At 72.1% G+C, this 57671-nt stretch carries 46 protein-coding genes and 1 pseudogene (2 of these 47 running past the window's edge); 17 read left to right on the top strand and 30 right to left on the bottom strand.

The genetic code is table 11. From position 1 onward, the window contains the following. The 3 genes in view from ACI3EY_RS05480 to ACI3EY_RS05470 are tightly spaced (at most 35 nt apart) and all read left to right on the top strand, a layout consistent with a single transcriptional unit that may run on beyond the window. Positions 1–44, top strand: the 3' portion of a protein-coding gene (locus ACI3EY_RS05480) for a hypothetical protein (RefSeq protein ID WP_405039678.1). The gene continues 496 nt to the left of window position 1, outside the view; 44 of the gene's 540 nt are visible here — the last part of the coding sequence; the start codon falls outside the window, past its left edge; it ends in the stop codon at positions 42–44. Positions 45–55: 11 nt separating this feature from the next. After that, the gene (locus tag ACI3EY_RS05475; protein WP_405039677.1) at positions 56–1000 is read left to right on the top strand and encodes an aldo/keto reductase; all 945 of its coding nucleotides are present in this window, start codon (positions 56–58) and stop codon (positions 998–1000) included. Positions 1001–1035: 35 nt separating this feature from the next. Beyond that, the gene (locus tag ACI3EY_RS05470) at positions 1036–1695 is read left to right on the top strand and encodes a maleylpyruvate isomerase family mycothiol-dependent enzyme (RefSeq protein WP_405039676.1); all 660 of its coding nucleotides are present in this window, start codon (positions 1036–1038) and stop codon (positions 1693–1695) included. A 22-nt stretch (positions 1696–1717) separates the two neighbouring features. On the opposite strand, the gene ACI3EY_RS05465 is transcribed toward ACI3EY_RS05470, so the two are convergent. Beyond that, positions 1718–4108, bottom strand: coding sequence for a xanthine dehydrogenase family protein molybdopterin-binding subunit (locus ACI3EY_RS05465; RefSeq protein ID WP_405039675.1), 2391 nt, complete (start codon positions 4106–4108; stop codon positions 1718–1720). A 52-nt stretch (positions 4109–4160) separates the two neighbouring features. Here ACI3EY_RS05465 and ACI3EY_RS05460 point away from each other — a divergent pair, with 52 nt between their 5' ends. Beyond that, the gene (locus ACI3EY_RS05460) at positions 4161–5351 is read left to right on the top strand and encodes an acyl-CoA dehydrogenase family protein (protein WP_405039809.1); all 1191 of its coding nucleotides are present in this window, start codon (positions 4161–4163) and stop codon (positions 5349–5351) included. Here ACI3EY_RS05460 and ACI3EY_RS05455 read toward each other — a convergent pair. Further along, the gene (locus tag ACI3EY_RS05455) at positions 5342–7558 is read right to left on the bottom strand and encodes an acyltransferase family protein (protein ID WP_405039674.1); all 2217 of its coding nucleotides are present in this window, start codon (positions 7556–7558) and stop codon (positions 5342–5344) included. The genes ACI3EY_RS05460 and ACI3EY_RS05455 overlap by 10 nt on opposite strands. A gap of 9 nt (positions 7559–7567) precedes the next feature. Continuing rightward, positions 7568–8593 carry a LacI family DNA-binding transcriptional regulator gene (locus ACI3EY_RS05450; RefSeq protein ID WP_405039673.1) on the bottom strand — a complete coding sequence of 342 codons (1026 nt, stop codon included), beginning with the start codon at positions 8591–8593 and terminating at the stop codon, positions 7568–7570. A gap of 44 nt (positions 8594–8637) precedes the next feature. Between ACI3EY_RS05450 and araB the strand changes: the two genes are divergently transcribed. From araB to mmsB, 6 genes and pseudogenes are all read left to right on the top strand, one after another. Continuing rightward, complete coding sequence (araB, locus tag ACI3EY_RS05445; RefSeq protein WP_405039672.1) at positions 8638–10392, top strand: ribulokinase; 1755 nt, start codon at positions 8638–8640, stop codon at positions 10390–10392. Then, on the top strand, positions 10389–11120 hold the full coding sequence (locus ACI3EY_RS05440) for an L-ribulose-5-phosphate 4-epimerase (RefSeq protein WP_405039671.1): 732 nt from the start codon (positions 10389–10391) through the stop codon (positions 11118–11120). Before araB ends, ACI3EY_RS05440 begins: the two co-directional genes overlap by 4 nt. Further along, positions 11117–12631, top strand: coding sequence for an L-arabinose isomerase (gene araA / locus ACI3EY_RS05435; RefSeq protein WP_405039670.1), 1515 nt, complete (start codon positions 11117–11119; stop codon positions 12629–12631). Before ACI3EY_RS05440 ends, araA begins: the two co-directional genes overlap by 4 nt. Before the next feature lie 71 nt (positions 12632–12702). Then, positions 12703–13866, top strand: coding sequence for a multiple monosaccharide ABC transporter substrate-binding protein (gene chvE / locus ACI3EY_RS05430; protein ID WP_405037858.1), 1164 nt, complete (start codon positions 12703–12705; stop codon positions 13864–13866). A gap of 103 nt (positions 13867–13969) precedes the next feature. Further along, positions 13970–15515 (top strand): annotated as a pseudogene (gene mmsA, locus ACI3EY_RS05425) (multiple monosaccharide ABC transporter ATP-binding protein). Then, entirely contained in the window at positions 15512–16684 is a 1173-nt protein-coding gene (gene mmsB, locus ACI3EY_RS05420; RefSeq protein ID WP_405037856.1) for a multiple monosaccharide ABC transporter permease, read from the top strand. Before mmsA ends, mmsB begins: the two are co-directional and overlap by 4 nt. A gap of 6 nt (positions 16685–16690) precedes the next feature. On the opposite strand, the gene ACI3EY_RS05415 is transcribed toward mmsB, so the two are convergent. The 4 genes from ACI3EY_RS05415 to ACI3EY_RS05400 all read right to left on the bottom strand — a co-directional run bounded on the left by ACI3EY_RS05415 (position 16691) and on the right by ACI3EY_RS05400 (position 22499). Then, positions 16691–17512: a L,D-transpeptidase family protein gene (locus ACI3EY_RS05415; protein WP_405039669.1), complete on the bottom strand. Its 822-nt coding sequence runs from the start codon at positions 17510–17512 to the stop codon at positions 16691–16693. A gap of 92 nt (positions 17513–17604) precedes the next feature. After that, the gene (locus tag ACI3EY_RS05410) at positions 17605–18303 is read right to left on the bottom strand and encodes a maleylpyruvate isomerase family mycothiol-dependent enzyme (RefSeq protein WP_405039668.1); all 699 of its coding nucleotides are present in this window, start codon (positions 18301–18303) and stop codon (positions 17605–17607) included. Then, positions 18300–21599, bottom strand: coding sequence for a DEAD/DEAH box helicase (locus ACI3EY_RS05405; protein ID WP_405039667.1), 3300 nt, complete (start codon positions 21597–21599; stop codon positions 18300–18302). The genes ACI3EY_RS05410 and ACI3EY_RS05405 overlap by 4 nt, the downstream gene beginning before the upstream one ends. A 78-nt stretch (positions 21600–21677) precedes the next feature. After that, complete coding sequence (locus tag ACI3EY_RS05400) at positions 21678–22499, bottom strand: alpha/beta fold hydrolase (RefSeq protein ID WP_405039666.1); 822 nt, start codon at positions 22497–22499, stop codon at positions 21678–21680. Positions 22500–22667: 168 nt separating this feature from the next. Here ACI3EY_RS05400 and ACI3EY_RS05395 point away from each other — a divergent pair, with 168 nt between their 5' ends. After that, entirely contained in the window at positions 22668–24158 is a 1491-nt protein-coding gene (locus ACI3EY_RS05395; protein ID WP_405039665.1) for a DEAD/DEAH box helicase, read from the top strand. A 27-nt stretch (positions 24159–24185) separates the two neighbouring features. Here ACI3EY_RS05395 and ACI3EY_RS05390 read toward each other — a convergent pair whose 3' ends face one another. From ACI3EY_RS05390 to icmF, 8 genes are all read right to left on the bottom strand, one after another. Next, positions 24186–25301, bottom strand: coding sequence for an ArsR/SmtB family transcription factor (locus ACI3EY_RS05390; protein WP_405039664.1), 1116 nt, complete (start codon positions 25299–25301; stop codon positions 24186–24188). Between the two features lie 37 nt (positions 25302–25338). Beyond that, positions 25339–26700, bottom strand: a complete 1362-nt coding sequence (locus tag ACI3EY_RS05385; protein ID WP_405039663.1) for an alpha/beta hydrolase domain-containing protein — start codon at positions 26698–26700, stop codon at positions 25339–25341. After that, entirely contained in the window at positions 26697–27512 is an 816-nt protein-coding gene (locus ACI3EY_RS05380) for an ATP-binding cassette domain-containing protein (protein WP_405039662.1), read from the bottom strand. Before ACI3EY_RS05380 ends, ACI3EY_RS05385 begins: the two co-directional genes overlap by 4 nt. Then, positions 27509–28384: an ABC transporter ATP-binding protein gene (locus ACI3EY_RS05375; RefSeq protein WP_405039661.1), complete on the bottom strand. Its 876-nt coding sequence runs from the start codon at positions 28382–28384 to the stop codon at positions 27509–27511. The genes ACI3EY_RS05380 and ACI3EY_RS05375 overlap by 4 nt, the downstream gene beginning before the upstream one ends. Before the next feature lie 3 nt (positions 28385–28387). Beyond that, a complete protein-coding gene (locus ACI3EY_RS05370) occupies positions 28388–29344 on the bottom strand; it encodes an ABC transporter permease (protein ID WP_405039660.1) in 957 nt (318 codons plus the stop codon). After that, positions 29341–30180 (bottom strand): ABC transporter permease, encoded by an 840-nt coding sequence (locus ACI3EY_RS05365; protein ID WP_405039659.1) that lies wholly within the window; start codon positions 30178–30180, stop codon positions 29341–29343. Before ACI3EY_RS05365 ends, ACI3EY_RS05370 begins: the two co-directional genes overlap by 4 nt. A gap of 1 nt (position 30181) precedes the next feature. Then, a complete protein-coding gene (locus ACI3EY_RS05360) occupies positions 30182–31750 on the bottom strand; it encodes an ABC transporter substrate-binding protein (RefSeq protein WP_405039658.1) in 1569 nt (522 codons plus the stop codon). Between the two features lie 143 nt (positions 31751–31893). Beyond that, positions 31894–35178, bottom strand: coding sequence for a fused isobutyryl-CoA mutase/GTPase IcmF (gene icmF / locus ACI3EY_RS05355; protein ID WP_405039657.1), 3285 nt, complete (start codon positions 35176–35178; stop codon positions 31894–31896). Positions 35179–35279: 101 nt separating this feature from the next. Here icmF and ACI3EY_RS05350 point away from each other — a divergent pair, with 101 nt between their 5' ends. Genes ACI3EY_RS05350 through ACI3EY_RS05340 form a run of 3 tightly spaced genes read left to right on the top strand, consistent with a single transcriptional unit; the run spans position 35280 to position 38361 of the window. After that, on the top strand, positions 35280–36149 hold the full coding sequence (locus tag ACI3EY_RS05350) for a DUF1295 domain-containing protein (RefSeq protein ID WP_405039656.1): 870 nt from the start codon (positions 35280–35282) through the stop codon (positions 36147–36149). A gap of 29 nt (positions 36150–36178) precedes the next feature. Beyond that, the gene (locus tag ACI3EY_RS05345) at positions 36179–37576 is read left to right on the top strand and encodes a UTP--glucose-1-phosphate uridylyltransferase (protein ID WP_405039655.1); all 1398 of its coding nucleotides are present in this window, start codon (positions 36179–36181) and stop codon (positions 37574–37576) included. Further along, positions 37573–38361 (top strand): helical backbone metal receptor, encoded by a 789-nt coding sequence (locus ACI3EY_RS05340; protein ID WP_405039654.1) that lies wholly within the window; start codon positions 37573–37575, stop codon positions 38359–38361. Before ACI3EY_RS05345 ends, ACI3EY_RS05340 begins: the two co-directional genes overlap by 4 nt. A gap of 28 nt (positions 38362–38389) precedes the next feature. Here the strand turns inward: ACI3EY_RS05340 and ACI3EY_RS05335 are convergent, their stop codons facing one another. The 7 genes from ACI3EY_RS05335 to ACI3EY_RS05305 form a co-directional block, all read right to left on the bottom strand. Continuing rightward, positions 38390–39397: a LacI family DNA-binding transcriptional regulator gene (locus ACI3EY_RS05335; protein ID WP_405039653.1), complete on the bottom strand. Its 1008-nt coding sequence runs from the start codon at positions 39395–39397 to the stop codon at positions 38390–38392. 47 nt (positions 39398–39444) lie between these two features. After that, on the bottom strand, positions 39445–40857 hold the full coding sequence (locus ACI3EY_RS05330) for a GH1 family beta-glucosidase (RefSeq protein WP_405039652.1): 1413 nt from the start codon (positions 40855–40857) through the stop codon (positions 39445–39447). Then, positions 40854–41753, bottom strand: a complete 900-nt coding sequence (locus ACI3EY_RS05325; RefSeq protein WP_405039651.1) for a carbohydrate ABC transporter permease — start codon at positions 41751–41753, stop codon at positions 40854–40856. The genes ACI3EY_RS05330 and ACI3EY_RS05325 overlap by 4 nt, the downstream gene beginning before the upstream one ends. Then, complete coding sequence (locus ACI3EY_RS05320) at positions 41750–42784, bottom strand: carbohydrate ABC transporter permease (RefSeq protein WP_405039650.1); 1035 nt, start codon at positions 42782–42784, stop codon at positions 41750–41752. The genes ACI3EY_RS05325 and ACI3EY_RS05320 overlap by 4 nt, the downstream gene beginning before the upstream one ends. Positions 42785–42786: 2 nt before the next feature. After that, entirely contained in the window at positions 42787–44082 is a 1296-nt protein-coding gene (locus ACI3EY_RS05315) for an ABC transporter substrate-binding protein (protein ID WP_405039649.1), read from the bottom strand. Positions 44083–44198: 116 nt separating this feature from the next. Next, complete coding sequence (locus ACI3EY_RS05310; RefSeq protein ID WP_405039648.1) at positions 44199–45683, bottom strand: aldehyde dehydrogenase family protein; 1485 nt, start codon at positions 45681–45683, stop codon at positions 44199–44201. Between the two features lie 35 nt (positions 45684–45718). Continuing rightward, positions 45719–46549 (bottom strand): DUF429 domain-containing protein, encoded by an 831-nt coding sequence (locus tag ACI3EY_RS05305; RefSeq protein ID WP_405039647.1) that lies wholly within the window; start codon positions 46547–46549, stop codon positions 45719–45721. Positions 46550–46602: 53 nt separating this feature from the next. Between ACI3EY_RS05305 and aroQ the strand changes: the two genes are divergently transcribed. Further along, a complete protein-coding gene (aroQ, locus tag ACI3EY_RS05300) occupies positions 46603–47043 on the top strand; it encodes a type II 3-dehydroquinate dehydratase (protein WP_405037839.1) in 441 nt (146 codons plus the stop codon). Positions 47044–47046: 3 nt separating this feature from the next. On the opposite strand, the gene ACI3EY_RS05295 is transcribed toward aroQ, so the two are convergent. The 3 genes from ACI3EY_RS05295 to ACI3EY_RS05285 form a co-directional block, all read right to left on the bottom strand. Next, positions 47047–48603 (bottom strand): phytoene desaturase family protein, encoded by a 1557-nt coding sequence (locus ACI3EY_RS05295; protein ID WP_405037838.1) that lies wholly within the window; start codon positions 48601–48603, stop codon positions 47047–47049. A gap of 27 nt (positions 48604–48630) precedes the next feature. Further along, positions 48631–50892, bottom strand: a complete 2262-nt coding sequence (locus ACI3EY_RS05290) for a DEAD/DEAH box helicase (protein WP_405037837.1) — start codon at positions 50890–50892, stop codon at positions 48631–48633. Positions 50893–51110: 218 nt separating this feature from the next. Next, a complete protein-coding gene (locus ACI3EY_RS05285; RefSeq protein ID WP_405037836.1) occupies positions 51111–53228 on the bottom strand; it encodes a DNA gyrase/topoisomerase IV subunit B in 2118 nt (705 codons plus the stop codon). 188 nt (positions 53229–53416) lie between these two features. On the opposite strand from ACI3EY_RS05285, the gene ACI3EY_RS05280 reads away from it, so the two are divergent. Both ACI3EY_RS05280 and ACI3EY_RS05275 read left to right on the top strand, forming a co-directional pair. Then, positions 53417–53632, top strand: coding sequence for a DUF7455 domain-containing protein (locus ACI3EY_RS05280; protein WP_405037835.1), 216 nt, complete (start codon positions 53417–53419; stop codon positions 53630–53632). Positions 53633–53723: 91 nt separating this feature from the next. Then, positions 53724–54212: a DUF456 domain-containing protein gene (locus ACI3EY_RS05275; protein WP_405037834.1), complete on the top strand. Its 489-nt coding sequence runs from the start codon at positions 53724–53726 to the stop codon at positions 54210–54212. Positions 54213–54277: 65 nt separating this feature from the next. Here the strand turns inward: ACI3EY_RS05275 and ACI3EY_RS05270 are convergent, their stop codons facing one another. The 5 genes from ACI3EY_RS05270 to ACI3EY_RS05250 form a co-directional block, all read right to left on the bottom strand. Next, a complete protein-coding gene (locus ACI3EY_RS05270) occupies positions 54278–55081 on the bottom strand; it encodes a class F sortase (RefSeq protein WP_405037833.1) in 804 nt (267 codons plus the stop codon). Between the two features lies 1 nt (position 55082). Next, entirely contained in the window at positions 55083–55841 is a 759-nt protein-coding gene (locus ACI3EY_RS05265) for a CHRD domain-containing protein (protein ID WP_405037832.1), read from the bottom strand. 161 nt (positions 55842–56002) lie between these two features. Further along, a complete protein-coding gene (locus ACI3EY_RS05260) occupies positions 56003–56752 on the bottom strand; it encodes an anti-sigma factor (protein WP_405037929.1) in 750 nt (249 codons plus the stop codon). 5 nt (positions 56753–56757) lie between these two features. Next, positions 56758–57396, bottom strand: coding sequence for an ECF RNA polymerase sigma factor SigK (gene sigK / locus ACI3EY_RS05255; RefSeq protein WP_405037831.1), 639 nt, complete (start codon positions 57394–57396; stop codon positions 56758–56760). Next, on the bottom strand, positions 57366–57671 hold the 3' portion of the coding sequence (locus ACI3EY_RS05250) for a DUF3040 domain-containing protein (RefSeq protein WP_405037830.1). The gene runs 120 nt beyond the window's last position; the window shows 306 of its 426 coding nt (coding positions 121–426); the start codon falls outside the window, past its right edge — the gene reads right to left on this strand; the stop codon is at positions 57366–57368. Before ACI3EY_RS05250 ends, sigK begins: the two co-directional genes overlap by 31 nt.

Here is a 57671-nt window from a genome sequence, read left to right as displayed (position 1 = left end):
TCGCGCGCGAGCCCGCGCTGCAGGACGACGCCCCCGCCGGGTAGCGTCGGGAACCATGCAGATCCCCTCCTTCCTCGAGACCGACCGCCCCTTCGTCCCGCTGAACCTCGGCGGCAACCCGTTCGGGTGGACCTGCCCGGAGGACGACGCCTTCGCGGTCCTGGACCACTTCCACGCCTCCGGGGGGAGCTTCGTCGACACCGCGGACGCCTACTCGGCGTGGGCGGAGGGGCACAGCGGCGGGGAGTCCGAAGCGGTCATCGGCCGCTGGATGGCCGACCGCGGCACCCGCGCGGACATGCGGATCGCGACCAAGGTCGGCAAGAAGCCGGACCGCAGCGGTCTGGCCCACGACACCGTGGTCGCCGCCCTGGAGGAGTCGCTGGAGCGCCTGCAGACCGACCACGTCGACCTCTACTACGCGCACGCCGACGACGAGAGCGTGCCGGTCGAGGACCAGGTCGCCACCTTCCACTCGCTGGTCGAGGCCGGGAAGGTCCGGGCCGTCGGCCTGTCCAACTACACCCCCGAGCGGCTGCGGGCCTGGGTCGCCACCGCGCGGGAGCATGGGATGACGGTGCCGGCCGCGATCCAGCCCCGGTACACGCTGGTCTCCCGCACCGAGTACGAGACCGAGGTGGCCCCGGTGGCCCGCGAGCTGGACCTCGCCGTGTTCTCCTACCCCGCGCTGGCCTCCGGCTTCCTCACCGGCAAGTACCGCACCGAGGCCGACTTCGCCGGCAACCCGCGCGGTGGCGCGGCCCGTCGGTATGCCGAGGCCGGGGGTCTGCACGTGGTGGACGCCCTGGTGCACGTCGCGGAGCGCCACGACGTCGCCCCCTCGGCCGTGGCGATCGCCTGGCTGCTGGCCCGCGACGTCACCGCCCCGATCGCCTCCGCCTCCCGTCCCGAGCAGCTCGACCCGCTGTTCGACGGGGTGCGGCTGCAGCTGGACGCCGAGGACGTCGCCGAGCTGGACGGGGCCTCCGCGGCCTTCTGAGGAGATCTGAGGAGAAGGGTCCGACGGTGCGAGACATGGACGACGAGCAGCTGCAGGCCTGGACCACCGAGCACCGGTTGCTCCTGGCCGACACCCTGGAGCAGCTGGGCGAGGAACGGGCCGGCGATCCCACCCTGTGCGCGGGATGGGACGTCCGGACGCTGGCCGGGCACCTGCTGCAGCCGTTGCGTGTGCCCTCGTGGCGCTTCCTGCTCACCGCCGCCCGGGTCCGGTCGATGGCCGTGGCCTGCGACGTGCACGCGGCACGCCTCGGCGCGCGTCCGCTGGCCGAGGTGGTCGCCGAGATCCGGGCCACCGCGCCGCGGCCGGTGCGGCCCTGGTACATCGGCGCCGCCGGGCCCTACACCGACACGTGCATCCATCTGCGGGACCTGGCCGAGCCGCAGGGACTCGAGGTCCGCGTCCCGGTGGAGCGCTGGGTCGCCGCCCTGGACATCATCACCTCCCCGCGGGGGCGCGAGTCGTTCGTCCCCCGTCCGGTCGGTGGTCGACGCGGCGACGGGTTGCTCGACGGGCTGAGCCTGCACGCCACCGACGCGGACCGGCGGTACGGCGAGGGTGAACCGGTCCGCGGCACCGCGGAGGCGGTCGCGATGGTGGTCAGCGGGCGGAGGGCATACCTGGACCGGGTCAGCGGTGCCGGCGCGGAGATGCTGGCAGCGAGGCTGCCGTAGAGCAACCACGGGCGACGCCCGGTCAGACCTCCACGTCGGCGATCTGGGTGAGGTCCGGGATGTCGTCGAAGATGGCCGGGGGTTCGCGCCACGGGTCGTGCTGCCCGGCCTGCGCCTGCAGGATCGCCCGGTGGACGCGCTCCGGGGTGCACGGGATGTCGATGTGCCGCACCCCCAGGTGGGCCACCGCGTCGATCACCGCGTTCTGCACGGCGGGCGTCGAGCCGACCGTGGCCGCCTCACCGATCCCCTTGGCGCCCAACGGGTTCCGGTCCGTCGGGGTCTGCGTGAGGCTGGTCTCCAGCTGCACCAGGTCGGCGCTCGAGGGCAACGAGTAGTCGGCGAGGCTGGCGGTCACCGGGTTGCCCGCCCCGTCGTAGCGGAACTCCTCCCACAGCGCCTGCGAGATGCCCTGCGCGCAGCCGCCCTGCTGCTGGCCGCGCACCAGCATCGGGTTGACCACGGTGCCGCAGTCATCGACCGCCACGTGCCTCAGCAGCCGGACGGCACCGGTCTCGGTGTCCACCTCCACCACGCTGGCGTGCGTGCCGAACGGGAAGGTGGCGCCGTGCTGGCGGAAGTCGTGGTCCACCGACAGCGGCTCCCCGTCCCGGTGCGCGCGGGCCGCGACCTCGTCCCAGCCCAGGGACACGTCCGGCACGCCGCGCACCCCGAAGACCCCGTCCACCAGCTCCACGTCGTCCTGGGCCACCTCCAGCAGGTCGGCCGCCAGCCGGGTCGCCCGCTCACGCAGCTCGACCGCGGCGCCCAGCACCGCGCTGCCGCCGAGCTGCAGCGACCGCGCCCCTCCGGTGCCGCCGCCGGAGCGCACCTGGGCGGTGTCGGACTGCAGGTAGGAGATCCGCTCCAGCGGGAGCCCGAGCTGGTCGGCGACCAGCATCGAGAACGCGGTCGCGTGCCCCTGGCCGTGCGCCGAGGTCCCGGCCATCACGGTCAGCGACCCGTCCTCCGCGACCCGGATCCCGGCATACTCGGTGCCGCCGAAACCGGTGATCTCCACGTAGCTGGCGATGCCCAGCCCGAGCTGCCAGGAGCTGCCGGCCTCCCGGCGGCGCTGCTGCTCGGCACGCACCTCGTCCACCCCGACGGCGCTCAGCGCGGCGTCCAGGGCCGCGGCGTACTCCCCGGTGTCGTAGCTGGCGCCGAACTTCGCCTCGTGCGGGAACTGCTCGGGGCGCAGGTAGTTCCGGCGACGGAACTCCTCCGGGCTCAGCCCGCACTCCCGGGCCGCGTGGTCCATCGCCCGCTCGACCATCGCCGCCGCCTCGGGCCGGCCGGCTCCGCGGAAGGCCCCGGTGGGCGCGGTGTTCGTCATCACCGAGACCGCGTCGTAGCGCAGCCGGGGGATGACGTAGGAGCCCTGCGACATGGTGCGGGTGGACCCGCTGGCGAACGAACCACCGAAGCCCGCATAGGCACCGCAGTCCCCTACCAGCCGGGCCCGCATCCCGGTGATGGTGCCGTCGGCCGACAGGCCCACCTCGACGTACTGCACCTGCCCACGGCTGCTCATCGAGAGCATGGTCTCGCTGCGGGTCTCGACCCAGCGCACCGGCCGCCGGAGCCGGGTCGCGGCGCTGACCACGGCCGCGTGCTCGGCGATGATCCCCGCCTTGCCGCCGAAGGCGCCACCGACGTGCGGGGCACGGACCCTGACCTGCTCGGCGTCCAGGCCGGTCCACCGGCACAGCAGCTTCCGGGCGGTGTGCGGGTGCTGGGTCGCCAGCGCCACGTCGAGCCCGGTCACCTCGGCCCGGGCACCGTCACCGGTGAGCACCGGGCGGACCAGGATGCCGTGACCCTCGATCGGGCTTGAGGCCATCCGGTTGTTCTCCATCCGCAGCCGGGCCACCCGGTGCGCGTCCGCGAGCACGTCCACCTCGCCGTCGGGGTCCTTCACCGCCAGCACCACGTTGGTGCCCAGCTCCGGGAACTGCCGCGGCGCGTCCGGCTCCAGCGCGGACTCCATGTCGACCACCACCTCCAGGTCCTGGTAGTCCACGTCCACCAGCTCGGCGGCATCCACCGCCGCCACCCGGCTGGTCGCGACCACCAGCGCCACCGCGTCCCCGACGAAGCGCACCCGGTCGACCGCCAGCGCGGTCCGCGGCACCCGGTCGTGGATCTGGTTGAAGACGGGCACCGGCTCGGCGCCCAGGTCCGCAGCGGTCAGCACGGCCAGCACCCCGGGTGCCTCCAGCGCCCCGCCGGTGTCGATCCCGGTGATCCGCGCGTGCGCGACCGGGCTGCGGACGAAGACCGCGTGCGCGACCTCCGGGTCGTCCACGTCCAGGTCGGCGACGAACCTCCCCCGCCCCCGGAGCAGGTCGGGGTCCTCCACCCGGCGGACCTCGGTGCCCAGGATCGACGTGCCTCGTGAGGGTGTGCTCATGGCGTCCATCCTGCCTGGCCACGGCACGACCCGCGACCGGCATGATGGTGGTATGCCCTCCCCCGCACCACGGACCGACCTGCTGGACCTGGACACGCTGCTGTCCCCCGACGAGATCGCCGTCCGCTCGAGCGTGCGCGCCGTCTGCGAGGAGCACGTGCTCCCGCACGTCGCGGGGTGGTACCGGGACGGGGAGGTCCCCCGGCTGCGGGAGCTGGCCCGCGAGTTCGGCCGCCTCGGGCTGCTCGGTATGCACCTGGAGGGCTACGGCTGCGCGGGCATGAGCGCCGTCGACTACGGGCTGGCCTGCCTGGAGCTGGAGGCCGCCGACTCCGGGATCCGCTCCCTGGTCTCGGTGCAGGGATCGCTGGCGATGTATGCCCTGTGGCGTTTCGGCAGCGAGGAGCAGAAGCAGCGGTGGCTGCCGACGATGGCCACCGGGGAGGCGATCGGCTGCTTCGGGCTCACCGAGCCGGACCACGGCTCGGACCCGGCGTCGATGACCACGCACGCCCGACGGGACGGCACCGACTGGGTGCTGGACGGGACCAAGACCTGGATCACCAACGGCCCGGTCGCCGACGTCGCCGTCGTCTGGGCGCAGACCGAGGGCGAGGACGGTCGCCCGGTGGTCCGCGGCTTCGTCGTCCCCACCGACACCCCGGGCTTCTCGGCCACTGTCATCGGTCACAAGATGTCGCTGCGCGCCTCGGTCACCGGCGAGCTGGTGCTGCAGGGCGTGCGGCTGCCCGCGGACGCGGTGCTCCCGGGGGTGAGCGGGCTGAAGGGCCCGTTGTCCTGCCTGTCCGAGGCGCGCTACGGCATCGTCTGGGGGTCGATGGGGGCGGCTCGGTCCGCCCTCGCCACCGCGGTCGACTACGCCGTCACCCGGGAGCAGTTCGGCCGGCCGATCGCCGGCTTCCAGCTGACCCAGGCCAAGCTCGCGCGGATGCACGGCCAGCTGGCCACCGGGACCCTGCTGGCGCTGCACCTGGGCCGGCTCAAGGACGGCCCCGGCCTGGCACCGGAGCAGGTGAGCGTCGGCAAGCTGAACAACGTCACCGCGGCGATCGAGGTGTGCCGCAGCGCCCGGACCGTGCTGGGGGCCAACGGCATCTCGGACGAGTACCCGGTGATGCGGCACGCCAACAACCTGGAGTCGGTGCTCACCTACGAGGGCACCGAGGAGATGCACACCCTGGTCGTCGGGCACGCCCTCACCGGGGTGCCCGCCTACCGCTGAGCCTCCCCGACCCCGACGGCCTCGAAGGCCACCTCCAGCCGGTCACCCAGCACGTCCGCCAGGCTGGCGGCATAGGTGTCCGTGACGTGGCTGCCCTGCCGGTACACGAGCACGTCGCCGACCACCGGGGGGCAGACGTCCTGGCCGGGGCAGACCCAGTCGTTGAGGGTGACGAAGGTCGAGGTCGGCACCTGGGCGACGGCCTCCCGCAGCGCCGAGGTCCCCAGGCCGGCGTTGTAGTCGAAGGCGCACCGGTCGGGGTCGCGCCGGTGGTCGGCCACGCACTCGTAGACCGGGTCTGGCCCGGGCTGCGGGCTGTCCGCCAGCGCCACCACCGGTATGCCCTCGTCCCCGACCTGGTCCCAGCGCCGCACGAAGCCGTCCACCAGGGCGTCCCGGCCGGCCTGCCCGCTCAGCCCGTCGGCGACCGCCGAGACCGAGGAGGTCAGCACCACGTCGGGGTCCAGCTCCTCGACCAGCTCCTGCGCCACGTCCGCCCCCCAGGTGCGGCACTCCTGCGACTCCAGCCCGGTCGCCAGGTCCAGCTCGGCGGCGGTCCAGGCGCACCCGGAGCGGTAGTACACGTGCACCTGCCAGCCCCGGTCCTGACCCAGCTCGTCCAGGGCGGTCGTCCACTGCGCGATCTTGGAGTCGCCGACGGCCGCCACCACCAGCTCCCCGGACGGGTCGCCGAAGTCGCAGCGGACCACGTCGGAACCGGTGGCGCCGCACTCCCGGTCGTAAAGATCGGGGACGTCCGCGGTGGCCTCCAGCGGGTCCGGGGTGATCGCCGAGGGGACCTGCTCAAGGCCGCTGACGTCCGGCCCCGGGGCGCCGGCCAGACCGTCCGGGACCGGTGGCGGGCCGCCGTCGGCGGAGTCCTCGGGCCGGGTGGTCCTCTCGGCGGCGTCGGTGCTGTCGGCCCCGTCAGTCCCGGCGGTGCTGTCAGCGTCGGCGGTGCTGTCGGCGCCGTCGGTCAGGGCGCGGGCCCCCTGCCCGGTCCCGGCGGCGGCGTTGGCGCCGATCTGCCGGTCGATCTCCCGCACCAGGTGCCCCCCGGACAGCGTGGCCGCCAGCATCGCGGCGGCCCCCACCGCCAGCGCGCCGGAGGGACGGGCCAGCCGGCCCCGCGCGTGCCGGATCGGCTGCTCGACCAGCCGGTACCCCAGGGCCGCCGGGACCGCAGAGACGGCGACCACCGCCAGCCCGGTCCAGACCGAGAGCTCCCCCCACCGGGCGGTGGCGAGCACCACCAGCGGCCAGTGCCAGAGGTAGAGCGAGTAGGACAGCGCGCCGGTCCACTGCAGCGCCCGGATCTCGTAGAGCCGGCCAGGACCGAAGCGCCGCGAGGCCCGCACCCCGCCGACCAGCATCGCCGCGGCCCCCAGGGTGGGGACCAGGGCCGGCCACCCGGGCCAGGCGGACTGCGGCCCGAGCAGGAGCCCGCCGAGGACCACGGCGACCGGACCGCCCCAGGCAAGCAGCGTCGCCGGCAGCACCGGTAGCCGCTGCCACCAGCCGGCGGCCAGCGCCACCAGCCCCCCGACCCCGAGCTGCCAGAGCCGGGTGGTGGTGACGAAGTAGGCCTCCGCCGGGCTCTGCACGCTCAGGTGCACGGCCCAGGCGAAAGAGGGCAGCACCACGAGCACGGCCAGCAGCACCGCGGTCACGGGGACCCACGGACTCCCCCGGCGGCGGGCCAGCAGCGCACCGAGCAGCACCAGCACCGGCCAGAACAGGTAGAACTGCTCCTCCACCGCCAGCGACCAGAAGTGCTGGACAGGGGAGGGCGCGGAGTCCTCGGCCAGGTAGTTCACCGAACGCTCGGAGAGGCGCCAGTTCACCACGTAGAGCCCTGAGGTGACGATGTCCCAGCCGGTCTCGCGCCACCGGACCTGCGGCAGCACCAGCAGCGACAGCAGCGCCGTGCTCACCAGGACCAGACCGGAGGCGGGCAGCAACCGGCGCGCCCGGCGCGACCAGAACCGGGTCAGGTCCACGGTGCCGGTGCGCCGCACCTCCTTGGCCAGCAACCCGGTGATCACGTAGCCGGAGATGACGAAGAAGACGTCCACCCCGGAGAAGCCGCCCGGCAGCCAGGGCACGCCCGCGTGGTAGACCAGCACCAGCAGCACGGCCAGCGCCCGCATCCCCTCGATGTCGGTCCGGTAGCCGGGCGGGAGGTGACGTCCGCCCGCGGTGCTCATCCGTCCAGTCTACGAAAGGCCTCCGGGCATCCTCGCCACGCTGGACCGGGACACCAGGCGCGGGGTCACCAGCAGCTCCGGACGCGGGGGCTCCCCCTCGATGAGCGAGACCAGCGCCTCGATCGCGGCCGCCCCCACCGCGTCGAACTGCTGCTCCACGGTGGTCAGCGCCGGGTAGAACCAGCCGCTCTCGGGGGTGTTGTCGTAGCCCATCACGCTGATCCGCCCGGGCACCTCGACCCCCGCGTGGTAGAGCGCCGAGATCAGCCCCAGGGCCATCGGGTCGTTGCCGACGAAGACGGCGCTGACCTCCGGCAGCCGTGGGTCCGCCAGCAGCGCGGTGCCGGCCCGGAAGCCGGACTCGGCGGTCCAGTCACCGACGAGCTGCGGACCCGGCTCCAGGCCCCCCTCGCGCAGGGCGCGTTCCCAGCCCCGGGTGCGCTGCCGGGCCTCGGCCCAGTCCGGCGGCCCGGTGACGTGCGCGACGGTGCGGTGCCCGTGGTCCATCAGGTGGCGTGCTGCGAGGTGCCCGCCCGCCTCGTTGTCGCCACCGACGAAGGGGGCCCGTCCGTCCAGGCGCCCCTCCACCGCGACCACCGGCAGCCGGCCGAAGATCCCCTCCACCATGGCCGCCTGCGCGTCGGTGGGGGCGATCACCACGACCCCCTCCACGTCGCGGCGCAGCAGGCCCTCCACCGCCGCCTCGAAGACCTGCCCCTGCAGCGCGACCGCCGAGACGATGTGCACGTCGTAACCGCTGCGGCGGGCGGCGGCCTCGATCTCCATCAGCATGGTGGTCGGCCCGAACCAGGGACCCATGAAGCTCACCACCCCGACCGCGCCGGAGCGCCGGACGGCCAGGCTGCGGGCGGTCCCGCTGGGCCGGTAGTCCAGCTCCTCCATCGCCGCCCGCACCCGGGCCCGCGTCTGCGGGCTGACGTTCGGCCGGTCGTTCACCACCCGGGAGACGGTCTGGTGGGACACCCCCGCGGCGTCCGCCACGTCATACATCGTCGTCCGTGCCCGATCCGCCACGACCCACATCCTTCCGCACGACCCGCCGACGCTTGACAGCCGTCATGTTAGCGGTAACCTATCGTCTTGTGAGCGCTAACAACGATGTTGACCACGTGGTGGTGGGTGTCGACTTCGGCACCCTCTCGGGCCGGGCCGTCCTGGTCCGGGTCCGCGACGGTGCCGTCCTGGGCACAGCCGTGCACCCCTACCGGCACGCGGTGATGGAGACCTCGCTCACCGCCGGTCCCGCGGCCGCGGCCGGCTCCCCCCTCCCGCTGCCCCCGGACTGGGCGCTGCAGGTGCCGGGCGACTACGTCGACGTGCTGCGCACCGCCGTCCCGGCGGCGCTGGAGCAGGCCCGCGCCGCGCACGGCACCGACGCCGGGGACGTCATCGGGATCGCCACCGACTTCACCGCCTGCACCATGGTCCCGACCACCGCCGAGGGCACCCCGCTGAACGAGCTGGACGCCTTCGCCGACCGGCCGCACGCCTACGTCAAGCTGTGGAAGCACCATGCCGCACAACCGCATGCCGACCGGATCAACGAGCTGGCGCACGCCCGCGGTGAGTCCTGGATCAGCCGGTACGGCGGCCTCATCTCCTCGGAGTGGGAGTTCGCCAAGGGGCTGCAGCTGCTCGAGGAGGACCCGGAGGTCTATGCGGCCACCCGGCACTGGGTGGAGGCAGCGGACTGGGTCGTCTGGCAGCTGTGCGGCGACTACGTGCGCAACGCCTGCACGGCCGGCTACAAGGGCATCCTGCAGGACGGCCGCTACCCCACGGCGGACTTCCTGACGGCCCTGAACCCCGACTTCGCCGACTTCGTCACCGCCAAGGTCGAGCACCCGGTGGGCCAGCTCGGGGAGGCCGCCGGCCGGCTCACCGCCCAGGCGGCCGCCTGGACCGGGCTGCCCGAGGGGATCGCGGTCGCGGTCGGCAACGTGGACGCGCACGTCACCGCCCCCGCCGCGGGTGCCGTGGAGCCGGGCCAGCTGGTCGCGATCATGGGCACCTCGACCTGCCACGTGATGAACAGCGACGTGCTGCGCGAGGTCCCCGGTATGTGCGGGGTCGTCGACGGCGGCATCGTGCCCGGGCTCTGGGGCTACGAGGCCGGGCAGTCCGGGGTGGGCGACATCTTCGGCTGGTTCGTCGAGCACGGGGTGCCGCCGACCTACCACGAGCAGGCCCGCGAGCGCGGCCTGTCGGTGCACGAGCTGCTGACCGAGCTGTCCGCCGGGCAACAGGTCGGCGAGCACGGCCTGGTCGCCCTGGACTGGCACTCGGGCAACCGTTCGGTGCTGGTGGACCACCAGCTCTCCGGCCTGGTCGTCGGTCAGACCCTGGCCACCCGCGCCCCGGACACCTACCGTGCCCTGCTGGAGGCGACCGCCTTCGGCACCCGGGTGATCATCGAGGCCTTCGTCGAGGCCGGCGTGCCGGTCACCGAGTTCATCGTCGCCGGCGGCCTGCTGAAGAACCCGCTGCTCATGCAGATCTACGCCGACGTCACCCGGCTGCCGATCTCCACCATCGCCACCGACCAGGGACCGGCGCTGGGCTCGGCCATCCACGCCGCCGTCGCCGCCGGCGCCTACCCGGACGTGCGCGCGGCCGCGGGCGCCATGGGCAAGGTGGACCGTGCCGTGCACCTGCCGGACGAGGACCGGGCCGCGGCCTACGACGAGCTGTTCGCCGAGTACCGCGCGCTGCACGACCACTTCGGCCGGGGCGAGCGCGCGATGCACCGGCTGCGGGCGCTGCGACGCCGGGCCCACGAACGCGCGCACGAACCGGCCGGGGCGTCGCGATGAGCCTGCAGGACTACCCGGTCACGGTCCGGGAGGAGGCCGCACGGCTGCGGGAGCTGGTCTGCCGCCTGCACGCGGAGCTCCCCCGCTGGGAGCTGGTCGTCTGGACCGCCGGCAACGTCTCGCAGCGGCTGCGCAGCGCGGACCTCTTCGTCATCAAGCCCTCCGGGGTGGGCTACCACGAGCTGACCCCGGAGGCGATGGTGGTCTGCGACCTGGACGGCCGGCTGGTCGACGGCGACCGCGCCCCCTCCTCCGACACCGCCGCGCACGCCTACGTCTACGCCCACCTGCCGGACGTGGGCGGGGTCGTGCACACCCACTCCACGTACGCCACCGCCTGGGCCGCCCGTGGGGAGGAGATCCCCTGCGTGCTGACGATGATGGCCGACGAGTTCGGGGGGCCGGTCCCGGTCGGCCCGTTCGCCCTGATCGGCGACGACTCCATCGGCCGCGGCATCGTGCAGACCCTGGCCGGTTCGCGCAGCCCGGCCGTGCTGATGCGCAGCCACGGACCGTTCACCGTCGGCGTCGACGCCCGGGCCGCGGTCAAGGCCGCGGTGATGGTCGAGGAGGTCGCCCGCACGGTGCACATCGCCCGGCAGCTGGGCGAGGTCACGCCGCTCGAGCAGGGCGACGTCGACGCGCTGCACGCCCGCTACCAGAACGTCTACGGCCAGGGCGCGAGCGACCCGGCCACCCCGAGCCGCACCACCGAGGAGCCCGTATGAACGCCAGCACGCCCTACCCCGAGCAGGAGATCTGGTTCTGCACCGGCAGCCAGCACCTCTACGGCGAGGACACCCTGCGCCAGGTGGCGGAGCAGAGCCGCCAGATCGCCGCCCGGCTCGACGACGCGGACGCGGTGCCGGCCCGGGTGGTGTGGAAGCCGGTGCTCACCGACCGCGACGCCATCCACCGGCTGGCGCTGGAGGCCAACGCCGACCCGGCCTGCCTCGGGATCATCGCCTGGATGCACACCTTCTCGCCGGCGAAGATGTGGATCGCCGGGCTGGGTGCCCTGGACGTCCCGCTGCTGCACCTGCACACCCAGGCCAACGTGGAGCTGCCCTGGTCGACCATCGACTTCGACTTCATGAACCTCAACCAGGCGGCGCACGGGGACCGGGAGTTCGGCTACATCCAGACCCGGATGGGGGTGCGCCGCACCACGGTCGCGGGCCACGTCTCGCACGAGCCGGTGCAGCGCCGGGTCGGTGACTGGGCCCGCGCCGCCGCCGGCTGGTCCGCCACCCGGGGTATGCGGCTGGCCCGCTTCGGCGACAACATGCGCGGGGTCGCGGTCACCGAGGGCGACAAGACCGAGGCCGAGATCAGCCTGGGTGTCTCGATCAACACCTGGGGCGTCAACGACCTGGCCGACGCCGTCGCCGAGGTCTCCGACGCCGAGGTCGACCCCCTGGTCGCCGAGTACGAGGACCTCTACGACGTGGCGCCCGAGCTGCGCCGGGGCGGCGACCGTCACGCCTCGCTGCGGGACGGCGCACGGCAGGAGATCGCGCTCACCACGATGCTGGACTCGCTCGGCGCCACCGCCTTCACCACCACCTTCGAGGACCTGGGCGCGCTGCGCCAGCTGCCCGGGCTGGCCGTTCAGCGGCTGATGGGCGCCGGCTACGGCTTCGGCGCCGAGGGTGACTGGAAGACGGCGATCCTGGTCCGGGTGGCCAAGGTGATGGGCGCCGGGCTGCCCGGTGGCGCCTCGCTGATGGAGGACTACACCTATGACCTCACCCCCGGCTCGGAGAAGATCCTGGGCGCGCACATGCTCGAGGTCTGCCCCTCGCTGACCACCGGCCGCCCCTCGCTGCAGATCCACCCGCTCGCGATCGGCGACCGCGACGACCCGGTGCGCCTGGTCTTCCACGCCGACCCGGGCCCCGGCGTGGTGGTGGCGATGTCGGACCTGCGCGACCGCTTCCGACTCACCGCCAACGCCGTCGACGTCGTCGCCCCGGACGCCCCGCTGCCGCACCTGCCGGTCGCGCACGCGGTGTGGCGTCCGCAGCCCGACCTGGCCACCTCCGCCGAGGCCTGGATGACCGCCGGGGCGGCGCACCACACGGTGCTCTCGACCCAGGTGGGCGTGCCGGTCTTCGAGGAGTGGGCGCACATGTCGGGGACCGAGCTGCTGGTCATCGACCAGGAGACCACCTCGCGCGGCTTCGCCCGCGAGGTCCGGTGGAACCAGGCATACCACCGCCTGTCGCAGGGAGTCTGAGCTGTCGTGAGGCCCGGCACCGGCACACCGCACCCAGTCCCGCACCGGGACGACCAACCAGAGGAGACACCATGAAGAACCGTAGGTACACCGCCATCGTCGCCGGAGCCACCTTCGCCCTCACCCTCGCCGCCTGCGGCGGCGAGGGGGCAGGGTCCGGCGGCGGTGCCGACGGGGACGACACGTCGGCCGACGCCGGCGGGGAGGGCGGGACGGTCGGTGTGGCGATGCCGACCCAGACGTCCGAACGTTGGATCGCCGACGGCGAGGCCGTCCAGGCAGGCCTGGAGGAGGCCGGCTACGACGTCGACCTCCAGTTCGCCAACGACGACATCCCCACCCAGAGCCAGCAGATCGACCAGATGATCACCAACGGCGCGGACGCCCTGGTGATCGCCGCGATCGACGGCACCGCGCTGTCCAGCCAGCTGGACGCGGCCGCCGCCGAGGGCATCCCGGTCATCTCCTACGACCGGCTGATCCGGGACAGCGAGAACGTCGACTTCTACGTCACCTTCGACAACTACAACGTCGGTGTCCAGCAGGCCACCTCGGTGCTGGTCGGGCTGGGGCTGCTCAACGAGGACGGGTCCGAGGGCGACGCCGAGGGACCGTTCAACATCGAGCTCTTCGCGGGGTCGCTGGACGACAACAACGCGCACTTCTTCTGGGACGGCGCGATGGACACCCTGCAGCCCTACCTGGACGACGGCACCCTCGAGGTGCCCTCCGGCCAGATGGACATCGAGCAGGCGGCCACCCTGCGCTGGCAGCAGGAGACGGCCCAGCGCCGGATGGAGGACCTGCTCACCAGCACCTACAGCGACGGCACCGAGCTGCACGGTGTGCTCTCCCCCTACGACGGCCTGTCCCGCGGCATCATCACCGCGCTGCAGAACGACGGCATGGGCACCACGGTCGAGGACGGCCTGCCCGTCGTCTCCGGCCAGGACGCCGAGATCGCCTCGGTGAAGCTGATCGACGACGGCGTGCAGTTCTCGACGATCTTCAAGGACACCCGCAAGCTCGCCGACCAGGCCGTCGTCACCGTGGACGCGTTCATGGGCGGCGGTGAGGCGGAGGCCAACGACACCGAGAGCTACGACAACGGCGTCAAGGTCGTCCCCTCGTTCCTGCTCGAGTCCGACGTGGTCTACCAGGACAACATCACCGAGCTGCTCGTCGACTCCGAGTACTGGAGCCAGGAGGAGATCGACGCCGGCGTCGCCGAGTGACCCCCCTGTCCCCCGCCGCCCCGACCCGCCGCGACCCGCGGCGGGTCGGGGCGGGACACCCCACCACCGTGCCCGGCGCCGGTGGCCCCCTGTGAGGAGCCCGATGAGCGAGACCATCCTGGAGATGCGTGGGATCACCAAGACGTTCCCCGGCGTGAAGGCGCTGGAGGACGTGAACCTGGAGGTCCGGCGCGGCGAGATCCACGCCATCTGCGGCGAGAACGGCGCCGGCAAGTCGACCCTGATGAAGGTGCTCTCCGGCGTCTACCCGTACGGCGACTACGAGGGAAGCATCCTGCTGGACGGTCAGGAGGTGCGCTTCGGCTCGATCAACGACAGCGAGGCCACCGGCGTCGTCATCATCCACCAGGAGCTGGCCCTGGTCCCGCACCTGTCGATCGCCGAGAACATGTACCTCGGCAACGAGCGTCGCGGCCGGGGCGGTCTGATCGACTGGCACCGCACCAACCGGGACGCGGCCGCGCTGATGCAGCGGGTCGGCCTGAACGAGCTGCCGGTGACCAAGATCGGCCACATCGGCGTCGGCAAGCAGCAGCTGGTGGAGATCGCCAAGGCGCTGTCCAAGGACGTCCGGCTGCTCATCCTGGACGAGCCCACGGCGGCCCTGAACGACAACGACTCCGAGCACCTGCTGGGGCTGCTGCGGCAGCTGCGGGAGCAGGGCGTCACCTGCATCATGATCTCGCACAAGCTGGGCGAGATCGCGGACATCGCCGACCGGACGACGATCATCCGGGACGGCCGGACCATCGAGACCCTGGACATGGGCGCCCCGGACGCCAGCCAGGACCGGATCATCCGCGGGATGGTCGGGCGGGACATGGAGCACCGCTACCCGGAGCGGGAGCCGGACCTGGGCGAGGAGATGCTCCGCGTGGAGGGCTGGAACGTCTTCCACCCGACCCAGGCGGACCGGCAGGTGGTCCACGACGCGAGCTTCTCGGTGCGGGCCGGTGAGGTGGTCGGGATCGCCGGGCTGATGGGCGCCGGGCGGACCGAGCTGGCGATGAGCATCTTCGGGCGCAGCTACGGCCGACGCATCTCCGGGCGGGTCTTCAAGCAGGGCCGCGAGATCAGCGTCGCCACGGTCTCGCAGGCCATCGCCCACGGGATCGCCTACGCGACGGAGGACCGCAAGGCCTACGGGCTGAACCTCATCGACGACGTGCGGCACAACACCTCCGCCGCCGGGCTGGGCAAGCTGGCGCACTACGGCTGGGTGAACGGGCTGGAGGAGCTGAAGGTCGCCCAGGACTACCGCCGGGACCTCAACACCCGCACCCCGAGCGTGCTCAACAGCGTCGGCAAGCTCTCCGGCGGCAACCAGCAGAAGGTGGTGCTCGCCAAGTGGCTCTACACCGACCCGGACGTGCTGATCCTGGACGAGCCCACGCGTGGCATCGACGTCGGCGCCAAGTACGAGATCTACCTGATCATCAACCGGATGGTGGCCGCGGGCAAGGCGGTCGTCGTCATCTCCTCCGAGCTCCCCGAGCTGCTCTGGGTCAGCTACCGAGATCTACACCCTGGCCTTCGGCCGCATCACCGGTGAGGTGTCCGTCGCCGACGCGACCCAGGAACGCCTCATGTCCCTCATGACCATGGAGAAGGAAGGTGCCCCCGCATGACCGGGACCCTGAACATCAAGGACCTGATCACCAGCAACATCCGGCAGAGCGGCATCCTGCTGGCCCTGGTGGTCATCGTGGCGTTCTTCTCGGTCCTGCACCCGAGCTTCCTGACGCCGGGGAACCTGACCAACATCGTCCTGCAGTACTCCTACATCCTCATCCTGGCGATCGGGATGATCATCGTCATCATCGGCGGCCACATCGACCTGTCGGTGGGCTCGCTGGTGGCCCTGACCGGGGCGACCGCGGCGGTCATCTCCATCAGGGGAGGTATGCCCTGGTGGGTCGGGGTGCTCGCGGCCCTGGCGGTCGGCGTCCTGGCCGGGTGCTGGCAGGGATTCTGGGTGGCCTACGTGGGGATCCCGGCGTTCATCGTGACCCTGGCCGGGATGCTCATCTTCCGTGGGCTGACCTTCCAGGTGCTGGGGAACACGTCGCTCTCTCCCTTCGGCGGCCCCTACTACCAGATCGCCAACGGCTTCCAGAACGGGTTGCTGGGAGGGTACGGCGTCGACGTCTTCACGCTGGTGATCTTCGCCGTCGCCGTGGTCGGGTATGCCGTCAACGAGTGGCGCCAGCGCCGGGCCGCCATCGCCTACGAGCAGGAGGTCGGCGCGCTGCCGCTGTGGATCCTCAAGGTCCTCGTGGTGAGCGCGGTGGTGATGTGGTTCGGCTACCAGCTGGCCCAGAGCCGTGGCCTGCCGAACGTGCTCATCCTGCTCGCCGTACTGATCCTGATCTACGCGCTGGTCACCCAGAAGACCGTCTTCGGACGCAACGTCTACGCGATCGGCGGCAACCTGACCGCCGCCCGGCTCTCCGGGGTGAAGGTGAAGAAGGTCAACTTCCTCATCTTCGTCAACATGGGCCTGCTCGCCGGCATCGCCGGCGTCGTCTACTCCTCGCGGATGAACGGTGCCCAGCCGGGGGCTGGCAACATGTTCGAGCTGGACGCCATCGCCGCCTGCTTCATCGGCGGCGCCGCGGTGACCGGCGGCGTCGGCCGGGTGACCGGGGCGATGATCGGCGGGCTGATCATGGCGGTGATGTCCAACGGCATGCAGCTGATGGGGCTCGACCAGTCGATCCAGCAGCTGGTCAAGGGCATGGTGCTGCTGCTCGCGGTCGCCTTCGACGTCTACAACAAGCGTCGTGCCGGCAACTGAGGTGGCTCAGACCACGACGACCCGGTCACCCATCCGGAGCAGGCCCTGCGCCCAGATCATCTCCATCGCATCGGTCGAGACGCGGGCGCACCCGTGCGAGGCCGGCACCGGCGGGATCGACCCGGAGCCGTGGATGGCGTAGTTGCCGGAGTAAAACATCGGCCGGTACATCTCGCCGAGCTCACCGTCCCGCCACCCGTCGCTGTGGGTGAACCAGACCGCGAAGTCCCCGGTCGGGGTGCGTGCGATGTACTCCTCGCCCTCGTACTCGTAGGGCTCGCCGTTACCGGTCGAGGTGTTCAGGACCATGGTGGTGGCACCGCCGCGCACCACGAGTAACAGCTGGCTGCCCACGTGCACCTCCATGTGGTCGCCGCCGTGCACCGGCGCGGGCCGGTAGCCGGTGGCCAAAGCCTCCCGGGTCCGCGGTCCGACGATCCCGTCGCGGGAGAGCCCGTGCGCCTTCTGCACGGCCCACACCGCCTGCTGGGTGAGGTGGCCGAAGCCGCCGTCGGGCGCGCCGCACCAGTAGCCGGCGGCGTTCAGCTCCTCCTGCAGCGACCAGACCTCCTCGCCTCCGCTGCCGCGCTGCAGGTCCGCAGGAGGGGTCGGCTCGACGGGTTCCGGCTCGGGCTCGGGCTCGGGCTCGGGCTCGGGCTCGGGCTCGGGTTCGGGTTCTGGCTCGGCGAAGCGGTCGTAGCTGTCGTCCAGCCCACCGATCATGGCGCTGGTCACCAGACCCACGCCGCCCTGCACCATGGCTCGCCGTGGCACGTCGTGGTGCGGCAGCCAGGGCGGCAGCGTGATGCGGCTCAGTCGCAGTCGCATGGGACTCCCCTTCGTCATCGTCCGACCACCCATAGACGCATGGACCGGCCACGACGTTGCCCGACACACCCGTCCGTTGCGAAATCGTGACGTCAGGGGCGGCGCACCCGGTCCCGCAGCAGGTCCAGCCCCGGACCGGACAGGTCGTCCAGCGCCGTGCCGCGTCCCGAGACGACCAGCAGCAGGGACAGGGCCGGACCGGTGACGACCGGTCCGTCGTCGTCCCCGGTCGGCTGCCCCGCGCCGGCCGCGTCCGGCGCACGGTCGTCCGGCCGCAGGGTGAGCCCGGCGACGCGCTCCCGGCCCCCGCCGAGGCCCACCCGGGTCCGGGCCTGGTAGCGCAGCGAGCGGTCCACCGCCTCCGGTGCGTAACGGTGCGCATACCCGAGCGGGCGGCGGATGTCCTCCCCGTGCAGCACCTCCTCGACGAGCCGGCTGTCCAGCGGTGCGGGCGGCCCCGAGGTGCGGCCGGCCACCTCGCGCAGTCGGGCCACGGTCCGCGCGGGGTCGGCGCCGCGCTCCCGGTCCACCCCCTGCTGGTTCTGCCGGTCGAAGTCGAAGCGGGCCCGGGCCATCGCCGCGAGCAGCCGCGGCGTGGTGGTCCGCGCGTTGTCGACCAGGTGCGCGGCCACGTCGTGGACGCTCCATCCCGGGCAGAGGGAGGGCTGCTCCCAGTGCTCGGGGTCGAATCCCTCGAGGAGCTCGACCAGGGCACGCCGCTCGTCGTGCACCAGGGCCCACGTCGATGCCCTCGCCGTTGCCCTTGCCCGCTGCGCCGCTGCTGCTCTCATGGGTCCAGCAGATCACGGATGTCGTCCGCGGTGACGGTGCCGGACCGGAACTCGCCCGCGTCGACGACGCTGGTGAACAGCTCCCGCTTGCGCTGCTGCAGGGCCACCACCTTCTCCTCGATGGTCCCGGTGGAGACCATCCGGTAGACGTGCACGGTCCGTTCCTGGCCGATCCGGTGCGTGCGGTCGACGGCCTGGGCCTCCGCCGCGGGGTTCCACCACGGGTCGAGCACGAAGACGTAGTCGGCCTCGGTGAGGGTGAGCCCGACCCCACCGGCCTTGAGGCTGATCAGGAACACCGGCTGGTCGCCCTCCCGGAAGCCGGCCACCACGGCCGCCCGGTGCCGGGTGCTGCCGTCCAGGTAGGCGTGCTCGAGACCGGCCTCCCGCAGCGCACCGCGGACCAGCGCCAGGTAGCTGGTGAAGCTGGAGAAGACCAGCGCCCGGTGCCCCTCGGCCGCGATCTCGGTGAGCTGCTCGACCAGGGCGGTGATCTTCGCCGAGGTGGCGACCCCGGCGTGCGCCTCGTCGAGCAGGGAGGGGTCCAGGGCCAGCTGGCGCATCGCGGTCAGCGCCCGGAAGATCTGCACCCGGTTGCGGTCCATGTCGGCCAGCAGCCCGAGGATCCGTTGCCGCTCCCGCTGCAGGTGCTGGTCGTAGAGACGGCGGTGGGCCGGGTGCAGGTCCACCTGCAGCGTCTGCTCGATCTTGTCGGGCAGCTCGGCCGCGACCTCGCTCTTGGTCCGGCGCAGCAGGAAGGGACGGACCCGGGCCCGCAGCCGGGCCAGCTCGTCGGTCGCGCCGCCGCTCTCGATGGGCACCCGGTAGCGCTGGGTGAAGACCTCCGGACGGGGGAACAGACCGGGTGCCGCCAGCGAGGTCATCGACCACAGGTCCATGAGGGTGTTCTCCAGCGGGGTGCCGGTGATGGCGAAGGTGCGTCGTGCCCCGAGGTCGCGCAGCGCGCGGTAGGTGGCCGAGCGGTGGTTCTTGGCGAACTGCGCCTCGTCCAGGACCGCCGCGCTCCACGGCAACCCCTGGTACTGCTCCGCCTCCAGCCGCAGCAGGGTGTACGTGGTCAGCACCAGGTCCGCTCCCCCGACCGCCTCCGCCAGGTCGGTGCCCCGGCGCCGTCGGGTGGCGCCGATGGTCACCGTGCGCAGGTGCGGCGCGAAGCGTGCCGCCTCCTGTGCCCAGGCCCCGACCACACTGGTCGGGGCCACCACCAGCACCGGCCCGTCACCGAGCTCGGCGCGGTGCTCGGCCCGCACCACCATCGCCAGCGCCTGCAGCGTCTTGCCCAGCCCCATGTCGTCGGCCAGGATGCCGCCCAGGCCCGCGTCCCACAGCCGGGCCAGCCACCGGTACCCCTCGAGCTGGTAGGGGCGCAGGGTCGCGTCCAGCCCGGGCGGGGGCAGCACCAGCCCCCGGTCCCCGTCGCCGAGGGCCACCAGGGCGGCCACCTGCTCGTGCCAACGGCCCTGCTGCTCCTGCACCAGACCGGTCTGCACCAGCTCCTCCCACAGGCCGGCCTGGTAGACGCTGACCCGCACCGTGTCCTGCTCCGTCCGGTCCCGGGGGTCGACCAGCTCGCGGGCCTCCTCGATCAGCCGGCGCAGCCCGTGCAGCTCGGGACGGTCCAGCCGCAGCCAGGTGCCGGACTCCAGGAGCAGCACCTCCTGGTCCAGCGACAGCGCCGCGAAGAGCTCCTCGAAGGGCACCTCCTGCCCGTCCACGGTGACCCGCACGTGCAGGTCGAACCAGTCCCCCGCGCCCGCCTCGGTGCTGCTCAGGTGCACCACCGGAGCCTCGGCCGCCTCGGCGTAGGTGGCGAGGCCCCCGTCCCCGTGCACCACCACCTCGAGGTCCTCCTCCTGCTCCAGCCGGGGCAGCACCTCGGTGGCGAACCGCGCGGTGGCGGCGCCGACCAGCGTCATTCGGCCCCGCAGGGCTGGCTCCCGGCCCGCGGTCAGCGCGGGGACGGCCTCCAGCAGCGGCAGCACCGCGCCCGCCGCCCGTCGTTCGGCGGCCGGGTCGCGCCACGGCTCCTCCGTCCCCGGCTCCCCCACCGCCACGGTGGCCTGCGCGGGCTCCGGGGTGATCCCGGGGACGGTGTAGACGAAGCTCCACCTCAGGTGCAGCACGTGCCCGGCCTCCGGTGTCAGCTCCAGGCGCAGCCGGGGTGGGCAGGTGCGGGGCGTCGGGACGCTGCCGTCGCTGGAGGTCAGCTCGACCTGGTGGGCCAGCGCCGGGTAGTAACGCTCGAGGAAGGTGCCGACGTCCTCCGCCGGGATCTGCACGTCCTGTCCGGACTCGAGCACCGGCAGGACCGCGGCCGGCAGCACCCCGGCCACCGGCCACAGGCTGAGCACCCCGTCCTCGTCCACCCAGCCCAGGCCGTGCGCCGGCCGGCCGATGAGGAACAGCTCCCGGCGCGAGGACGGTGCCTCCTCGACCTGGACACCGGGCCCCAGGCGCAGGCCTCCCTGCTGCGTGCGCACCAGGTCGATGCCCAGGTGCGCCGCGCCCCGGCCCAGTTCCACCCCGGTGACCCCGGGCCCGGGCACCAGCGCGATGCCCTCCCGGTCGAGCTGGCGGAGCACCGGCCAGGCCACCGCGCCGATCTCCCCGAGGGGCAGCTCGTGCGAGGTGGCGAAGTAGCCGAACCCGGAGCTGCGGCCCAGCGCCGCCAGCTGCGCCAGCAGCGCCCGTTGGCGGGGCTCGACGGCGACCCGGGACCACCTGTTCGTCAGGTCGTTCCAGCCGACGCCCTGGCGCACCCACGGCTTGCTCCGGCCGGGCCGGACCGGGCACAGGGTGACCCGCTGCCGCTCCTCGTGACCGCCCCGGCCGGCGCTCAGCGACACCTGCACGGCGACCCGGTGCGTCGGGCCGCCCTCGGCCGGCGGGGGCTGCTGCACCAGCGGGTCCAGCCTCGAGGCCCAGTCGGCACCGGGGGCCGGCACCGGCGCCGACCCGCGCAGCCGCGACCGGGCGGTGAGCACCACTGCGACGGTGTGCTTGCAGTCCTGGCCCACCGGGCAGCTGCACTCCCCGCTCCAGCGGGGGCCGGTGCGCTCCAGCAGCCGCACCACGCTCTGGTATGCCCGTCCGCCGCTGCCGGCGACCGTCCCCACCAGCACCGAGCCGTCCGGCCCGGTCACCAGGGTGCGGACGTGACCGGCGTCGGCATACCCCTGGGCGCGGGCCAGCACCAGCTCGCCGAGCCGGGACACCACCTGGGTGTCCTCGACGTCCAGCACCCAGTCGGCGGCGGAGATGTCGGGCGCGGGCATGGCACGAGACTAGGCGCGAGCACCGACGACCCCCGCTGCTCGTCCACAGCCCTGCCGCGCACGCGACATCTCCCCCGCTCACCCGGTGCGGGAGAGCACCGCCTGCGCGACCTCTTCAGGGCGCCGCTCGGGGAGCCAGTGCCCTCCGTCCAGCTCGACGAAGCGGTAGTCGCCGCGGACGTGACGGCTCGTGCGTTCGGCGGCGGCACGACCCAGGAACGGGTCCTTCGAGCCCCAGGCGAAGGTGGTCGGCACCGCGACCGTGCCCACCGCCGGGGTGCCGCGCACCCGGGCGCCGCGGTACCAGTTGACCGGCCCCCGCAGCGCCTGCCGGGTGCCGAGCCGGCGGGCGTACCGCTGCGCGTCCGGCGCCGGGAGCCCGGTCCGCACCAGGGCGCCCCGGTCCATCATCCGGGCCAGCACCAGCTCGGGCAGGAGGGGCACCTGGAAGGCCCCGACGTACCAGCTGCGTCGGGCCTGACCGGCGTGCCGGACGGCCCAGCGCAGTGCCGCCGGGTGCGGCGTGGACAGCACCGTCACCGCGCTGACCCGCTCCGGGTGCCAGGCGGCCAGGGCCCACGCCACGAAGCCGCCCCAGTCGTGGCCCACGACGTGCGCCCGCTCCAGGCCGGCCGCCTCGAGCAGCGCCAGGACGTCGCCCACCAGCCACGGCAGGGCGTAGGCCCGGGCCCGGACCGGCCGGGCACCGAGGCTGTACCCCCGCTGGTGCGGGGCCAGGGTGCGCACCCCGCGCTCGTGCAGCAGGCCGGCGACACCGTCCCAGGCGCTCGCGTCCTGGGGGAACCCGTGCAGCAGCACCACGGGTGGCCCGTCCTGCGGCCCCGCGTCCTGCACGTCGAAGGTCAGCCCGTCGTGGTGGTACTGCTGCAGGTGTCCCATGCGACCCATGATGTCGGGTCCGGACGTTCCTCGGGTAGACTCGTGGGTAGCGTCCTGCACCGTCTCACCTCGGGATGCCTGATCACGCAGCCTCGGGCTGCCTAGGTCGCGCCGCCCCCACGGGCCAGCGCGCCGGGTGGGACACCGCACACGTCTCGAAAGATCACCGTGACCTCTTCCTTCGCCGACCTCGGCGTGCCCTCCTCCCTCTGCGCCATCCTGGCGGACCGCGGCATCACCGTGCCGACCCCGATCCAGGCCGCCACCCTCCCCGACTCCTTCGCCGGCCGGGACGTCCTCGGCCGTGGCCGCACCGGCTCCGGCAAGACGTACGCCTTCCTGCTGCCGATGGTCGCCGCCCTGCAGGCCGACCGCGCCGCGTCGCAGCGTCGGGGCCGCGCCCCCCGGGCCCTCATCCTGGCCCCCACCCGTGAGCTGGCCGGGCAGATCGCCGCGTCGCTGGAGCCGCTGGCCGCCGCGGCGGGGCTCAAGCACCTCACCGTCTTCGGCGGTGTCGGCCAGAACCCGCAGGTGCGGGCGCTGCAGGCCGGCATCGACGTCCTGGTCGCCTGCCCCGGGCGCCTGGAGGACCTGATCGGCCAGGGCTTCGCCGACCTCTCGCAGGTGCGGGTGACCATCCTCGACGAGGCCGACCACATGGCCGACCTCGGCTTCCTGCCGGTGGTCAAGCGGCTGCTGGACCGCACCCCCCGGGACGGCCAGAAGATGCTCTTCTCGGCCACCCTGGACGCCGGCGTCGACGTCATCGCCAAGCGCTACCTGTCCAACCCGGTCACCCACCACGCCGACTCCGCGCAGTCGCCGGTCTCGGCGATGTCGCACCACGTGCTGCACATCAGCACCGCCGACCGGCTGGCCGTGCTCACCGACCTGGGCGCCGCCCCCGGCCGGACGGTCATGTTCACCCGGACCAAGCACGGCGCCAAGAAGCTCGCGAAGCAGCTCAACGGTGCCGGTGTCCCGGCTGTCGAGCTGCACGGCAACCTGGCCCAGAACGCCCGGACCCGGAACATGGAGGCCTTCCACTCGGGCCGCGCCAGCACCCTGGTCGCGACCGACATCGCGGCCCGTGGCATCCACGTGGACGACGTCGCCCTGGTGGTGCACGCCGACCCGCCGGTCGAGCACAAGGCCTACCTGCACCGCTCCGGCCGGACCGCGCGGGCCGGCGCCGCGGGCACCGTGGTGACCCTGATGAGCGACGACCAGGTACGCGACGTGCGCTCCCTCACCCGGGCGGCCGGCATCAAGCCGACCACCACCAAGGCGCACGCCACCCACCCGATCCTGACCGAGCTGGCCCCCGGCGAGCGCAGCTTCGTCCCCGGCGGTCTGGCCCCGTCCGAGCCGCAGACCCAGCAGCCCCGTCAGGGCGGCGGCGGTGGCGGTCGTGGCCGCTCCGGCGGCAACGGCGGTTCCACCGGCGGCGGTCGCGGGCGCAACGGTGGCGGCGCCTCCGGCGGTGGCCGTGGACGCAACGGTGGCGGCGCCTCCGGCGGCGGCGGTCGCGGCGGACGCACCGGTGGTGGCGCCTCCGGTGGCGGCGGGGGTCGTGGCCGTCAGGGCGCCGGCTCCGGAGCGCGCTCCGGCGGCTCGGTGGTGGCGTACTCGAGCTCCTCGGGCTCCGGGCGCCGCTGACCTGCCGCAGCGACAGGTCGGGACCGGCTAGCGCACGATGCCGGCGACCAGGTCGTACCCCATCGAGTAGACGGCCCGCAGGACCAGTCTGTTGCGGACCAGCCGGCCGTCGCGCTCGGACTCCAGAAGTCCGACCTCCCGTAGCCGTCGCAGGTGCCGGGACACCTGAGGGGTGCTCATGTGGGTTCGCCTGGCCAACTCGGTCGTGGTGCAGTCCTCGTTGACCAGGTGCCGCAGGATGTCGAGCCGAGACGCGTCCGCCATCACCGCCAGACGGCGCTGGATCGACTCCACCGACTCGTTGGTGGTCACCCCCATCTCGGCCGCAGGGAACTGGATGACCACCGGCAGGTCACGTAGACCGCCCGAGCCGCCGGCGTACTCGCTGTCGTACTTCACCACGATGTGCGGTGAGGTGTAGAGCGAGGGCACCAGCACGTAGCATCGGTGCTCGGCCCGCACGAAGGCGTTCTGCAGCTTGTCGAACGCGACGTGGTGGGTGGACGGGAAGTACCGGACACCAGGGTGCAGCGCCGTCATCACCACGGGCAGCGACTGGCGAGCCAGCATCGCGCGGACGTCGGCCTGCGCCCCCAGCAACTTGGACGAGGCCTGCTGCCACATCCGGGCGAAGAAGAGGTCGTCGCAGGTACCCAGGGTGGCCACCAGACGTCGTTGCAGCGCGCCGGGGTCCCGGACCAGTTCCATCGCCAAGGATCCGCGCGCCTCGGAGCGTTCCCCGCACCGATCGACGAAAGCCGTCCGCGCACGGGCACTGCCGAGCAGGTCGCCGAAGCCCTCGGACCGGGTCCCGTGGATCACCTCTGCCGAGACCGCCAGGAACGCCTCGGGCTCCAAGGCTTGCAGTGCCCCCAGTTCCTCGATCAGCTCACCGTTCGACCGGTGCGACAGTGGCATCAGGTGTCGAGCGCGGAAGCGCGCCCATAAGGGCGACAGGTCTCGCAGCTCGCGCGCCAGGTCCGTGGGCACGGACCTCGTCACCTGGTCGATCTCGCGCCGACGATCCAGGTGGTGCTCCGGTTCGGCCAGCAGGTGCAGCACCGCCATCAACTCGGAAAGTGGCGACAGTCGCACCGAGACATCGCGGGGAGCAACCCCGGCCAGGTCAAGGACGATGGGCATCTTCAGACCCTAGTGGTGCTCGGCCCTCGTTCCGGGTTCACCACGTGAAGGACTCCGCCTGCAGGCGCAGCTCCTCGGCATCCTCGGACCGGTACAACTTCTCGGCCTGCAATCGGGCCAGGCTCCGGGCCACCTGTCGCCGATAGTTCTCCGGAGAGCCGTACAGCTCTTCGAGCTGCCCAGCGGCGAACGGCTGCTCACTGCCGTGGTACCAAGAGGGACGACCCATCGGCGTGGCGGCCACCAGGCGCGAGACCGGCACGTCGGTGGCCGGGTGGCGCAGACCCCCGAGGGCGTTGCCGTGCAGATCCCTGCTGATCACGTCCGTGGAGCCCTCGGTCTCCAGGTACCGGCTTGGCGGCGGTACCAGGACCTGCCGCGACCACCCCGCCAGCAGTTCTAGGACGGCGGCATACACGTGCGAGTTGGGGAAGCTGCTCCAGCGTGCCCCCTCCGGCAGCGGACAGTCGGCCAGGCGGGCCTCGTCGCGCGCCGACATGTACCGGGTCTCCCGATGTGCCATCCCGGCCACCTCGTAGAGCCGGAAGGTGTCACTGTCGGGACGGCGGTGGCTCAGCCCGCGGACCTGTCCGGACACCCCGCAGGACCAGCGCACCGACTGGAACTCGGCCTCCCCGAGCAGCTCGATGACCGGCACGTCGATGTCGGGCAGCGCTGCACCGCCCGAGGCAGCAGGCAGGTACCCGTCGAAGGCCGGGGTGCCGCCGGCGCTTTGCCGCTGGTGGTGCTCCTCGATGAACTTGCGGACCACGCCCCCGGTCTGGGAGATACCGGCCAGGAAGATGCGCCGTGCCGTCCAGCCCGACAACCCGGGTAGCCCTGCACGCAGGGCCCGACTTACCTGGGCGATGATCTCGAACGACTGAGGGGTGGCCTCCCACCACCGCTGCTTGAAGCTGTCGTACTCCCGGGCCAGGTCCTCCGGCGCCGGGTCAGGGGTATAGGGGATGGTGGCCGCGAAGTCAGAGGCCAGCGGGCCCTCGGTGAACGTCATCGACCGGTAGCGGTCCGGGTCCGCCCCGGCGATGAGGTCCATCGCGCTGGGGGCCTGGGAGTCGATCTCGACCCAGGTGTACCCGTGCCGCATCAGATGCCGGTTCAGTGCCCGCCAGACCGAGGTGCCGCCCCAGATATGGGACACCTCGGCGACCACCAGGCCGTTGGCCCGCTGCACCTGCGCCGGGCGGCGCACGAGGATGCGGGTGCGGTAGGGGGCGCCCGCCGCTTCACCGGAGACGAAGTACTCCTCCTGGACGTAGTCGTAGGTCGGCGTCCGCTCGGTGCCGTAGGGCTCCAGGACCACGGCCCGGGAGTGCGGTCCGTCGGTCATCGGTCCTTCGACGTTCGCCGAGGCAAGAGCGTAGGGCGTGCTGGTCATGCGCTGTCCTGTCCGAGGGTGGGAGTGGCGGCGAGCAGGGTTGCTGTGTAGTCGTGCTCCGGGGCGGCGAACAGCTCATCGGCACAGCGGTGCTCGACGACCTCACCGCGGTAGAGCACGGCTACGTCGTCGCTGATGAACTCCACGACAGCCATGTCGTGGCTGATGAAGACCATGGCGAGCTCGCGCTCGACCTGAATGTCCTTCAGCAGGTTCAGCACCCGCGCCTGCACCGAGACGTCGAGTGCCGAGACGGGCTCATCGGCGACGATGAGGGAAGGCTCCAGGGCTAGCGCGCGGGCGATCGAGATCCGTTGTCGCTGCCCTCCCGAGAACTCGTGCGGCAACCGGTCCATCCACGACCTGGCAAGCTCCACCTCGTCAGCGAGCGCGTGCGCCCGCCGCTCCCGCTCGGCGCGGTCGTGCAGGCCCTGCACGCGTAGGGGCTCCACCAACAGCTCCCGCAAGCTCATCCTGGGGTTCAGCGAGTTGGACGAGTCCTGGAAGATCATCTGCATGGTCCGGCGGTGCCGGCGCAGGTCGGCCGTGGAGAGTGAGGACAGGTCCAGCCCACCCACCTCGACAGTTCCGGAGGTGGGACGGATCAGGCCGATGGCCATCCGCCCCAGCGTCGACTTGCCGGAGCCGGACTCCCCCACCAGTCCGAGCACCTGACCGGTGGGAACACTCAGGTCGACGCCGACCACCGCGTGGTGGACCGAGCGCCGCAGCACCGACCCGAACCGGAAGTCTTTGCTGACCCCCTCCATCACCAGCACCGGCTCCTGCCCGGGCCCCTCGTCGGCGCTCATGCCTGAACCTCCGATCGCGGTCCGGCCCCGGATGTGTCGAACCGGGAGGTGTCGATCACCGGAAGCCTGTGCACCTTGCGCCCCAGGCGCGGCGCCGCCTCGAGCAGACCGCGGGTGTAGGCGTGCTGCGGCTCGGTGATGAGCTTCACGGTGGGACCCTGCTCCATCTCGAGGCCGTCGAGCATGACGACCACGTGATCGGCATACCGCGCGACGAGGCCGAGGTCGTGGCTGATCAGCAGCACCGCCAGGTCGAGCTCGTCACGAAGACGCATCAGCAGGTCGAGGATCTGCTTCTGCACCGTGGTGTCCAGGGCCGTGGTCGGCTCGTCGGCGATCAGCAGCGAGGGGGCGCAGGAGATCGCCATCGCGATCATCACCCGTTGCCTCATCCCGCCGGACAGCTCGTGCACATAGGAGCGCAGCACTCCCCGCTCAGGAGGTATGCCGACCTGGTCCAGCAGCTCTTCGCACCGGGTGCGGGCGGCCCCCTTGGACAGGCCCAGGTGGTGGCGCAGCGGTCTGGTCATCTGCTCACCGATGCTCAGCATCGGGTGCAGGGCGCTCATCGGCTCCTGGAAGATGAACCCCAGCTCGGGGCCGGACATCGCCCGTCGCCGGCGCTCGCTCAGGGTCAGAAGGTCGGTGCCCCGGTAGCGGACGGAGCCCGATGCGGTGGCCACCTCGGGCAGGATGCCCATGATGGCAGAAGCCGTCATCGACTTGCCCGACCCGCTCTCCCCGACGATCCCCGTCGTCGATCCGGCATCGAGAGAGAAGGACAGGTCCCGCACAACCTTGACCGGGCCGGCCGGTCCGTCGATCGCGACGTCGAGCCCGCGCACGTCGAGCAGGTGCTCCTGGGTGGTCACGGCTCAGGCCTCCTTGCTGTCGAAACGGATGCGGGGGTCGAGGATCGCGTACAGCAGGTCCACGACGAGGTTGACCACCACGAAGACGATCGCGATGAAAAAGATGCAACCTTCGATCAGGGGGTAGTCGCGGCGCTGCACCGCGGTGAGCAGCAGCTGCCCTATCCCGGGGATCGAGAAGATCGACTCGGTGACCACGGCTCCACCGAGCAACCCGCCGGTGGCGACCCCGATCATGGTGACCACGGGAACCATCGCCGACCGGAAGATGTAGCGCTGGGTGATGGTCCGCTCCGGCAATCCCTGGGCACGGGCCGTGGTGACGTAGGGCTGGTGGCGTGCGTCCAGCACACCGTTGCGGGAGTACCGGAACAACGTGGCGGCCTCCAGGATGCCGAGCGATATCGCCGGCAGCGCCATGAAGCGCAGGTACTGCACCGGATCCTCGAAGATGCTGACGAAGCCGGCGACCGGGAGCACCTGCAGGATCACGCCGAAGACGAAGATCATCAGGATCGCCAACCAGAAAGTGGGCATCGCGATGCCGACCGCCGACCCGATGACCATCGTCTTGTCGAGACCGCGGCGGCGGGTCGTGCCGGAGATCGCACCCAGCAGCGGGCCGACCATCACGGCGACCACGAGGGCGAAGACCGCCAGCTGGGCGGTGACGGCGGCCCGGGAGAGGACCAGCTCGGCGACCGGGGTGCCGAGGAAGATCGAGGTGCCGAAGTCGAACCTGACCAGGTCCCAGAGCCAGGCCCCGAACTGCACGATCATCGGGTCGTTGAGGCCCAGATCCTCGCGCAGTGCCTCGATCTCGGCGATAGATGCCTCCTCCCCCAGGACCGCTGCTGCGGGGTCACCAGGGGTCAACCGGAGCAGGACGAAGAGCAGGACCATCGGCACCGCGATGGTCGGGAGCAGCGCCAACAGGCGCTTGCCGATGTAGTCGATCATGAGGCCCTCCGGGTCCGTGCGCGAGGATCGAGGACGTCGCGGAAGCCATCACCCAGCAGCACCAGGCCGAGCACGGTCAGCAGGATGGCGACCCCGGGGAACACCCCGATCCACCACGCGACGGCGATGTACTGCTGTGCCGCCGACAGGCTTCCGCCCCAGCTCGGCACGTCGGCTGGCAAGCCGACCCCGAGGAAGGACAGCGCGGCGATCGACAGCACGGTGATCGAGAAGGCCATGGTGGCCTGCACGATCGCGACCGAGACCGCCTCGGGGGCCATGTAGCGGGTGACGATCCAGCTGTCCCGCGCGCCCATCGCCCGGGCCGACTCGACCATCGGCATCCCCTTGGCCGCCAGGGCTGCGCTGCGCACCACCCGGGCGATGGCCGGCACCAGCACCACGGTCAGGCCGAAGATGACGGGACCGATGCCGGCGCCCAGCACTCCCACCAGGCTCATCACCAGGATGATGTTCGGGAACGACATCATCCCGTCGATCACGCGCATCATCACAGCGTCCACGAGCCGGAAGTAGCTGCAGAGGATGCCGATGGCGTACCCCGTGGCGACGGCGATCAGGGTGCAGACCCCCGCTATCCCCAGCGTGGTGCGGGCCCCGAAGAGCAGCACCGTCCAGAGGTCGCGCCCGGTCTCGTCGGTGCCGAGCCAGTGCTGCCCCGAGGGGGGAAGCAGTCGGTTGGCCGGGTCGACACGGTACGGGTCCCCGCCGAGCACGGGTGCCATGACGGCGAGGGCCACCATGATCAGGAGCAGCCCCGCCCCGGTCATCGCCGACGGATCACGCAGCAGCTGCCGCAGTCGTCCGAGCGCCATCTCAGTCGGTGACCCAGACGTTGTAGAACCCGCGCACGGTGCCCTGGCTGGGCTCGAAACCACCCACCGAGGTGCTGGTGATCGCCATCCGGGGCTCGTCACCGAGCTTGATGAACGGCAGCTCCTCCCACAGCATCGCCTGCATCTCGTCCCACGCGGGCTTGCGCTCCTCGGTGGTCGCACCGGCGGTGATGCGCTCCATCAGCTCGGTCTTCTCCTCGGTCACCCACCAGCCTGGGAACTCGTCGCCGAGGAAGACCACGGTCAGCGGGTCAGAGTAGCTGGTGCCGCCGGCCAGGAAGATGTCCCAGACCTCAGGGTCGGTCCGGGTGGCGGTGAAGGTCGCCGCGTCTACGCCCTGCAGGTCGACCTCGAAACCGACCGCCTCAAGCTGCTGGCGCAACACCGGCCCGTAGCTGTCCTGATCCGGCCGGTAGAGAATCCGGACCGGGGTGCCGTCGTAACCCGCCTCCTCGAGCAGCTGCTCGGCCACGACGGGGTCACGCGACTCGTAGACCTCCTGGCCCTCCTGCGAGTACCAGTCCGAGCCCTCGGGGAAGAAGCTCGAGCTGTCCGTGAAGTACTCCAGGTCGCCCAGGTTCTGGGTGGCGATCTCCTCGGTGTCGACCGCGTGCAGCACCGCCTCCCGCATGGTCAGGTCGGTGAAGAGACCGTCCCTGTGGTTGAACTGGATGAGGCTGAAGCCCCCGCTCTCCTGGACCTGCGGGACCAGGGCCGGGTCAGCCTCGTACACCGCCAGCTGGTCCAGACTGACGAACTGGGGGGCGATGTGGACCGCGTCGGTGCGCACCTGGTTGAGAGCATTCGAGGCGTTGAAGGGGATGAAGCGGATCGTGTCCGCGTAGGCGGTCTTGGCGCCGGCGGAGCCATCCGGGTCCTCGGTACGGGAGACGTAGTCGTCGAACCGGCCGATCACAGCCTCCTGGTCGACGGTGAAGGACTCGAAGGTGTAGGGGCCGGTGCAGACCAGGTCGTCGAGGGATTCCTCCTCACCCACTCCCTCGAGGAACGCTGCCGGCATGATGTAGGCCGGTGTGTCAGGGGTGGCGAGCAGGGCCGGGATGGCGCCCGTGGGCTGGGACACGGTGATCGACACCTCCAGCTCACCCTCCTCGGAGATCTCGTCGACCAGTTGGTCGAAGAGGTCACCCGACTCGCTGGCGCGGTACCGCTCCAGGGAGGCGACGACGTCCGCCGCGGCGAGCGTGCTGCCGTCGTGGAAGAGCACACCCTCGCGCAGCGACAGGTCGTAGCGCAGGGCGTCCTCGTCGTAGGACCAGGCCTCGACCAGGCCGTCGTGCACCGAGGACTCGGAGTCGTTGGCGAACAGTCCCTCACAGACCGAGGCCGCCACCATCCAGTTGCTCCGCGAGGTGGAGGCTGCCGGGTCCAGCACCGAGGGCAGGGAGGCGACCACGAGCTCGCCACCTTCGACCGGCTCGTCGCCGGTGCTCGCCGCCCCGTCACCTCCACCGTTGTTGCAGGCGCTGAGCACGAGCGCGGTCGCGGCGCACACCGCGATGGCGCCTGTCCTGGGGAATGTCTGCACGGTTCGCCTTCCGTCGTCGCTGGCTCCGGACCCTGCGATCCGGTGACAGTGACGATAGGTGCAGGCAGACCGCGCCCCCGCCAACTGTTGTCGGGAGCGCGGTAATGTTCAGCCCTGCCGAGAGGGCTACCCCAGCGAGGTCCTCAGACGTTGCGGCGGTACTGCCCGCCGACCTCGAAGAAGGCCTCCGTGATCTGGCCGAGCGAGCACACCCGGGCCGCCCGCATCAGCTCGTCGAAGACGTTGTCGCCGGACATCGCTGCGCTGCGCAGCGCCGCCAGGGCCTGCTCGGCGTCCGCCTCGTGCCGGCGCTGGAAGTCGGCGACCCGCTCCAGCTGCGACTGCTTCTCCTGCTCGGTGGCACGGGCCAGCTCGACCTGCACCTCCTCGCGCTCCGAAGGGGGCCGGCGGAAGGTGTTGACGCCGACGATCGGCAGCGTCCCGTCGTGCTTGCGGTGCTCGTAGAGCAGCGACTCGTCCTGGATCCTGCCGCGCTGGTAGCCGGTCTCCATCGCGCCCAGCACCCCGCCGCGCTCGCTGATCCGGTCGAACTCGGCGAGCACCGCCTCCTCGACCAGGTCGGTGAGCTGGTCGATGATGAACGAGCCCTGGTTCGGGTTCTCGTTCATCGACAGGCCCCACTCCTTGCTGATGATCAGCTGGATCGCCAGCGCCCGGCGCACCGACTCCCCCGAGGGCGTGGTGACGGCCTCGTCGTAGGCATTGGTGTGCAGGCTGTTGGCGTTGTCGTAGATCGCGATCAGCGCCTGCAGGGTGGTGCGGATGTCGTTGAAGTCCATCTCCTGCGCGTGCAGCGATCGCCCGGAGGTCTGCACGTGGTACTTCAGCTTCTGGCTGCGCTCGTTGGCCCCGTACTTCTCCTTCATCGCCACCGCCCAGATGCGACGGGCGACCCGGCCGATGACCGAGTACTCGGCGTCCATCCCGTTGGAGAAGAAGAAGGACAGGTTCGGGGCGAAGGCGTTGATGTCCATCCCCCTGGCCAGGTACGACTCGACGTAGGTGAAGCCGTTGGCCAGGGTGAAGGCGAGCTGGCTGATGGGGTTCGCCCCGGCCTCGGCGATGTGGTAGCCGGAGATCGAGACCGAGTAGAAGTTGCGCACCCCCTGGTCGATGAACCACTGCTGGATGTCGCCCATCATCCGCAGCGAGAACTCGGTGGTGAACAGGCAGGTGTTCTGCCCCTGGTCCTCCTTGAGGATGTCCGCCTGGACGGTGCCGCGGACGTTCGCCAGGGCATACTGCCGCAGCTCCTCCGCCTCGGCGCCGGTGGGCTCGCGCCCCTCCCGCTCGCGGAAGGCGTCCAGCTGCTGGTCGATGGCGGTGTTGAGGAAGAAGGCCAGCACGGTCGGCGCCGGACCGTTGATCGTCATCGACACCGAGGTGGTGGGGTCGATGAGGTCGAAGCCGTCGTACAACGCCTTCATGTCGTCCAGGGTGGCGATGGACACCCCGGAGGTGCCGACCTTGCCGTAGATGTCGGGCCGTTCGGCCGGGTCGTGCCCGTACAGCGTCACCGAGTCGAAGGCGGTGGACAGCCGGGTGGCGGGCTGCCCCTCGGAGAGCAGCTTGAAGCGCAGGTTGGTGCGGAACGGGTCCCCCTCGCCGGCGAACATCCGGGCCGGGTCCTCGTTGTCCCGCTTGAAGGCGAAGACGCCGGCCGTGTACGGGAAGGAGCCGGGCAGGTTCTCCCGCCGCCAGAAGCGGACCAGGGCGCCCACCTCGTCGTAGGTGGGCAGCGCCACCCGGGGGATCCGGTTCCCGCTCAGGGTCTCCTTGGTCAGCGTGGTGTGGATCTCCTTGTCCCGCACCTTCACGACCTGCTCGTCCCCGGAGTATGCCTCGACCCGGGCCGGCCAGCCCTCGACCATCTCCTGGACCGGGGTGGGGACGTCCCGGCGGGCCTGCTCGAGCAGCTCGTCCAGCGCCGGTGACCCCTCCCCGGCGCCGGTGGCCAGCTCGTCCGCCGTCAGCGCCAACCGCTCCACCCGGCGGGTGGCGCGGACGTAGCGCTCGGTGTCCTCGTGGTACTCGCGCAGCGTGTCCGCGATCTCGGCCAGGTAGCGGACCCGCTTGGGAGGCACCACCTGGCGGATCATCGAGGAGTGGCGCACGTCCACCACCGGCAGCAGCCCCTCCTGCACAGGCAACCCGTGCTCGACCAGGGCGCCGCGCAGGTACTGGTAGAGGGCGGTCACCCCGTCGTCGTTGAAGGTGGCCGCGGAGGTGCCGAAGACGGGCATGTCCTCGGGGCGCTGACCGAAGGCCTCCCGGTTGCGCACCAGCTGGCGCCCCACGTCCCGCATCGCGTCCATCGCCCCGCGCCGTTCGAACTTGTTGATCGCGACCACGTCGGCGAAGTCGAGCATGTCGATCTTCTCCAGCTGGCTGGCGGCGCCGAACTCCGGCGTCATCACGTAGAGCGAGGTGTCCACGTAGGGCACGATGCCGGCGTCGCCCTGGCCGATCCCCGGGGTCTCCACGATGATCAGGTCGAAGCCGGCCGCCTTGAGGATGTCGATCGCGGTCGGCAGCGCCTCCGGCACCTCCTTGTCGCCGCGGGTCGCCATCGAGCGGAAGTACGCCTGGCGCCCGCCGATCGAGTTCATCCGGATCCGGTCACCCAGCAGCGCGCCGCCGCCGCGGCGCCGGGTCGGGTCGATCGCGACCACCGCGACACGCAGCCGGTCCCCCTGGTCCAGCCGGAAGCGGCGCACCACCTCGTCGGTCAGCGAGCTCTTGCCGGAGCCGCCGGTGCCGGTGATCCCCAGCACCGGGATGCCGTGCCCGGAGGCCGGCTCGCGGGCCGCGGCGGCATACCGCTCCCGGTCCTCCTGCGGCAGCGAGCCGAGCTCGGCGCCGGTGATCGCCCGGGCCACCGCGGTGCGCTCCCCCGCGAGCACCTGGTCCACCTGGGCGGGACCGACCTGCCACATGTCCCGGTCGCACTCGGTGATGACCTGGTTGATCATCCCCGGCAGCCCGAGCCGCTGCCCGTCCTCCGGGGAGAAGATCGTGACCCCGGCCTGCCGGAGGCGCTCGATCTCCTCGGCGACGATCACCCCGCCGCCGCCGCCCACGACGGTGACGTGCCCGGCGCCCGCCTCCCGCAGCTGCTCGGTGAGGTACTCGAAGTACTCCACGTGCCCGCCCTGGTAGGAGGACACCGCGACTCCGCTGGCGTCCTCGTCGAGCACCGCGTCGACGACCTCGGCCACCGACCGGTTGTGCCCGAGGTGGACCACCTCGGCGCCCTGGCTCTGCATGATCCGCCGCATGATGTTGATCGAGGCGTCGTGGCCGTCGAAGAGGCTGGCCGCGGTGACGATGCGCACCGGGTGCTCCGGGGTGCGCAGCGGCGGACGCTCCGTGCTGGCTGAGGTGGCTGCCGTCGGGTCGTTCTTCACGTGCGTCTCCTCGTCGAGTGACTGTGCACCTCGATGGTAGTGGACGCCGGTCCTCGGGTTGACGTCTTGGTCAAGATGGGGGGTGAGCCTAGGGTGCCGGTATGAAGAGCCTCGCCCTGGTCGTCGCCGTCACCCTCGCCGGCGCCGGCCTGGCACTCGCCGCCGCCGACGGCGGACAACGCCTCGACGGCGGTTGGCCGGTGGTGGTGCTGCTGGTGCTCGTCGCCTACCTGCTCAACTGGGCGGTCTACCTGCCCTCCTTCCTGCGCCGGACCGAGCGCTTCTTCGACCTCACCGGCTCCCTGACCTTCGGTCTGCTCACGGTGCTGGCCCTGGTGCTGGCCCAGGACCGGGACGCCCGGGCCTGGGTGCTCGGGGCCATGGTGCTGCTCTGGGCGCTGCGGTTGGGCAGCTTCCTGTTCCGCCGGATCCTGGCCTCCGGCAGCGACGGCCGCTTCGACGAGCTGAAGCAGAGCTGGTCCCGCTTCCTGCTGGTGTGGAGCACGCAGGCCCTGTGGGTGGTGTTCACCGCCGGGGCGGCCCTCACCGCGATCACCTCCCAGGAACGGCTGCCGCTGGGCTGGCTCGCCGGGGTCGGCATCGGCCTGTGGGTGCTCGGGTTCGCCCTGGAGGCCACCGCCGACGCCCAGAAGGCGGCGTTCCGGGCGGACCCGGCGAACCAGGGCAGGTTCATCAGCACCGGCGTCTGGGCCTGGTCCCGGCACCCCAACTACGTGGGCGAGATCCTGCTCTGGCTCGGGGTGGCGCTGGTCGCCCTGCCGGTGCTCTCCGGCTGGCAGTACCTCACCCTGCTGTCCCCGGTGCTGATCTACCTCCAGCTCCGGTTCGCCAGCGGGGTGCCGCCGCTGGAACGCCGCGCCGACGCCCGCTGGGGCGGCCAGCAGGACTACGAGGCCTACAAGCGGTCCACCCCGGTGCTGCTGCCGGTGCCCGGCGGCCGCTCGCGCTGAGGCCCGGTGCCCTCGGCTAGGTTGGTGCCATGACCTCGCAGGGACGTGAGCAGGCACTGGAGCGGATGCGCGTGGCGGGCGTCAGCCGGCCGGCCCGGGACACCTTCGCCCGGCACTACGACCACCTGGCCGCCGGCGCCACCGGGCTGATCGCCGAGGCCGACGTGGAGCCGGCGCTGCCCACGGTGCAGCTGGAGGACGTGCAGGTCGACGCCGAGCAGGAGCGGGCGGCGCTGGGTCGCACCGTCGTGCTCACCCTGAACGGCGGTCTCGGCACCTCGATGGGCCTGGCCGGCCCCAAGTCGCTGCTCCCGGTGCGGGACGGCCTGAGCTTCCTCGACATCACGGTGCGCCAGGTGCTCGCGCTGCGGGAGCGGCACGGCATACCCCTGCCGCTCATCCTGATGGACAGCTTCTCCACCCAGGACCCGACGCTGGAGGCCCTCGCCGGCTACCCCGACCTGGCGGTGGACGACCTGCCGCTGGACTTCCTGCAGAGCCAGGAACCCAAGCTGCGGGCGGACGACCTCACCCCGGTCACCTGGGAGACCGACCCGCGCCTGGAGTGGTGCCCACCCGGGCACGGCGACCTCTACCCGTCGCTGCTGGCCAGCGGGCTGCTGGAGGCGCTGATCGAGGACGGCTACCGGTATGCCTTCGTCTCCAACGTGGACAACCTCGGGGCGGTCCCGGACGGCCGGCTGGCGGCGTGGTTCGCGGCCAGCGGCGCCGGCTACGCGGCCGAGGTGTGCCCGCGCACCGAGATGGACAAGAAGGGCGGCCACCTGGTGCGGCGCCGTTCGGACGGGCGCCTGGTGCTGCGGGACACCGCGCAGACCGCCGAGGACGAGATGGTCCACTTCATGGACGCCGACACCCACCCGTACGTGAACACCAACAACCTGTGGTTCGACCTGCAGCGGCTGCACACCATGCTGACCGAGCGCGGGGGCGTGCTGGAGCTGCCGCTGATCCGCAACGCCAAGACCGTGGACCCCACCGACAAGGGCTCCACCCCGGTCGTCCAGATCGAGTCCGCGATGGGCGGTGCCGTCGAGCTCTTCGACGACGCGGTGTCCGTCGGGGTGACCCGCGAGCGCTTCGTCCCGGTGAAGACCACCAACGAGCTCACCCTGCTCCGCTCGGACGTGTACCGGGTGGACGACTCCACCTACCGGCTATCGCGCACCATGGACCCGGCGCCGGTGGTGGACCTGGACAAGGACCACTACGGGATGATCGGGGACCTGGACGCCCGCTTCCCCGCCGGGGTGCCCTCGCTGGTGGAGGCGACCCGGTTCGAGGTGCAGGGCGACTGGCGCTTCGGCTCCGGGGTCCGCGTCGTCGGCGCCGCCCGGCTGGGCCCGGAGGGGGGCACCGTCGAGGACGGCAGCACCCTGGGGACCCCGGCACCCGGCCAGGCGTGAGACGTCTCACCGACGACCTGGGCGGCGAGCTCACGCTGCCCGACGGCCCGGTGGGCCGGGTGGTCTCCCTGGTGCCCTCGCTGACCGAGGCGCTCGCCGCCACCCGGCCCGAGGCGCTGGTCGGCGCCACCCAGTGGTGCACCCACCCCGCCGACCTGGACGTCACCCGGGTCCGGGGCACCAAGAACCCGGACCGGGCCGCGGTCGTCGCGCTCGAGCCCGAGCTGGTGGTCTGCGTGCAGGAGGAGAACCGTGAGCTCGACGTGAGACGGCTCCGTGCGGCGGGGGTCCCGGTCTGGGTCGGGGTGGTGGAGTCGGTGCCGGACGCCCTGGTATGCCTGCGCACCCTGCTGACCGAGGTGCTGGGCTGGGGCGCGCCGCCCTGGTTGGAGCAGGTCGAGCAGCGTTGGGGTCCCGCCGGTGACGGGGCGGCCGCCCCCGCCGTGCCCGCGCCCCGGGCCCGCGTCGCCGTCCCGATCTGGCGTGACCCGTGGATGGTCGTCGGGTCCCGCACCTTCACCACCGACCTGCTCGCCCGGGCGGGGCTGGAGAACGTCCACGCCGCGCACGCGGAGCGCTACCCGCAGGTCGACCCGGCCGAGCTGGACGCGGCGGGCGCCGACGTGGTGCTGCTGCCCGACGAGCCCTACGTCTTCACCGAGCAGGACGGCCCCGAGGTCTTCACCCGCACCCCGACCCGGCTGGTCAGCGGCCGGCTGCTGACCTGGTACGGCCCGTCGATGGTCGAGGCCCGGGACGTGCTGGACGGGGTGGGTCGCCGCTGAGGGGAGCCCTCCCCTGCACCACCCGCCCTCAGGCGGTGCCGCCGGGCACCAGGTGGGTGGGGAGCACCGTCGAGGACGCCTCCCGTCCGGCCAGCAGCTCGCGCAGCATCCGGGTGGCCTCCGCGCCCAGCAGGTCCCCGGGGTTGGCCACGGTGGTCAGCCGCGGGTGGGTCAGGCCCGCGGTCGGCGAGTCGTCGTAGCCGACCACCGCCACGTCGTCGGGCACCCGGCGCCCGTCGGCGTGCAGCTCGCTGACCGCGGCGGCGGCCATCAGGTCGGAGGCGACGAAGATGCCGTCCAGGTCGGGGTGGGCCACGAGCAGCTCGCGCGTCGCGGCCCGGCCGCCCTCGGAGGAGAAGTCGCCGTGCACCACCGCGTCGCCGGGCAGGCCGGCGGCGGCCAGCGCCTCCTGCCAGCCCGTCAACCGGTCCTGCCCGGCCGCCATGTCCAACGGTCCGGCGACCGTCCCGATCCGGCGGCACCCGCGCGCGAGCAGGTGCTGCGTCGCCAGCCGCCCACCGCTGACGTTGTCCAGGTCCACGTAGGGCAGCGCAGAGCCGCCGCGGGGCGGGCGGCCGATGACCACGGTCGGCAGCCCGATCAGGCTGAGCACCTCGGTGACCCGGTCGTCCAGGTGGGCGCTGAGCACGATGGCCCCGTCGGTGTGGCCGCCGCGCAGCCACCGCTCCAGCCGCTCGGTGTCCCGGCCGGACCTGCCCAGCACCAGCACCATCTGCAGCGGGCTCTCCTCCAGACCCGCGCTGACCCCGCGCAGCATCGACATGATGACCGGGTCCGCGAACACCCGCTGGTCGGTCTCGGGCACCACCACGGCGACCGAGTTCGGCTCCCGGACCACCAGCGAACGGGCCGCCCGGTTCGGCCGGTACCCCAGCTCGGTGATCGCCCGGTCGACCGCGGCCCGCGCCTCCTCCCGGACCCTGGGGTCGGCGTTGACGACCCGGGAGACGGTGGCCCGGGACACGCCCGAGCGGGCCGCGACGTCCTCCAACGTCGGGGGGCGGCGGGCCGTCATCCGGGCCCGCCTGGGAGCATGACGGCGCGCATCGGGCCTTCCTGGTGCTAGGCGATCGACCCTGATCCTGCCATGTCCGCGAACCACCCGGCGCTGGCCTTGGGGATGCGGCGCTGGGTGTCGTAGTCGACCCGGACGATCCCGAAGCGCTTGGTGTAGCCGTGGTGCCACTCGTAGTTGTCCAGCAGCGACCAGACGAAGTAGCCGCGGACGTCGGCGCCCTCGTCCATCGCCGCGTGCACCGCGCGCAGGTGCCCGTCGAGGTAGGCGATCCGGTCCTGGTCGTCGACCACGTCGTCGGGGCCCGGCAGGTCCGGCATCGCGGCGCCGTTCTCGGTGACGTAGAGCCCGATCCCGGCCGCCCCGGTGTAGTCGCTCTGCAGCCGCACCAGCAGGGCACGCAGCCGGTCGGGCTGGATCTCCCAGCCCATGTCGGTGACCGGCAGGCCCCGGCGCACCACCCGCACGTGCTCGGAGCCGACGTTGGGCGAGGGCGGGTCGTAGGTCCGGGACTGGGCGGCGGCCCGGGCCGCGACGTCGGGGTCGCAGCCGGTGACCATCGAGCCGGTGTAGAAGTTGACGCCGAGCACGTCGACCGGTGTGCTGATGTCCGCCAGGTCACCGTCCTGGACGAGGCCCTCCGGCCACAGCTCACCCAGGTCCGCGAGCACGTCCTGCGGGTACTCCCCCCGGACGATCGGCTCGATGAAGAGCCGGTTGGCCAGCCCGTCCAGCCGGCGGGCCGCGTCCTGGTCGGCGGCGGAGTCGGGCCGCTGCGGCTGCATGTCGGTGAAGTTCAGGGTCAGGCCCAGCTCCAGCTGCGGGTCCCGCTCGCGCAGCGCGCCCACCGCCCGGCCGTGGGCCAGCAGCAGGTGGTGCGCCGCCCGCAGCGCCGACGTCGGCTCGGTGCGCCCCGGGGCGTGCACGCCCGCGGCATACCCCAGGAATGCCGAGCACCACGGCTCGTTCAGCGTGGTCAGCTGCCGGACCCGGTCACCCAGGCGGTCGTGCACGGCGAGCGCGTAGTCGGTGAACCGGTCCACCGTGTCCCGGGCCGGCCAGCCGCCCAGCTCCTCCAGCGCCTGCGGCATGTCCCAGTGGTAGAGGGTGACCCAGGGCAGGATGTCTTGCTCGAGCAGCTCGTCGACCAGGCGCGAGTAGAAGTCCAGGCCCTTCGCGTTCACGGTGCGCCCGTCCGGGCACACCCGTGCCCAGGACACCGAGAACCGGTAGGCGCCGAGGTTGAGCGAGCGCATCAGCGCCACGTCCTGCGGCATCCGGTGGTAGTGGTCGCAGGCGACCTCGCCGGTATGCCCGCCGACCACCTTGCCGGGGGTGGCCGCGAACGGGCCCCAGATGCAGTCCCGGCGCCCGTCCTCGTAGGCGGCACCCTCGATCTGGTAGGCCGCGGTGGCCGAGCCGAAGAGGAACTCGGTGGGGAAGGTGATGGGGGTGCTCATTGCTTCACTGCTCCTTGCATGATGCCGGAGACCAGCTGGCGCCCGGCGACGACGAAGAGGACCAACAGCGGCACCGTCGCGAGCATGGCGCCGGCGAGCACCAGCGAGTAGTCCACGAAGTGCGCCGCCTGCAGCTGCTGCAGGGCCACCGGGAGGGTGGGGTTGGAGGGTCCGAGGACGATGAAGGGCCAGAAGAAGTTGGTCCAGGTCGCCACGAAGGTGAACAGGCCGAGCATCGCCGCGGCCGGTCGGGCTGCGGGTACGCCGACGTGCCAGAAGGTGCGGAACATGCTGGCGCCGTCCACCCGGGCGGCCTCGATCAGCTCGGTGGGCACCGCCTGGCTGAGGAACTGGGTCATCCAGAACACCCCGAAGGCGGTCACCAGCCCCGGGACGATGACCGCGGACAGCTCACCGGTCCAGCCCAGCGCCGCCATCACCTGGTAGAGCGGCACCACCCCGAGCTGGGTGGGGATCGCCATGGTGGCGATGACGAAGATGAGCAGCGGTCCCGACCCCCGGAAGCGGAGCTTGGCGAAGGCATACCCGGCCAGCGTGGAGAAGAAGACGACGGAGACGGACACCGTGGTGGAGACGATGACGGAGTTCAGCGTGGCCCGCCAGAACTCGACCGTGTCGAAGACGGTCGCCGCGTTGGCCAGGAAGTTGCCGCCCGGCACGATCGGGAACGGGGTCCGGGTGAGCACGGTCGAGTCGTGGCTGGCGATGAGGAAGGACCACCACAGCGGGAAGACGCTGCCGGCCAGCACCGCGCCCAGCAGACCGTAGACGATCCACCCGGGCCGGCGGTCGGCACCGCGGGAACGACGAGGAGTGCGTCGGGGGTCGGGAGCGACGTCCGCCTGGGTGGGGACGGGGACGGGAGTGGTGCTCATCGTGGTCCCTGACTCGCGATGCGGCGGCTGACGGCGAAGTTCACCAGGCCGATGAGGACGATCAGGACGAAGAGCAGGACCGCGACGGCGGAGGCCCGCCCGAAGTCGGCCCGGTTCCAGCCCAGCTCGTAGAGGTAGAGGGTCAGCGTCTGCCACTGCCCGTCGGACCCGCCGCGACCGAACTGGTCGTACATCTTGGCCTCGTCGAAGATCTGCAGCCCACCGATGGTGGAGGTGATGATGACGAAGATCATCGTCGGCCGCAGCATCGGGATGGTGATCGAGACGAAGCGGCGCAGCCCACCCGCGCCGTCGATGGCGGCAGCCTCGTAGAGGTCCCGCGGGATCGCCTGCATCGCGGCCAGCAGGATCAGCGCGTTGTAGCCGGTCCAGCGGAAGTTGACCATGCTGGCGATCGCGACGTGGCTGGCGAAGCGGTCGGAGTGCCACCCGACCGGGTCGAGCCCCACCGTGCCCAGCAGGGTGTTGATCAGGCCGAACCGGTCCGCGAAGAGGTTGGAGAAGATCAGCGCCACCGCGACCGGGGCGACCACGTAGGGCAGCAGCACCCCCATCCGCCAGAAGGTGGCCGCGCGCAGCTTGTGGTCCAGCAGGCCGGCGATGGCCAGCGCGGCCAGCACCTGCGGGACCGAGGAGAGCAGGAAGATGCTGACCGTGTTGGTCAGCGCGTTCCAGAAGCTGCGCCCGGCGAGCACGTCGGCGAAGTTCTGCAGGCCGACGAAGGGGCCCTGCCCCATGATCTGGTCCCAGTCGTGCAGGGCGACCCAGCCGGTGTAGACCAGCGGGAAGAGCCCGGTGACGAAGAAGAGGATGAAGAACGGCGCGATGTAGAGGTACGGGGAGCCGGTGGTGTCCAGTCGGGAGAGCCGGAGCCGGAACCGGGACCGCTCCCGGGGGCCGCTGCCCGGACCCCGACCGGCCACCGAGCCGGCTCCCAGGGTGGCCCGGCCGGCCCCGCCCTCGGCCGCGGAGGTCGAGGGCGGGGCGGGCACCGGGGTGGAGACGGACATGCTCAGCGCAGCTCGCCCACGGCGGCCACGAACTTGTCCCAGCTGCTGTCGGCGTCGTCGGTCTGGTCCACGTCGACCCGGCTGATGGCGTCCGCCATGGCCGTGTTGATCTCGAAGTACCGCGGGCCCTTGAACGGGGTGACGGTGACCGCGTCGGCCTGGCCGGCGAAGATCGTGCCGGTGGGGGCCTCGTTGAAGAAGGCGTTGCTCGACGCGGCCAGCTCCTCGGACTCGAGCGCCTCCGCCTGGCTGGGGAAGGTGCCCTTGGACTCGAACGCCTTGATCTGCTGCTCCGGCGCGGTGAGCCAGGCGGCCAGGGCCTTGGCCTCCTCCACGTGCTCGCCCTGGGCGGGCACGGTCAGGTAGGCGCCGCCCCAGTTGCCGCCGCCGCCGGGGAAGACCGGAGCCACGTCCCAGCCGTCGACGTCGGCGGCGTTGCCCTCGATGATGCCGAGCATCCAGGGCGGGCAGAGCATGGTGGCGAACTCGTCGCCCTGGAAGGCGGCGTTCCAGTCGGCGCTCCACTGCCCCAGGCCGGCGGACAGCCCCTGGTCGACGGAGGCGGTGAGCACCTGGTCGTAGAGCTCACGGATCTGCGGGTTGTCCAGGGCGACGATCTCGCCCTCGGGGGTCTCGTAGGGCTGCTCGACCTGGTTGATCATCCCCTGCCAGAGGGCACCGGCAGAGTCGTACCAGGGGATGTCGGTGGCCGCCACGAAGTCGGCACCCACCTCGAAGTAGGTGTCCCAGCCGCCTTCGAGCAGCGCGGCCACCTCGTCCCGGTCGGTCGGCAGGCCGGCCTGCTCGAAGAGGTCGGCCCGGTAGCAGACGGCCTGCGGGCCCATGTCGGTGCCGTAACCGAGCAGCATGCCGTCCTCCAGGGTCACCGCCTCGGTCTTCCAGGGCAGCCAGCGGCCCTCGACCTCCTCGGAGGTGAGGTCGACGAACTTGTCCGGGTACTGGCGGAACTCGGTGACCCAGTCGACCTCGACGGCCTCGATGTCGGAGGCCCCCGAGTCCGCGCCCAGGCTGTTGCGCAGCGCCGCGCGGGCGTTGTCGGCGGTGTCCGCCTTGACGTGCTGGACGGTGATGCCGGGGTTGAGCTCCTCGTACTCGGGGAGCAGCTCCTCGTAGCCGAACTCGTTGAAGGTCGCCACCGAGAGGGTGATGTCACCACCCTCGCCATCGCTGCTGCCGGCCCCGTCCTCGTCCTCGTCCTCGCCCCCACCGCACGCACCGAGCACCAGCGCGCTGGTGACGGTGGCGGCGAGGAGCGTCGTGCGTCGCCTGATCTGCATGCCAACTCCTTTGTCGGTACGCCCTGTACGACAGTCGTGAGAGCGCTCTCACAACAATGGCACGGACATGGCGGAGGTGTCAACGCCCCCTGCCGGTCAGCCTCCGGGCGGCCTGCTCAGGAGAGCCGCACGTTGATCTGCTGGATCTGGGTGAAGCCCTCGAGCATCCCCTCCAACGAGAACTCGCGGCCCTGGCCGCTGGCCTTCATCCCGCCGTAGGACTGCCCGACCTGCTGCCCGCCGCCCTGGTTGACCTGCACCCAGCCGGACTGCACCCGCTGCGCGGTCCGCAGCGCCATCCCGATGTCCCGGCCGAAGACGAAGGCGGCGAGGCCGTAGTGGCTGTCGTTGGCCATCGCCACCACCTCGTCCTCGGTCCGCCAGCGGAGCACCGAGAGGACCGGGCCGAAGATCTCCTCCCGGGCGATCCGCCAGTCGTTGCGGACCTGGGTGAGGATCATCGGCGCGTGGTAGAAACCGGGCTCCCCCACCTGCAGCGCGGGGCGGCCGTCGTAGGCGACCTCGACACCCTCGTTGGCCAGCCCGTCGTCGATGTAGCCCTGCACCCGGTCCCACTGCCGGGCGTTGATGATGCAGCCGATGTCGGTGCTCTCCTCCCGGGGGTCGCCGACGCGCATCTGCGCGGCCCGGGCCACCACCTTCTCCAGGAAGCTGTCGTGGATGTCCTCGTGCAGGAAGAGGCGCGACCCGGAGGTGCAGCTCTGGCCCTGCCGGGCGAAGCGGGTGGCCAGCATCACCTGCTCGACCGTGTCCTCGTCGTCGGCGTCCGGGAGCACGATGCACGGACTCTTGCCGCCCAGCTCCAGGCTCACGTGCGCGAGCCGGCCGCCGGCCCGGGACGCCACCCCGGAGCCGGTCGCGGTGGAGCCGGTGAACGAGACCTTGTCCACGCCGGGGTGGTCGACCAGCGCCTCGCCGATCTCGGGCCCGTAGCCGGTGACCACGTTGAGCACGCCCTCGGGCAGGTGACGGGCGCAGATCTCGGCCAGCTCGAGCACCGTCGTGGGGGCGTCCTCGGCGGCCTTGAGCACCATCGCGTTGCCCGAGACCAGGGCGGCCGGCAGCTTGAAGGCCGCGATCATCAGCGGGCTGTTCCACGGCAGGATCCCGGCGACCACGCCCAGCGGGAGCCGGCGGGTCAGGGACAGCGCGTCGCTGCCGGTCGGCAGCGTCACCCCCTTGAGCTCCCCGGCGAGACCCGCGAAGTAGCGGAAGGCACCGACCAGCAGACCCGCCTCGGGGCGGGCCTGGGTGCGGATCGCGTTTCCGGTGTCCAGCGCCGTCAGCGCGGCCAGGTCCTCGACCACGGCCTCCAGGTCGTCGGCGATCCGCAGCAGCGCCCGCTGACGCTCGGTGAAGGGCAGCGCCGCCCACCCCGGCTGCGCGGCCCGTGCGGCCGCGACGGCCCGGTCGGCGTCCACCTCCCCGGCCCGCGGGATCGTGGCGATCACCCGGTGCCGGTCGATCGGGGTGATCACGTCGATCCGCTGCCCGTCGGCGGCGTCGACCCAGCTGCCCCCGATCAGCATCCGGTAGCTGCGGGGGGTGTCGGCCTCGAAGGTGGGGAAGGTGCTGCTCATCGGACGGGGCTCCTGGTGGGGTGGTGAGTGGGTGGTCAGACGTGGATCGCGGCGGGTATGCCGTCGCTGAAGACCTCGGGCTCGTCCGGGAAGGTGCGGCTGTGGCCGGTCTTGACCCGGTGCGCGGTCCAGGCCACGGCGCAGGCGTCCACCGTGTCGTCCCGGCCCACGCCCTGCAGGGTGGCCGAGGGCAGCGCGATGCCGACCGAGGACAACGCGTCCCGCCGCTCCTGGACACCCTCCCCGGAGCGTTTGCGGGAGATCAGCGCCGCCCCGGTCATCATCGCGAAGCTGGCCTCCGGGTGCGCCTCGACCACCACGCAGGGCAGGTCCTGCCGCAGCCAGGCGTCGACGTCCTGGATGCTGCGCCGCAACCCGTACGCCTGCTGGGACAACCCGGCACCGAGGCGGTCACGGTTGATCGTGTTGGCCTCGCTGTAGGAGCCGGCGTAGAGGGCCGCCCGCACCGGTGTGGTGAAGACCGAGGACGCCTTGGCGCCGCCGACGAAACGACGGGTCTGCACGTCCGCCTCGCGGCGGGTGTCGTCGGGCAGACCGATGGGGATGTCGATGGCGGTCACCGCCACCGGACCCGCCTGCCGGACCACCTCGGCGAGGGTGGCGGCGACGATGAGCTGGGGGGTGCCGTGACCCCCGGGGTCGAGCACGGCCCCGACCCAGCCGGCCCGGCACCCGTCGACGCCAAGCACCGGTAGGTCCGGGTCGATCTCCGGTCGGGCGCCGGGGCGCTCGGTCGGCCAGGTCACCGGCGGGTCCTCGCGCCGGGTGGCCGCCGGGCGGGCCACCGGGGAGCCCTCGGCCCGGCCCCGACCGGTCGCCCGCTGCCACCACTGCGTCATACCCATGACGCCACCCTAGCCAGAGCGGGACCGGGAGGGGGTGTGAGAACGTAGGCGCCATGCCGCGGCGCGTCCTCGTCCTCAACGGACCCAACCTGAACCTGCTCGGCACCCGCGAGCCGGAGATCTACGGCACCGCCACGCTGGCCGACGTGGAGGCGTTGTGCGCCGAGCGGGCCGCCGAGCACGGGCTGGAGGTCACCTGCCTGCAGAGCAACCACGAGGGTGCGCTGATCGACGCGCTGCACGAGGCACGGGCCGCCGGGGACGTCCTCGGCGTGGTGCTGAACGCGGCCGCGTACACGCATACCTCGGTGGCGCTGCTGGACGCGGTCAAGGCCTGCGGGCTGCCCGTGGTCGAGGTGCACCTGTCCAACCCGCACGCCCGGGAGGCGTTCCGGCACACCTCCTACCTGTCGCCGGTCGCGGAGACGGTGATCGCCGGCGCCGGGATACACGGCTACGGCTGGGCGGTCGAGCACCTGGCCCGTCGGGGCTGAGGCTCAGCTCTCGAGCACGGCGCGGGCGGCGTGGTAGCCGCCCAGCCCGCTGACCCCGCCGCCACGCCGGGAACCCGCCCCGGCGAGCAGCACCGAGGGGTATGCCGTGTCCACGCCCCACCGCCGGGCGGGGGTGTCCAGCGGCGCGTCGTCGGGTGCCCAGGGCCAGTCCAGCGGTGCGTGGAAGATGTTGCCGCCGGGCATGGCCAGGCTGTCCTGCAGGTCCCGGGTGGTCCGGGTCTCCACGCACGGACGGCCCTGCGGGTCGCGCAGGAGGACGTCTTCCACCGGTTCGGCCAGCACCGAGGACAGGGAGTCCAGCACCGCGCGCTCGAGGCGGGCCCGCGCCTCGTCGTGAAGGTCGGCGTCGCCGTCGAGCAGCCGGTCCGGGGTCTGCAGGGTGAAGACGGTCAGGGTGTGCGCACCGGAGTCCCGCAGCCGCGGCGCCAGGATGCTCGGGTCGGTCAGCGAGTGGCAGTAGATCTCCGCGGGCATCGGGGCGGGGACCTCCCCCCGCCCGGCCGCGGTGTACGCCTCGTGCAGCTGGGTGTAGGTCTCGTTGATGTGGAAGGTGCCACCGAAGGCGGCCTCCGGCGCCACCGATGTCTCGCGCAGCCGGGGCAGCCGGGAGAGCAGCATGTTGACCTTCACCTGCGAGCCCTCCACCCGCTCCCCCGCGGCCCCTCCGGCGAGCCCGTCCAGGACCGCGGGCGCGGCCGCCCACAGCACGTGCCCGGCACTCGCCCGGTGCTCCGCGCCCTCGGCGTCGACCCAGGTGAGCGCCCCCTCCTCGACGGCGGTGACCCGGGCGCCGGTGCGCAGCTCGGCACCGGCCCGCCGGGCCACCTGCGCCAGCTGGTCGGACACCTGACCCATGCCGCCGATGGGCACGTCCCAGTCCCCGGTGCCGCCCCCGATGACGTGGTACAGGAAGCAGATGTTGTGCCGCAGGTGGGCCGAGTGCGCGTCCGCGTAGGTGCTGATCAGCGAGTCGGTCAGGACGACGCCACGGACCAGGTCGTGCGCCAGGCTGGCCTCGACGACCTCGCCCAGCGGCCGGTCCAGGAAGTCCCGCACCAGGGCCGGGTCACCGATCCGGTCCGCCATCTCCCGGCGCCGCATCAGCGGCTCGGTGACCGTCGGCCAGACGGTGCGGGCCAGCTCACCGACCCGGTCGTAGAACTGTCCCCAGCGCGCGGCGTCCGCGGCCGCGCCGACGGCGGCGAAGGACGCGCGGGTGGCCTGCTCGTCCCCGTTGTCGATGAGCAGACCGACGTCCTCGCCGGGCACCGGGGTGTAGGAGGAGTAGCGCCGCCGGGCCAGCCGCAGGGACAGCCCGAGGTCGTCCACGATCCGGCGCGGGAGCAGGCTGACCAGGTAGGAGTACCGGGACAGCCGGGCCCCCGTCCCCGGGAACGCCTCGGCCGAGACGGTGGCTCCCCCCAGCTCGGGGGACCGCTCCAGCAGGAGCACGGAGCGTCCCGCCGAGGCCAGGTAGGCGGCCGCGGTGAGGCCGTTGTGGCCACCACCGACCACCACGACGTCGTGGCTGGAAGTCATGGGGTCGATGGTAGGGCGTCAGGCGCCTCAGTCGCGCGGGCGCCAGTCCGGTCGTCCGTCGCTGGAGCGCTCACGACGCGGGCCGCCGTGCCGCGCTCCCTGACCGGCCTGGCGGGACCCGCCGTGCCGCGGTCCGCGGCCACCGCCGCGGGCGGCGGGGCCCCGGCGCCCGGTCGGACGCTTGGGCCGCATGACCTCGTCCAGACGGCTCTGCGGGACGGGCTCGGCGGTGGGCACCGAGCCACCGGCGGTCTCGATGACCGTGTGGTCCTCGGGGGCCACCGTCATCGGCGCCGCCTCCACGCCGGCCGCGTCCAGCATCCGGGAGACCTGACGCTTCTGGTGCGGCAGCGCCAGGGTCACCACCACGCCGTCCTCGCCGGCGCGGGCGGTGCGACCGGAGCGGTGCAGGTAGTCCTTGTGGTCGGCCGGCGGGTCGGCCTGCAGCACCAGGGAGACGTCGTCCACGTGGATGCCGCGGGCGGCGACGTCGGTGGCGACGAGGACCGGCAGGCTGCCGCCCTTGAAGGCGTCCAGGACCCGGGTCCGCTGGGCCTGGTTCAGGCCGCCGTGCAGCGCGGCCGCGAAGACGCCGGACTCCCGCAGCTGCATGGCGACGCGGTCGGCGCCGAGCTTGGTGCGGCAGAAGACGACCGTGCGTCCGGTGCGGTTCGCGATGGCCGCGGTGATCGGCTTCTTGTGGTGCGGGTGCACCAGGAACAGGTGGTGGGCCATCGTGGTGACGCTGGCCCGGGCGTCGTTGGTGGAGTGGGTGACCGGGTCCGTCAGGTAGGCCTTGGCCACCTGGTCCACGCCGTGGTCCAGGGTCGCCGAGAACAGCAGCCGCTGCCCGTCGCTCGGAGTGCGGTCCAGGATCTGCCGGATCGCCTCGACGAAGCCCATCTCAGCCATGTGGTCGGCCTCGTCCAGCACCATCACCTCGACCTCGGAGAGGTCGGCTGCGTCGCGCTCGATCAGGTCGATCAGCCGTCCGGGGGTGGCGACGAGCACGTCGACGCCCCGCTCCAGCGCCTTGAGCTGGGGGGTGTAGGACATCCCGCCGGCCACCAGCACGAAGCGCCGGTCGACGGCGCGCATCAGCGGGGCGAGGGCGTCCACGATCTGCATCGCGAGCTCACGGGTCGGGGTGAGGATGACCGCACGCGGCCGGTGCGGGACCGCACGGGGGCGACCGGCGAGCCGGTGCAGCATCGGCAGCCCGAAGGCCATCGTCTTGCCGGAACCGGTCTGGCCGCGGCCCAGCAGGTCCCGCCCGGCCATCGCGTCCGGGATGGTGGCCGACTGGATCGGGAAGGGCGTGGTGATACCGATCCTGGCCAGCGCGGTGACGAGCTCCTCCCGCAGCCCCATCGGGGTGAAGCCGTTGTCCGCCTCGACGCTCGCTGTCATGTTCTCCGCCTTCGTCACGGAGCGTCGCTCCTGGTATGCCGCGTCCGCCTCGTCGCGCTCGGCCTCGGCCTCGACGAACTGGTCGCCGCCGCCACGCTCGTCCCGGCCGCGGAAGCGGTCGTCACGGCGACGTCCCTCGTCCCAGCTGCGGCCCTCGTGCCGGCCCCGCTGCGGGCGCCCCTCGCGCTCCTCGCGGTGGGCCCGGATGGTGTGCTCCTGGTAGCCCCCGCGGTCGTCGCGGGCGGGACGACGGTCCTCGCGCTGGTAACCACCGCGGTCGTCACGGGCCGGGCGACGGTCGTCGCGCTGGTAGCCGCCACGGCTGCCACCACGGTCGTCACGCGCTGCCGGACGACGGTCATCACGCTGGTAACCACCGCGGTCGTCACGGGCCGGGCGACGGTCATCGCGCTGGTAGCCGCCACGGCTGCCACCACGATCGTCACGCGCCGCCGGACGACGGTCATCACGCTGGTAACCACCACGGTCGTCACGGGCCGGGCGACGGTCATCACGCTGATAGCCACCGCGGTCGTCACGGGCCGGGCGACGGTCATCACGCTGGTAACCACCACGGCTGCCGCCGCGATCGTCGCGCGCTGCCGGACGACGGTCGTCCCGCTGGTAACCACCGCGGTCGTCACGGGTGTCGCGCCGGGGGGCGGTGCCCTCCTCGGTGCGACGACGCTCGCTGCGCTCTCCCCGACCCCGCGGGTCGCGCTCGTCGCGGTCGCGCCACCGCTCCTTGGTGGCGCCGCGGCCACCCTTGAGCTGGGCACGGGCCTGCTTCTCGCGGGCGTCGCGTGCGGCCTTCTTCTGGGCCGGGGTGTGACGGGCCTTCTTGGTGCCGGACGTGCCGGCGCGGGGGGTACTGGCCATGGATGGCTCACCTCTTCAGGGGGTGTCGAGGTGGGTTCTCGCCTCGACGCCTGTCGGCGTGACCGGACCTACCTCCAGGGCGCTCGTCGCGGCGCCCGAGATCGTCCCCCAGGATCGGATCGTCCTGCGGGGTCACCCATCAGCGCGAAGGCGACGGGAAGGTTCAAGTCTACCGGCTGCCGGGCACCGCTGAGGACAGCCCCTCCCCGGTGCCGGGGTCAGGCGTCGATGCGGTCGCGGTCCAGGTCGTGCGCGGAGGCCACGATGAAGTCCTTGCGGGGAGCCACCGAGGACCCCATGAGCAGGTCGAAGATCCCGTCGGCGCGTGCCGCGTCCGCGAGCGTGATCCGGCGCAGGGTGCGGTGTCGGGGGTCCATCGTGGTCTCCGCCAGCTGGTCTGCGTCCATCTCCCCGAGGCCCTTGTACCGCTGCATCGGCTGTTTGACGCTGCGACCCTTCTTCTCCAGGCCCGCGACGGTCCGACGCATCTCGGCCTCGGTGTAGGTGTAGAGGTACTCCGGTCCGCGGCCCTTCCCGCGACCGCCCCCGCCGGCGACCTCGAGGCGGTGCAGGGGCGGCATCGCGGCATACACCCGGCCCGCCTCGACCAGGGGACGCATGTAGCGGAAGAACAGGGTGAGCAGCAGGGTCCGGATGTGGGCGCCGTCGACGTCGGCGTCGGTCATGATGATGATCTTGCCGTAGCGCACCAGGTCCAGGTCGAAGGACCGCCCCGAGCCCGCGCCGATGACCTGGATGATCGCGGCGCACTCGGCGTTCGAGAGCATGTCCTGGACCGAGGCCTTCTGCACGTTGAGGATCTTGCCGCGGATGGGCAGCAGCGCCTGGTGGTCGCTGGAGCGGGCCAGCTTCGCGGTGCCGAGCGCGCTGTCCCCCTCGACGATGAACAGCTCGGAACGCTCGGTGTCGTTGCTGCGGCAGTCGGCCAGCTTGGCCGGCAGCGACGAGGACTCCAGCGCGTTCTTGCGGCGCTGGGTCTCCTTGTGCAGCCGGGCGGAGATGCGCGACTTCATCTCGGAGACGACCTTCTCGAGCAGCAGCGAGGCCTGTGCCTTGTCGCCCCGGTGGGTGCTGGTGAGCCGTTCCACGAGCGCGGTCTCCACGGTGCGGGAGACGATCGAACGCACCGCGCTGGTGCCGAGCACCTCCTTGGTCTGCCCCTCGAACTGCGGCTCGGGCAGCCGGACCGTGACCACCGCCGTCAGCCCGGCCAGGATGTCGTCCTTCTCCACCTTGTCGCTGCCGACCTTGAGCTTGCGCGCGTTCGTCTCCAGCTGCTTGCGGAAGACCTTCATCAGCGCCTGCTCGAAGCCTGCGACGTGGGTGCCGCCCTTGGGCGTGGTGATGATGTTGACGAAGCTGCGCGCGGTGGTCTCGTAGCCCGTGCCCCAGCGGACGGCGACGTCCACCTCGCACTCACGCTCGATCTCCCGGGAGACCATGTGTCCCAGCTCGTCCAGCATCGGCACCGTCTCGGTGAAGGTGCCGGAGCCCTGCAGCCGCCAGACGTCGGTGACCGCGGTGTCGGGGGCCAGGTACTCGGCGTACTCGGTGATGCCACCGGAGTAGGCGAAGGTCTCCTCGTGCGGCCCGTCGGCGCCGGGAGTCCCCGGCAGCCCGCGCTCGTCACGCACCACCATGCTGAGACCCGGCACGAGGAAGGCCGTCTGCCGGGCGCGGGCCGCGAGCTCGTCGTAGGCGAACTGGGCCTGGGCGAGGAAGATCTGCGGGTCCGCCCAGTACCGCACCCGGGTGCCGGTGACGCCGCGTCGGGCCTTGCCCACCACCGACAGCTCGCTGCTGCTCCGGAAGGGCGCGAAGGAGGACTCCGGGGTGGGCGCGGAGGCGCCGTCGTCGAAGGTGCCGGGCTCACCCCGGCGGAAGCTCATCCGGTAGGTCTTCCCGGCCCGGTCGACCTCCACGTCCAGCCGGGACGAGAGCGCGTTGACCACCGACGCACCGACTCCGTGCAGACCGCCCGAGGCCGCGTAGGACCCGCCGCCGAACTTGCCACCGGCGTGCAGCTTGGTGAAGACCACCTCCACCCCGGGCAGGCCGGTGCGTGGCTCGATGTCGACCGGTATGCCCCGCGCCCGGTCCCGCACCTCGACCGAGCCGTCCGCGTGCAGGATGACCTCGATCCGGTCCCCGTGCCCGCCCAGCGCCTCGTCGACGGCGTTGTCGATGATCTCCCACAGGCAGTGCATCAGGCCCCGGGAGTCGGTGGACCCGACATACATCCCCGGGCGCTTGCGCACCGCCTCCAGGCCTTCGAGGACCTGCAGGTGCCGGGCGGAGTAGTCCTGAGTGGTCACGCCCGGCAGGCTAGCGCGCGGCCCCGACAGGCCCGGGGAGGCGCGGCGCACGGGCCGCAGGAGCACCCCGCCTTACGCGCTCAGCGAAACGCCAGCAGGAGCGGGCACAAACCGGGGACCCCGGGGCGTTGACATGCTTGACTGTGACACGACCAACGAGATGTTGGTCCCATGGAGAGGAGACAGTCGTGACCGCCACTCTGACAGCCGAACTGACCATGTCCGACCGCTGCGACCGGTGCGGGGCCCAGGCCTACGTCCGGGCTCGTATCGGTGAGGGACTCGAGCTCCTTTTCTGCGCCCACCACGGGCGCGAGCACCTGGACAAGCTGCGCGCGGTCGAGGACGTGCACATCCTCGACGAGACGCACCGCCTGGAGGCCGAGGAGTCCCCCGCCCTCTGAGCGAGGGGAGCCGTCCCCTCCAGCAGACTTCCGAGGCCCGTCCACGTTCACGTGGACGGGCCTCGCGGTCGTCTCGGGCACAATCAGGAGGGTGCAGACCGCGGAGATCCTGACCCTCGTCCTGATGGCTGTCGGCGTGCTCGGGATCGTCGTGCCCGTCCTGCCCGGGCTGCTGATCGTGGTGCTCGCCGTCCTGGTGTGGGTGCTGGCCGAGCAGTCGACCCTGGGCTGGGTTGTGCTGGGCGTGGCCGCGGTCGTCTACCTCGCCGGCCTGGTCCTGCAGTGGGCCGTCCCGGGCCAGCGGCTGCGCCGGGCGGGGGTGCCGACCTCGACCCTGGTGATCGCCGTGGTCTGCGCCATCGTGCTGGGCGTCCTGGTGCCGGTGGTCGGACTCTTCCTGGGCTTCCCGCTGGGCATCTTCCTGATCTCCCTGCTGCGGACCCGGGACCGGAGGAAGGCCTGGCACGCGACCGGACACGCGCTGCGCGCGGTCGGTCTGAACATCCTCATCGAGCTCGCTGCCGCGTTCGTCATCATCGCGGTCTTCGTGCTGGCCGCGTTCGTGCTCACCCCGTCCTGAGGACGCAGGACGCCCCGGGTGCCCTCCCCCCTGCGGAGGGCACCCGGGGCGTCGGTCAGGGGCGGTCAGCCGGAGATCATCCGGGCGTAGACGACCGTGTTGTCCACGTGGTGGCCGGTGGCCTCGTCGAACTCCCCACCGCAGGTGATGAGGCGCAGCTCGGCCTCGTCGGTCGGGCCGTAGACGTCCACGGTCGGGAAGGCGTCCTTGGCGAACTGGTCCACTCGGTACACCTCGAAGGTCACCGTCCGACCGTCCGCGCGCTCCACCTCCGCGGTGTCCCCGGGCTCCAGGGCACCGAGGTCGAAGAAGATCGACTCGCGACCACCCGGGCCGGTGACATGGCCCTCGATGACGGTGGGCCCGAGCTCCCCGGGAGTGGGCGACCCGTCGTACCAGGCCGCCTCGTCGACACGGTCACCGGTGGGCACCGCCAGGGTGCCGTCGTCGTTGAGCCCGAGCGGGTGCAACGGACTGGTGACGGAGATCGACGGGATGCGGACCTCGACCGGCTCGGACCGGGGCAGCGCCGCGACCTGCTCGACCTCGGCCGCCGGCTCCTGCTCCGCCCGCTCGGCGTCGGAGTCGGACTCCGCGTCCGTCACCGGGTCGGCGTCCGGGTCCTCCGAGGAGGTCGGCTGCCCGCCCGGCTCCTCGGTGGCGGTGGCCTCCGGCTCGGGGGCCGGCTCCTCGGTCGCCGGTGCCGTCTCCTCGGGGGTCGAGGCGGTCACCGTCGGCGACGGCGGGTCGGGCCGCTGGTTGACCAGCCCGACACCGAGGGCGACCACCCCGATGAGGACGGCCAGGACGGCCAGGGCCGTGAGGGTGACTCCCCCACGGCCCTGGCGTGCTGATGACGACGTGGTCATGTCAGCTCTCGTCGCGACGGCGCTGACCCAGCGCCAGGGCACCCGCACCGGCGACGGCAAGCAGCGCGCCACCGGCCATCAGGCCGGAGTTCTCCAGGCCCGAGGTGCTCCCACCACCGGTCTCCACGCCACCACCGGGGGCGCTCATCTGGCCCATCTGGAAGGCTCCGCAGAGGGCCGGGTCGGTGGCCTCGGAGGGCAGGCTCGGGTCGAGGTCGGACTCCTGGTCGCCGTCGTACTCGCCGGAGCCGTTGTGGTCCACCCCGTGGATGACGACGACGCCGTTGCCCTCGTTCAGCTCGGCCGCCACGTCGTCCGGCACCTCGAAGGTGCGCTCGTAGGTGTAGGTGCCGACGGCCGGGAAGTTCGCCACGTCGAGCGCGGCGGCCTCGGAGGTGTCGGCGTCGTTGCCGGTGAGCGAGACGCGCACCTCGCCGTAGCTGTCGATCGCGTCGGTGGTGCGGATGGCACCCTCGAAGCCGGTGCCCTCCATGTTCGGGTCGGGGCACTGCCCGGCGCCACCGAGGTGGATGTGCTGGGCGTGCGGGGCGCCGTCGAGCAGGCCCTGCACCTCGACCTTCATCCAGACCTCGTTGCCGTCGACCTTGGCCCAGGCCTCGCCGCTGCCACCGGAGTCGTTGAGCTCGCCGAAGGTGGTCATCAGCTCCACGGGCTCGTGGTCGTCCGCGAGCGCCGGGGCGGCGGTCATGGTGAGCAGGGCGGGGGCGGCCAGTGCGGCCAGTGCGGTGGTGATCTTCATCAGGTCACTCCTCCTGTCGTGCGCAGCGGCCGGTGTGCCACCGCGCGTTGGGGACACAGGGGATTCGCAGGCAGATGTGATCCGGATTGCATCTGTGATGCAGATCACATGATCGAAGCGAGAAGCCGTCGGTGGAACCCCACCGCAGAGGGACCTGTCGGTCAGCCGAGGGGGACGACGACGAACGGCTCGGTGGTGGGTTCCGCGGAGCCGCCGGGCGGCTCGACGGTGAGACCGACCGCCACGGCGCCCTCGGTGGAGCCCTCCAGGAGGTCGGCGCGCTCGTCCAGCGCCTCCTCGGAGAGCACCCCGGCGGAGCGGGCGGTGCCGTCGGCGTGCACGAACCAGGCCTGGTACACGGATCCCTCCTGGGGGCCCTGCATACCCTCGGGCAGCTGCAGCACCGCCTGACCGGAGCCGGCGGAGGTGACGACCGCCACCATGCCGTCGTCGGTGTCGGCGGTGTACTGGGCGGCGTCCTCGGCCCCGACGATCTGCTCGATCGGGTCGGGACCCATCCCCTGCAGCACACCCCAGGTGCCCACCGCGATCACCGCGGCGGCCGCTGCACCGAGCAGCCAGGAACGGGAACCGGTACGACGCCGCTCGCGGCGTTCGCGCCCTGCCTCCAGGGAGGTCACCTCGGAGTTCGCGGAGGTCGCCGAGGAGGTGCTCTCCCCGGCGCCGGACGCGGCCTCGGCGGCGACCATCTCCAGCACACGTGTCCGCAGCGCCGGGGGCGGCTCGACCTCCTGCCCCTCGGACAGGAACATCACTGCGTCGGACATCTCGGCGACGACCTCCCGGCACTCGGCGCAGGAGTCCAGGTGAGCCTCGAAGGTGATCCGCTCTGCGTCGTCGACGGCGTCGACTGCGTAGGCAGCAGCGAGGCTGTGCACCTCGTCACGCATCTCGTTCACTTCTCCTCACCTCCGTTCATCTGGGCCCTGAGCTTGCGTAACCCGTCCCTGATCCGTGTCTTCGCCGTCCCGAGCGGTATGTCCAACCGCTGTGCCACCTCGCGGTGGGTCAGGCCCGAGAAGTACGCGAGCTCGACGGTCGTACGATGCGGCTCACCGACCAGGGCGAGCGCCTTCTGCACCCGACCTGCCTCGATACGCCCCACCGCTTCCTCGGACGTCGAGTCGTAGGCGGGTGTTGTGTGCAGGGATTCGTAGCGGTGCAGCCGATCGGATTGCGCCTGTTCCGAACGGACCCGGTCCACGGCCCGGCGGTGGGTCAGGGTGAGCAGCCACCCCATCGCGGAGCCCTTGGACGGGTCCACCTCGCCGGCCTGACGCCACACCTGGAGGAAGACGTCCTGGGTGACCTCCTCGGCGATCGCCCGGTCACGGACGATCCGCAGGGCGAGGCCGAAGACGCGGGAGGCGACCTGGTCGTAGAGGCGGGCGAAGGCGACCTGGTCCCCCTCGGAGATGGCGCGCATGAGGGTCGGGAGGTCCTTCGTGGTCTCCGAGGTGTCGGCGGTGCCGACCGCCCCGGCGTCCTTCCTGTTCGTGGAGCTCAGGGACCCTGCTCCCGTCGTCGATCCCACTGCTGCTCCATCCGTTCCATGAAGTTGCCGGAGCCCGACCTGCGCTGCTTGCGGGGCTGCTGCTTGGTGCCGGGGGTGTCCTTGCCGACCACCTGCAGCCGCGGGTTCTTGGCGGTCGCGGCCGGCGTGGCCGCCCAGGCCCCGCCGAGGACCATGGCCAGGAAGCCGAGGGCCCCCACCCAGATGACCGAGGCCATCACCCCGACGACGACGAGCGCCAGCCCGGCGAGGGCGACGAGGATGCCGATCGCCAGTCGCCGACGGTCCAGCCCACC

The sequence above is a fragment of the Serinicoccus shuyuelongi genome, assembly GCF_045032955.1.
Taxonomy (GTDB): domain Bacteria; phylum Actinomycetota; class Actinomycetes; order Actinomycetales; family Dermatophilaceae; genus Ornithinicoccus.
The sequence above is the reverse complement of the archived record's forward strand: the minus strand, read 5'-3'. Positions and strand labels throughout refer to the sequence as shown.

Excerpts from the sequence above, each read along its gene's own strand:
- ACI3EY_RS05475 (WP_405039677.1), top strand. The coding sequence starts at position 56 with ATGCAGATCCCCTCCTTCCTCGAGACCGACCGCCCCTTCGTCCCGCTG.
- ACI3EY_RS05470 (WP_405039676.1), top strand. The coding sequence starts at position 1,036 with ATGGACGACGAGCAGCTGCAGGCCTGGACCACCGAGCACCGGTTGCTC.
- ACI3EY_RS05465 (WP_405039675.1), bottom strand. The coding sequence starts at position 4,108 with ATGAGCACACCCTCACGAGGCACGTCGATCCTGGGCACCGAGGTCCGC.
- ACI3EY_RS05460 (WP_405039809.1), top strand. The coding sequence starts at position 4,161 with ATGCCCTCCCCCGCACCACGGACCGACCTGCTGGACCTGGACACGCTG.
- ACI3EY_RS05455 (WP_405039674.1), bottom strand. The coding sequence starts at position 7,558 with ATGAGCACCGCGGGCGGACGTCACCTCCCGCCCGGCTACCGGACCGAC.
- araB (WP_405039672.1), top strand. The coding sequence starts at position 8,638 with ATGTTAGCGGTAACCTATCGTCTTGTGAGCGCTAACAACGATGTTGAC.
- ACI3EY_RS05440 (WP_405039671.1), top strand. The coding sequence starts at position 10,389 with ATGAGCCTGCAGGACTACCCGGTCACGGTCCGGGAGGAGGCCGCACGG.
- araA (WP_405039670.1), top strand. The coding sequence starts at position 11,117 with ATGAACGCCAGCACGCCCTACCCCGAGCAGGAGATCTGGTTCTGCACC.
- chvE (WP_405037858.1), top strand. The coding sequence starts at position 12,703 with ATGAAGAACCGTAGGTACACCGCCATCGTCGCCGGAGCCACCTTCGCC.
- mmsB (WP_405037856.1), top strand. The coding sequence starts at position 15,512 with ATGACCGGGACCCTGAACATCAAGGACCTGATCACCAGCAACATCCGG.
- ACI3EY_RS05415 (WP_405039669.1), bottom strand. The coding sequence starts at position 17,512 with ATGCGACTGCGACTGAGCCGCATCACGCTGCCGCCCTGGCTGCCGCAC.
- ACI3EY_RS05410 (WP_405039668.1), bottom strand. The coding sequence starts at position 18,303 with ATGAGAGCAGCAGCGGCGCAGCGGGCAAGGGCAACGGCGAGGGCATCG.
- ACI3EY_RS05405 (WP_405039667.1), bottom strand. The coding sequence starts at position 21,599 with ATGCCCGCGCCCGACATCTCCGCCGCCGACTGGGTGCTGGACGTCGAG.
- ACI3EY_RS05400 (WP_405039666.1), bottom strand. The coding sequence starts at position 22,499 with ATGGGACACCTGCAGCAGTACCACCACGACGGGCTGACCTTCGACGTG.
- ACI3EY_RS05390 (WP_405039664.1), bottom strand. The coding sequence starts at position 25,301 with ATGCCCATCGTCCTTGACCTGGCCGGGGTTGCTCCCCGCGATGTCTCG.
- ACI3EY_RS05385 (WP_405039663.1), bottom strand. The coding sequence starts at position 26,700 with ATGACCAGCACGCCCTACGCTCTTGCCTCGGCGAACGTCGAAGGACCG.
- ACI3EY_RS05380 (WP_405039662.1), bottom strand. The coding sequence starts at position 27,512 with ATGAGCGCCGACGAGGGGCCCGGGCAGGAGCCGGTGCTGGTGATGGAG.
- ACI3EY_RS05370 (WP_405039660.1), bottom strand. The coding sequence starts at position 29,344 with ATGATCGACTACATCGGCAAGCGCCTGTTGGCGCTGCTCCCGACCATC.
- ACI3EY_RS05365 (WP_405039659.1), bottom strand. The coding sequence starts at position 30,180 with ATGGCGCTCGGACGACTGCGGCAGCTGCTGCGTGATCCGTCGGCGATG.
- ACI3EY_RS05350 (WP_405039656.1), top strand. The coding sequence starts at position 35,280 with ATGAAGAGCCTCGCCCTGGTCGTCGCCGTCACCCTCGCCGGCGCCGGC.
- ACI3EY_RS05345 (WP_405039655.1), top strand. The coding sequence starts at position 36,179 with ATGACCTCGCAGGGACGTGAGCAGGCACTGGAGCGGATGCGCGTGGCG.
- ACI3EY_RS05335 (WP_405039653.1), bottom strand. The coding sequence starts at position 39,397 with ATGACGGCCCGCCGCCCCCCGACGTTGGAGGACGTCGCGGCCCGCTCG.
- ACI3EY_RS05330 (WP_405039652.1), bottom strand. The coding sequence starts at position 40,857 with ATGAGCACCCCCATCACCTTCCCCACCGAGTTCCTCTTCGGCTCGGCC.
- ACI3EY_RS05325 (WP_405039651.1), bottom strand. The coding sequence starts at position 41,753 with ATGAGCACCACTCCCGTCCCCGTCCCCACCCAGGCGGACGTCGCTCCC.
- ACI3EY_RS05320 (WP_405039650.1), bottom strand. The coding sequence starts at position 42,784 with ATGTCCGTCTCCACCCCGGTGCCCGCCCCGCCCTCGACCTCCGCGGCC.
- ACI3EY_RS05315 (WP_405039649.1), bottom strand. The coding sequence starts at position 44,082 with ATGCAGATCAGGCGACGCACGACGCTCCTCGCCGCCACCGTCACCAGC.
- ACI3EY_RS05310 (WP_405039648.1), bottom strand. The coding sequence starts at position 45,683 with ATGAGCAGCACCTTCCCCACCTTCGAGGCCGACACCCCCCGCAGCTAC.
- ACI3EY_RS05305 (WP_405039647.1), bottom strand. The coding sequence starts at position 46,549 with ATGGGTATGACGCAGTGGTGGCAGCGGGCGACCGGTCGGGGCCGGGCC.
- aroQ (WP_405037839.1), top strand. The coding sequence starts at position 46,603 with ATGCCGCGGCGCGTCCTCGTCCTCAACGGACCCAACCTGAACCTGCTC.
- ACI3EY_RS05295 (WP_405037838.1), bottom strand. The coding sequence starts at position 48,603 with ATGACTTCCAGCCACGACGTCGTGGTGGTCGGTGGTGGCCACAACGGC.
- ACI3EY_RS05290 (WP_405037837.1), bottom strand. The coding sequence starts at position 50,892 with ATGGCCAGTACCCCCCGCGCCGGCACGTCCGGCACCAAGAAGGCCCGT.
- ACI3EY_RS05270 (WP_405037833.1), bottom strand. The coding sequence starts at position 55,081 with ATGACCACGTCGTCATCAGCACGCCAGGGCCGTGGGGGAGTCACCCTC.
- ACI3EY_RS05265 (WP_405037832.1), bottom strand. The coding sequence starts at position 55,841 with ATGAAGATCACCACCGCACTGGCCGCACTGGCCGCCCCCGCCCTGCTC.
- ACI3EY_RS05260 (WP_405037929.1), bottom strand. The coding sequence starts at position 56,752 with ATGCGTGACGAGGTGCACAGCCTCGCTGCTGCCTACGCAGTCGACGCC.